Raw genomic sequence first — 56511 nt, 5'->3', positions numbered from 1 at the left:
AGGTCGAGCAGGGCGAAGGCGAACAACGCGATGCCGACGAAACCGTTGGCGGTGAAGAACGCCCGGTTGACCCGGCTCAGGTCGGTGGGCGTGACCACCAGGTGCTGGTAGCCGAAGGCGACGGCGGTGAGCGCCAGCCCGATCCACCAGAGCCAGCCGAAGCCGATCAGCACGCCGAACCAGCCGAACAGCGCGAAGGTGACCACGTGCGCCACGGTGGAGGCGTGCAGCGCGAAGCGCAGCCCGTACCGGGCCGGCGCGCTGTGCACGCCGATCTCCCGGTCCACCTCGGCGTCCTGGCAGGCGTAGATCAGGTCGAAGCCGCCGATCCACAGCCCGACGGCAGCGCCGAGCAACCAGGCCGGCCCGGAGCCGGCGAAGGTGCCGGTGACCGCGAGCCAGGCGCCGACCGGGCCGACCATCTGCGCGACGGCCAGGATGGCGTGCGGCCAGTTGGTGAACCGCTTGCCGTACGGGTAGACCACCAACGGCACCACGGCCAGCGGTGCGAGCACCAGGCAGAGCGGGTTGAGCAGGGCGGCGGCGGCCAGGAAGACCACAAGCGCGACGCCCGCGCCGGTCCAGGCCGTCCGCAGGCTCACTGCCCCGGTCACCAGCTCCCGGTTGGCGGTACGCGGGTTCCGCGCGTCGATCCGGCGGTCCAGGATCCGGTTCGCCGCCATCGCGAACGTCCGCGCCCCCACCATCGCCACAGTGATCAAGAGCAGGTCGAGCCACCGAACCCGCCCCCCGTTGACCGCCATCGCGACCAACGCCGACAGATACGCGAACGGCAACGCGAACACCGAGTGCTCGATCGCCACGAGCCTGAGGAACGCCTTCACCCGCCCCCGCGATCTTGCACTTTCCGTCGGGGCGGAACTGGGCGAAGCGGACGAATCAGCGACCGAAAGTGCAAGATCGCGGGCGGAGTCGTCGGTCGCCATCAGATGCCGTATTCCTTCCAGCGCTTGTCGACCAGGCTGGCGACCTCGGGGGCCATGGTCATCTCCTCCGGCCAGCCCCGGTGGTAGCCCTCCTCGGGGAGCTTGCGGGTGGCGTCGACGCCCGCCTTGCCACCCCAGAACTGCTGGTACGACGAGTGATCCAGGTGGTCCACCGGGCCCTCGGTGAGCAGCAGGTCGCGGGCGTAGTCGACGTTGCCGAACGCGCGGAAGGCGACCTCGCGGTAGTCGTGCACGTCGCAGTCCTCGTCCACGATCACGATCAGCTTGGTCAGCGACATCATGTGCGCGCCCCAGATCGCGTTCATCACCTTCTGGGCGTGCTTCGGGTAGCGCTTGCGGATCGACACGATCGCGCAGTTGTGGAAGACGCCCGCGGCCGGCAGGTCGTAGTCGACGATGTCCGGGATCAGGAACCGCAGCAGCGGCGCGAAGATCCGCTCGGTGGCCTTGCCGAGACCGTGGTCCTCCTGCGGCGGCTTCGAGGTGACGATCGAGTGGTAGACCGGGTCGCGCTGCATGGTCATCGCCTCGACGTGCAGCACCGGGAACGGCTCGACCGGGGTGTAGAAGCCGGTGTGGTCGCCGAACGGGCCCTCCGGCAGCCGCTCACCCGGCTCCAGGTAGCCCTCCAGCACCACCTGCGCGTGCGCCGGCACCTGCAACGGCACGGTCAGGCAGTCGACCATCTCCACCCGTTCGCCGCGCAGGAAGCCGGCGAACAGGTACTCGTCGATGTCGGCCGGCAGCGGCGCGCTCGACGCGTAGCTGACCACCGGGTCGCAGCCGATGGCGATGGCGACCGGCAACCGCTGGCCGAGCCGCTCGGCGACGGCGTGGTGTGCCGTGGAGTTCTTGTGGATCTGCCAGTGCATGCCGAGGGTGTTGTGGCTGTGCTGCTGGAGCCGGTAGAGGCCGAGGTTCCGCTTGCCGGTCTCCGGGTGTTTGGTGTGGGTCAGCCCGAAGTTGTGGAAGATCCCGCCGTCACCCGGCCAGACCTGTAGCCCGGGCAGCCGGTTGAGGTCGACGTCGTCACCCCGGTAGACCACCTGCTGGCAGGGCGCGGTCCTGACCTTCTTCGGCGGCATCGACTTGAGCTGCATGACCTTGCCGAGGCCGCCCATCATGCCGGCGAAGCCCACCGGCAGCTCCGGCTTGAGCATCTCGCCGATCCGGTTGCCGATCTCGTCTAGCGACTCGACGCCGAGCGCCATCGCGGTGCGCTTCTCGGTGCCGAAGAGGTTGATCGCCACCGGCATCTCACCCCGGGTGGGCTGCTCGAACAGCAGCGCCGGCCCGTCGGCCCGCACGGTCCGGGTGACGATCTCGCTGATCTCCAGCGTCGGGTCGACCGGGACGCTGACGCGCCGCAGTTCGCCCTCGCGCTCCAGCGCCGCGAGAAAATCCTTCAGATCGGTGTACGGGAAGCCACGAGCCGCCATGCCCGCAAGTCTGTCCTACGCCCGCTGCTCCTGCCCACGCCGGGTGGCCGTACACCCTGTGGCGCGCCCCACCGCGCGGCACCCGGCTCGTCGCGCGGCCCCCGGCACGGGTGGGCTGGTGCGTCTCGTGCGGCCGGACCCGTGCCGGCAAGCGACTTCGGTACGGGGACTGAGCGGGTTCGAGCCTGTCGAGCTGAGAGCGCGAACGGATCGCAGGGGACACCGCGCTCCGGCGAATCCTGGGATGCTTGCTACCGCCCAGCCGGGGACAGACCACCCAGCCGGCAGCGGCGGCGGCCACAACCGATCTCTACGCCTCATTCTCCCGAGGAGTGACAGATGGACCAGGACCGGACGGATGTCTCCCGCTTCGCGCGGCCGGGCCGGCTGACCTCTGCCGGGTCGTTCGCTTCGCTGCTCGAAGCGGTGCCGTCGGACCCGGCCGGGCTCGCCGGGACGATCCAGGGGCTGCTGATCCACGAGCACGTCGCCGGGGTGTACGGGGTCACGCTCACCGACGACGAGCGGCAGACCGTCCATCTCCGGCCCGCCGACGAAATTCTCGCCCGCATCGCCGACACTCCGGACGCCCAGCCGCTGACCGTCCCGCGCACCCCCGATCAGCGGGTCGCCGGCAACTGCCGGCACTACTCCCTCCTGCTGGTCACGGCGCTGCGGGCCCGGGGTGTGCCGGCCCGCGCCCGCTGCGGCTTCGGCGACTACTTCGTCGACGGCAGGTACGAGGACCACTGGGTCGCGGAGTACTGGCATGCCGAGCAACTACGCTGGATCATGGTCGATGCCCAGCTCGACGCGCGCCAGCGTGAGCTGTTCGGCATCGACTTCGACACCACTGACGTGCCCCGGGACCGGTTCCTGGTCGCCGGTGAGGCGTGGGCCCGCTGCCGGGCTGGTGAGGCCGACCCGGACACCTTCGGGCTGAGCGTGGTCAACGAGGGTGGCTGGTGGTGGATCGCCGGCAACCTGATGCGCGACGCCGCCGCGCTGCACGGGGTGGAGCTGCTGCCGTGGGACGCCTGGGGCGCGATGCCCGCCCCCTTCGAGAAGATCGACGATGAGCGGGCGGCACTCTTCGACGAGCTGGCCCGGCTCACCCGCGAGCCCGACGAGCACGCGGACGAGCTACGCCTGCTGTACGCGGACGAGCGGCTGAACGTCCCCGCCATGGTCCGCAACGAAGTGCGCGACCGCTACGAACCGGTGTGACGACCGACCCCGTCAGGCGATCGGCTGCCACGCGTACGCGGCCAGGGGCGGGTCGATCGGCGCCCGGGTGAGCCGGTTGGCGAAGGTGGAGATGGTGTACGTGCCGACGCCGAGCACCACGTCCAGGGCGTGCCGGGGCTGGTAGCCGGCGGCCAGGAAGGCGGACAGTTCTTCGTCGGGCACCGCACCCCGGTTGTCGAGCACAGCCAGGGTGAAGCGCCGCAACGCCTCCAGCCGCTCGTCGGGCAGGTCGGTGCCGGCGCGCAGCGCGTCGATCAGCTCGGCGGCAGCGCCGTGCCGGACCAGGGTGGCGGTGTGCATGGCGACGCAGAGGTGGCATTCGTTCCGGCCGGCGACCGTGAGCACCACGACCTCCCGCTGGATCGGGTCCAGCCCACAGCTCTCGAAGTTCGCGTTGGCGGTCAGGAAGCCCTTGAGCAGCTCGGGGGACTCGGCCATCAGGCCGACCGCCCCGGGCAGGTGGCCGAGCCTGCGGCGTACGCCGTCCATGGTGGCCCGGGCGGCCTCCGGTGCGGTGTCGATGGTGTGGGTGGGGAAGACGTACGTGGACATGGCGACATCCCTTCCCGTAGGTTAGTCAACGTGGTTGACCAAACCGTAAACCAGGTTGTCGAAATTGCCAACACCTGAACCACAGCGCCCCGGCTTCGTCCTGCCGCTGCTGCTGCTTGCCGGCTTCCGCACGCTCATCGACGACCTGCACACCGAGCTGGCCCGGCAGGGCCACCCGGAGCTGCGTCCGCTGCACGGCTTCGTGCTCCAGGCCGTCGGCACCGACGGCACCACCGCCTCCGAGCTGGGCCACCGGCTGGGCGTCTCCAAGCAGGCCGCCGGCAAGACCGTCGACCGGCTGGTCGCCCTCGGCTACCTGGAACGCGCCGACGACAGCCGCGACGCCCGGCGCAAGCTGGTCCGACTGACCCCGCACGGGCTCGACGGGTTGCGCCGGTCGGCTGTCATCTTCGACGGGCTGCGGCAGCGCTGGACGCAGACGCTCGGCGCGGACCGGGTGGCGGCCATCGAGGACGACCTGCGCACCGTCACCCCCGCCAACTGGTTCCGGCTCGACGTCCCCGGGTGGTTCACCGGCTGACCGGGAGCACCTCCAGGAACGCCCGCCAGGCCGCCGGGCCGAAGGTCAGCACCGCGCCGTCGCGGTCCTTGCTGTCGCGCACCGCGACCAGGCCGGGCAGGTTGTCCGCCACCTCGACGCAGTCTCCACCGTTGGTGCTGCTCCGGCTGCTTGTGCGCCACCGGGCGCCGGTCAGCTCCGCCATGACTCCGCCACCTCCGTCACCAACTCGATCGACTGCCGGGGCGGCAACGCCTCACCCTGGATCGCCTCCCAGGAGGCCCGGATCGCCAGCACGTCCACGGTGTGGTCGATCACCTGGCCCTTGAGCTGATCGTCCAGATAGGCCACATCCTCCCCACCGGGAAGGGTAGCCAGCACGAAGGCCCCGGCGACACCCGGATACGCGCCGACCGAGGCGGGCACCACGTGCAGCCGTACCCGGGAATGCTCGGTGGCCAGCTTGACCAGCCGCCGCAGTTGCTCGCGCATCACCACCGGCCCGCCCACCGGCCGGCGCAGCACGTGCTCGTCGAGCACCGTGACGAGCTGTGGCGGTCGCTCGCCGGCGAGCACCGCCTGCCGGGCCAACCGCGCCTCCACCCGCCGCTCCACCTCCGCCTCGTCGTAGAGCCCGACGCTGCGGAACAGCGCGCGGGCGTACGCCGAGGTTTGCAGTAGCCCCGGCACCACGGTGTTCTGGAACGACCGCAGCACGCTGGCCTGCCGCTCGTTCGCCTCCCACTCCCGCATCCACTGCGGCGAGCCGAGTCGGGCCAGCATCCGGACGAACGCGCCGCCGGTGTCCAGCGCCGCGTCCGCCCGCTCCCAGAAGTCGGGCGGCGGCTTGCGCGCCTCGGTCTCCACCATGGCCACCGTCGACGGCGAATAGTTGATCGCCCGAGCCAGGTCCTCCTGCGTCACCTTGCGCGCCGCCCGCATGTACCGCAGCTCCTCGATCAACACTCGCGACCGCTCGTCCACCCGCACCACTCCTCACCAGGACGATCCGCGTTTCTCACCGCCCTCACCGGGGGACAGACCAGGCACACAGGGCGATCGGACGCCTTCCGAGAGTAGTCGGCGGCGCACCAGACTGTCCCCATCGGAACCGCCCGGATCCGACCGGAAAGGACGGGCGCGACCGACGCGGGGCCGTCCGGCACGTCGGCGACGGACGGCCCCGCCTCCAGCCGGCCGGCAGACAGGAGTACGCAGATGACGTCGCAGATCCACGTCGCGCTCCGGCCGCTCTGGCTGTGCCGGGCCTGCGCCGCACCGTGGCCCTGCGCCAACGCCCGCCTCGCCCTGCTCGCCGAGTACCGGGACAGTCACGTGGCCCTGTCGATCTACCTCGCCGGGCTGCTGTACGACGCGGTCGAGGATCTGTACCGCCTCAGCCCCCACGACGCGCCGAAGCCCGCCGCGCTGCACGACCGTTTCCTCGGCTGGGCCGCCCCGCGCACCCACCGCCCGCACCCCACCGACTGACCGCCGCACTCCCCTTACCCGAACCCGTACCCCCGCCGATGACCTCACCCACCCGGCCACAGCGACAGCCACCAACGACATCGCAGCGGCGACAGCCTCGCGGCAGCGGCCTCGCGCGGCGACCACGCAGCGGCCTAGCAGCAGGGGCAGGCGCGGGGGCAGCAAGGGCGGGGAGAAATCTCACCGGGTGTGGACCGGGACGCTGGGCCGCGACAGCATTGAACGCATGTCGGACGCGTACGTCGTCGGAGAAGCGGACGGGCTGTCGCCGCTACAGGTCGAGCTGCGCGACGCCATCGCCCGTGAGTTGCACGCACAGCTCGCACTGCGGTCTGAGCGCATCGAGCTGTCCGATGTACCGGAGGTCGCCTACCAGGTCACCTTGCGAGTGAGCGAAACGCTGCGGCGGGACCGGCCGCTGTCGGCGCCGCCTCGGAGCTGATGTCGACACCTTCCGGTGGTACGGCGGTCATGGGTGCGCTGGTCACCGCAGTAGCGGCGGAAGTGCGACCATTCCAGGTCGCGCGTCAGTCGGCGGTGTAGAGGCGCGTGGGGTCGGCGAGGATCACGTCGGACCGATGACGGCTGGCCGCCCACAGGTCATCGGTAAACCCCGCGCCGCTGGCAAGCAGCAGCCGGGTGTCCTGGGCGTCCAGACCGGGGCGGGCGACCAGCAGGTCACGCGCCCGGGCGAGCCGGTCCAGGTCGGCCAGGCCCAGTACCCGCCCCCACTTGACCTCGCCGACGGCGAGCAGCGGGCGGGGCCCGTCGCCGAGAGGCGGCTCGCCGAGCGCGACGAGGTCCAGTTCCAGACTCGTCCGGCTGACCGGATCGGCGAGAACGGCGGGACTCGACTCGGCGACGATGCCGCCGAACGTCTCGGGAGCGGCGAAACGTACTGCCCACTGCCGGACGATCTCCTCGAATGACGGGCCGAGCACCGCGCTGGCGTACCGCCGCTGGGAACGTCGCCAGACCTCCGAACCTCGCCGCTGCTCCAATGCCGTCCAGGCCGGTCGCATGACCGCCTGGTAGAAGGTGATCAAGGGCTCGTTGATGCGGTAGCGACTACGGCCGCTGCGCAGCGGGTCCGGCTCCCGAACCAGGAGGCCGGCATCCTCCAGCACGGTGAGCGGGTGGTGCAGGTCAGTGCTCTTGCGCCCGATGAAGCCGGCGATCCCGCCTCGCGTGCCGTTCCCCTCGGCCACCGCCGCAAGAACGGAGTGATAGAGCGCCGAGTCCCGCAGATCCGGATCCTCAGCGAGGAGATACCGCGCCTCGCGGAAGAGCGGCCGAGCGGGATTCAGCACGGCGCGCACCACCCAGTCATCGAAGTCGTCCGGCCCTTCCGGTGCGTCGTCCTGGACGTACTCCCGGCGATAGGCCGGCGTGCCGCCCACGATTGCGAACACCTTGGCCGCGAGCAACGGATCACTGATCTCCCAGAAGGCCGCTGCCGCCCGATAGTCCAGGGGAGCGACGGGCAGTTCGAGCCCGGCCCGCCCTCGCAGCGGCGCGGAGCCGGCCAGCAACCCGCCCATGAAGGAGAGCGCGGAGCCGCACAGTAGGAGGCGGGTATGCGAGCCGGTCCGCTGGGGTCGGCCCGGCGTGAACGCATGCTGGATCACCGACGGCAGGTCGCGGCTCACCCGAGCCAGGTAGGGGAACTCGTCGATCACCACCGGGACCGGCCGAGACCGGCCCAAGGCCAACAGCGCGTCGACAGCGTTCGACCAGTCCGCCAGATGCACCGGACCTGGGCTGTCCGTGTACCGGCCTAGCGCCTCTCCGAGCCGCCGAAGCGACTCTGTCGAAGTCGCCTCGGTAGCCCCGAAGTAAAAGCCTCCCGTGGCGCGGGCCAACTCGTACAGCAGCAGAGTCTTGCCTTGCCGGCGGCGACCGCTGACCACGCCCAACGTGGCGCCGAGCCGATCATCGGTGGCGAACCGGGCCAGCTCGGCCCACTCGACGTCCCGATCGAAGATCCCCGGAGGCTTGATCAGGTTCACGACCACGACCACCATCCTGCAAGATGTATAACCACAGTTATTATAAGTGTAGTTATACGTCTTGCGGGTCAGAGGCCGCCGTAGGAGTGCAGACCCTCGAAGAAGATGTTCACGCCGAAGAGGTTCATCAGCACGGTCAGGAAACCGAGGATGGCCAGCCAGGCGGTCACGTTCCGCTTCACACTCGGCGTGGCGCGGGCGTGCAGGTAGCCGGCGTACACCACCCAGGAGATGAACGCCCAGGTCTCCTTCGGGTCCCAGCCCCACGGGCGACCCCAGGCCGCCTCGGCCCAGATCGCCCCGGCGATCACCGCGAAGGTGAAGATCGGGAACGAGAAGGCGTGCAGCACGAAGGTGAGCCGTTCCAACCCGGCCGCCGCCGGCAGCCGCTTCGCCAGGGTGTACGGGAAGCTGCGCTTGCCGCTCTCGTACCCGGCCCGCATCAGGTACGCCACCGCCGGCACCACGCCCAGCAGGAACAGACCCGACGCGAAGACGATCGTCGACACGTGCACGATGAACCAGTACGAGTTGAGCGCCGGCACCAGCGGCACGATGGGCGTGTAGAGCACCAGCTCGGCGGTGGCCACCAGCAGCACCATAACGAGCGTCAGGAAGAGCCCGAGGCGGCGCAGGTACGGCCACTTGACCAGCACCGCCAGCCAGGCGGCGACCCCGATGAACGAGACCGTGAGCACGAACTCGTACATGTTGCCCCACGGCATCCGGTCGGCGGCGAGGCCACGGGTGACGAGTGCCGCCAGGTGCAGCGCGGCGGCCACGGCGGTCAACCCGACGGCGATCCGGCCGCCCAGTTCCGCCCGCCGCGCGGTGCGCTCGGCCCGATTCGGTGCCCCCGCACCCGGCACGGCGGCACCGAGCCCGCCGCCCGCCTCCAATGCACCGGCGGTGTCCGCGTCACCTGCGGCGTCGCGATCGTCCCCAACCGTGCCGGACGCGGTCCCGTCGGCCGCAGCGCTGCCCACCGCCGCGCCGACCAGCTCACGGGACGGTGCCGCGACCGCCCTGGCGCGCGAGTTGCCGAGGGCGTACTCGACGGCGTGACTGATCATCGCCAGCAGGTACGCCAGCGTGGCGAACGAGACCAGCTGATCGGAGAGTGCGGACATCACTCGGCTCCTTCCCGCGCCCGGGCCGGCGCGCCCGGGTCGGTGCCGGCGTCGCCGGGTCGTCCACCGGCGCCGATCGCGGCGACCAGTTGGGCGAACTCGGCGGCGAACCCGGGATGCTCGGTACGCGGCAGACCAGCCACCTCGACCAAACTACTACCGTCCGTCGGAGATCCACTGTCGGGGTCACCCGGCCCGGCCGGCAGCAGCCGGACGAACACCCGTCGACGCCTGACGAAGAGCGAGCCCATCAGCCCCAGCACCAGCCCGATGGAGCTGACCAGCAGCAGCATCATGCCCGGATCGTGACGCACCGACAGCACGATGTACCGCTGCGTACCCGCGAACTCGACTGTGGTGCCGTCGTCGAGCGTCCAGCTCTCGCCGACCCGTAGCTGCTTCGCACCGATCTCGGTGAGCCGGCCGTTGCGTACCTGACGCTGGTCGAGCTGGTAGACCGAGCCGGGGATGCCGGCGTCGAGCCCCAGGTTCCCCCGGTACGCCACCAGGTCGAGCAGCGGATTCTGCTCGGTCGGGTGCTCGGAGCGGACGAACGGCGGCTCCTGCGGCGCGGTCGGCAGGTAGAGCCCGGAGAAGGCCACCTGGAGATCCGGGTTCCGTTCGCCGGTCTCCGGATTGACGTTGGCGTCCGGGAAGGCGGCCAGCCCCTCACCGGTCAGCCCGATGTCACCAGTGGTGAGGAACGGCACGGTGCTGGTCTGGGTACCGCCGAACCGGTCGGTGTAACGGATCACCGGGGCGTAGCCGTGCCCCAGCAGGTAGACGTTCGCGCCGTCGAGGCGCAACGGTGAGTTGACCGAGAACTCGGCCTGCCGCGGAGCGCCGCCGTCCTCGTCGACAGTCACCTTCGCGTTGAACGAGGACGCCTGTCCGTTCGGCAGGAACCGCGCGTCGAACTCGTCCAGTTGCATGCAGAACCGGGGCAGATCGTCGCCGACACGCGGGCCGAGCCGCGCCTCGGCGTACTGCTGGCGGGTGTTGCAGAAGACCTGGTCCGCACCGGCGACCAGGAGCCGGTTGCCGTGCCAGCCGTACCAGGAGCCGAGCGCGACGCCGATCAGCACCACCACCATCGAGGTGTGGAAGATCAGGTTGCCGGTCTCCTTCAGGTAGCCCTTCTCGGCGGAGATCTCGTCGCCGCGTACCGCCACCCGCCACCGCCGTCGGCGCAGCGTCTCGGCGACCGCCGCCGCGCCGCCCTCGGGCGCGGGCACCACCGCGTGCTGCGGCAGCCGCTCCAGCCGCTTCGGTACGGCCGGCGGACGGGCACGCAGCGCCCGGACATGGTCGCGCAGCCGGGGCGTGATGCACCCGATCAGCGAGGTGAACAGCAGCAGGTAGATCGCCGAGAACCAGACCGAGCTGAACGCCTCGAAGGCGCCGATCCGATCCAGCACCGGGGCCAGGTCGGGGTTCGCGGTGTAGAAGTCGCGTACGTCCTCCGGGTTGACCCCGCGCTGCGGCAGCACCGAGCCCGGGATCGCGGCGACCGCGAGCAGGAAGAGCAGCACCAGCGCGGTACGCATGCTGGTGAGCTGCCGCCACGAGTTGCGCAACAGGGCGAGCAGCGGGTTGCCGCGTCGCCGGGGTGCCTCGGCCGGGGTGGCCGGCCGGTCGTCCACGGCGGTCATCAGATGCCCACCTCGAAGTTGCCCACCCCGACCGTGGTCTGCAACCAGATCACCACGTTGGTCCAGCCGCCGGTGAGCAGCGCCAGGCCGATCAGGATCAGCAGCGCCCCGCCGATCCGGGTGACCCAGCGGCTGTGCCGACGCACCGTGCGGAACACCCCGAGCAGCCGGTTGAAGCCCAGCCCGAAGACGACGAACGGCAGACCCAGCCCGAGGCAGTACGCCACCGCCAGCACCACAGCCCGGTCGGTCTGGCCACTGGTGGTGGCCATGCCGAGCACCGCGGCCAGCGTGGGCCCGGTGCAGGGCACCCAGCTCAGGGCGAAGACGGCACCGAGCACGGGTGCGCCGAGCAGGCCGGCGGCGGGCAGCCGGTTGATCCGGAACTCCCGCTGGAACCCGGGCAGCGCACCGAGGTAGCCCAGGCCGAGCAGGACGATGAGCCCGCCGACGATGATCTCCAGGGTCCGTTCGTGGTCGAAGAAGACCCGGCCGACCCCGCTGAACAGGACAGCGGTGGCGGTGAACACGACTGTGAAGCCGGCGATGAACAGCAGCGTCCCGGCCAGCACCCGCCCCTTCACCGCCGGGGCGACCCGGGTGTCCGGCCGTACCGCCGTACCGACACCACCACCGCCGGATGTCCCGCCACCGCCTACCGGTGTCTCGCCGGCAGTTGGCGATTCGCGCCGGCCTTCCAGGTCCGCGCCGGCGAGGCCGGTGACGTACGACAGGTAGCCGGGCATCAGCGGCAGCACACACGGCGACAGGAAGCTGACCAGACCGGCCAGGGCGGCCGCGCCCAACGCCAGCAGCAACGGGCCGGACTCGGCGAGTTGGCCGAAGGTCCCGCCCATCAGCGCTGACCGGCCGGCGCGGGTGCCTCGGCGGCGATCCGCTCGACGATTGGTTGCAGCCCCTCCTGCCGGACCGCCGCCCGGATCACCGTGGCGATCCGGCCCTCCCGGTCCAGCACGACGGTGGCCGGGATGGTGTTCGGCGGGATGTCCATGTCGAGGGCGAGCCGGCTGCCCGGGTCGAAGATGCTCGGGTAGCTGACCCGGCCCTCCTCGAAGGCGATCGCCTTGTCCCGGCTGTCCTGCACGTTGATGCCGAGGAAGGTGACTCCGGCGTCCTTCGTCGCCTGGTAGGTGCTCTCCAGGTCGTCGGCCTCGGCCCGGCACGGCGCGCACCAGGAGCCCCAGAAGTTGACCACGACGACCTGGCCCCGCTGGCCGGCCACGTCGTAGGACCCGCCGGCCAGCAGCTCACCGGCGATCTTCGGGGCGGCGGACCGCTGCTCCGGGGCGCACTCGACGATGCCGCCGGCACTGTCGCAGGCGGACTCCCGACCGTCGGCGGTGCAGCCGGTCAGGAGCACCGCGGTGGTCGCGGTGGCGAGCAGGCCGGCGGCCAGCCTCCGGACGCCCATCTCAGGCCCCCTTGGCCGTCCGCGCGGTCGGCGACATCGCCACCAGGTGTGCCGCCGGTTCGGAGTAGCCGATCCCGACGATCTTGGCACCGTCGAAGTGGAACGTGGTGAGCGAGGCCAGCGAACACTGCCGGCGACGCGGGTCGTGCCACAGCCGCTTGCGCTCCACGTAGCGGCGCAGCGTCCAGATCGGCAGCTGGTGCGAGACCAGGACGGCCTCCCGGCCCTCGGCGGCGATCCGGGCGGCGTGCAGCGCGGCGAACATCCGCTCGGCGATGACCCGGTACGCCTCGCCCCAGGACGGGGTGACCGGGTCACGCAGCACCCACCAGTTACGCGGGTCGCGGAAGGAGCCGTCGCCGGGCGAGACCTTCTTGCCCTCGAACCAGTTGGCGCTCTCGATCAGCCGATCGTCCACCCCGACCGGGAGCCGGAACTGGGCCGCGATCGGTTCGGCGGTCTGCTGGGCGCGTTCCAGCGGGCTGGCCGCGACGTGCACGACCTCACGTTCGGCGAGCCCCTGAGCGGCGGCCTTGGCCATCTGAACACCCAGTTCACTGAGGCGGAAACCGGGCAGGCGGCCGTACAGAATGCCGTCCGGGTTGTACACCTCGCCGTGCCGAAGCACGTGGACCACAGTCTTACTCACTGCTACCCCCCGTGACCTGCCGCTGCCGCCGCGTTGGCCGCCGCCGGCAGCGCGCCGGCGATCTGCTCCAGGGCCGCGTCGTCGATCGCCGCCGAGACGAACCAGGACTCGAACGCGCTCGGCGGCAGGTAGACCCCGGCCGCGAGCATCGCGTGGAAGAACGCCTTGAACGCCGGCACCTGCTGGGTGCGGGCGCTGTCGTAGTCGACCACGTCGGCGTCGGTGAAGAAGATCGAGAACATGTTGCCGGCGTACGACAGCCGGTGCGGAACCCCGGCGGCGGCCAGCGCGTCGGTGGCGAGCTTGCCCACCGTGGCGGCGGTGTCGTCCAGCCTGCGGTAGAGCGCGTCGTCGGCGAGCCGCAGCGTGGTGAGCCCGGCCGCGCAGGCGAGCGGATTCCCGGAGAGGGTGCCGGCCTGGTAGACGGGGCCGGCGGGAGCCAGTCGCGACATGATCTCCGCACGCCCGCCGAACGCCGCGGCGGGCAGGCCACCACCCATGACCTTGCCGTACGTCCACAGGTCCGCCTCGACCGGGTCGAGACCGTGCCAGCCGGCGCGGGAGACCCGGAACCCGGTCATCACCTCGTCGACGATGAGCAGTGCGCCGTGCGCGTGCGCGATCCGGGCCAACTGCGCGTTGAACCCGTCGCGGGGGGCGACCACGCCCATGTTGCCCGGGGCGGCCTCGGTGATCACCGCGGCGATGTGCTGGCCCTCGGCGGCGAAGGCCGCCTCGACGGCGGTCACGTCGTTGTAGGGCAGCACGATGGTCTCGCTGGCCGCCGCGCCGGTGACCCCCGGCGAGTCGGGCAGGCCGAGAGTGGCCACGCCGGAACCGGCGGCGGCCAGCAGCGCGTCCACGTGCCCGTGGTAGCAGCCGGCGAACTTGATGATCTTCGACCGGCCGGTGTAGCCGCGAGCCAGCCGGATCGCCGACATGGTCGCCTCGGTACCCGAGTTGACCAGGCGGACCTGCTCGACCGGGGTACGCGCGACGATCTCGTCGGCCAGGTCGACCTCGCCCGGAGTGGGCGTACCGAAGCTGGTGCCGTGCGCGGCGGCGGCCTGCACCGCCGCGACCACCTCGGGGTGTGCGTGTCCGAGGATCAACGGCCCCCAGGAGCAGACCAGGTCGACGTAGCGGCGACCGTCCGCGTCGTGGAGCCAGGGTCCCTCACCCCGGACCATGAAGCGTGGTGTGCCGCCGACCGCGCGGAAGGCGCGCACAGGGGAATTCACCCCGCCCGGCACGATGGCGCAGGCGCGGTCGAACAGGGCCGCTGAGGCCGGCGCTTCGACCGGGTAACGGTCGGATCCGGCGGTAAACACCTCGGTCACGATGCCGCCATTGTGTCAGCGTCCGACGGCGGATCGGCAGGCACCCCGGCCCGGGGTTACCGGGCTCACCCCCGGCACGCTGCACGGGGACGGCACGCCTCAACAGGCCGGGCGACCGAGATCGCGATAGGCTGACCCGGTGGATCGTGCCGAACTGTCCATCACCGTACACCGCACGGGCGACGAAGCAGTGCTGCGCCTTGCCGGTGAGATCGACATGCAAACGGCCGCCCAGCTGTCGACCGTCGTCAACGAGGTGCTCACCGAGCCACCACCGCGGATCGTCCTCGATCTCGGTGGCGTGACGTTCTGCGACTCGCAGGGGCTGGGCACCCTGGTCGTCCTCAGCCGCAAGGCCAGCCACGCGCAGAGCCTGCTCGTGCTGAGCAACGTGGGCGAGTTCCTGCTACGCGTCCTGGACATCACCGGCCTACGCAGCGCCCTGATGATCCGCAACGACGCCACCACCACCTAACCCCACCCACCCTGCCCCACCCCCGCTCCCACCTCGTTGATCATGAGGTTAGCGGCAGACAAATGAGACATCCGTGCCGCTAACCTCATGATCAACAAGGGCGGGGTGAGCGGTTGGGGGCGGGGGGTCAGTCGGGGGTGGTGCCCCAGCGGGCCTGTTCGAGGAGGGCCACGGCGCGGGCCTGGGACTCCGGGTCGTCGACGTTGCGGAGCAGCGTGGTCGCCTCGTCGACCGCGTCGGTCAGCAGCCGCCACTGGGCGTCACGCTCGCGCACCATCTCCGACTGCGCCGCCAGCTGGCGGGTCTTGGTCCACAAATCGACGAAGACGGAGACCTTGGCCCGCAGCACCCACGGGTCGAACGGCTTGGTGAGGTAGTCCACCGCGCCGGCCGCGTAGCCACGCAGGGCAAGTTGAGCATCCCGGTCGGCAGCGGTCAGGAAGATGATCGGGACGTGCCGGGTACGCTCCCGCCGCTTGATGTGGCTGGCCGTCTCGAAACCGTCCATGTCCGGCATCTGGGCGTCCAACAGGATCACCGCGAAGTCGTCCACCAGCAACTGCTTCAGGGCCGCCTCGCCGCTCTCCACGGCGACCGACTGGACCGGCAGCCCCTGGAGGATCGCCTCCAGGGCCATCAGGTTCTCCCGGCGATCATCGACCAGCAGCGCCTTCGCCACCTGCGTCACGAGCCCTCCTCGGTACGGCTGCCACTGATCCAGGTACCCATCAGCTCGATCAGCTGGTCCAGGTCGACCGGCTTGGTGATGTAGTCGCTGGCCCCTGCCGCGATCGCCGACTCCCGGTCCCCCGGCATCGCCTTCGCGGTCAAAAACACGATCGGCAGGTCCGCGAACCGGTGGTTGCGCCTGATCTGCCGGGTCGTCTCGTAACCGTCCTGATCGGGCATCATGGCATCCATCAGGACGATATCGACCTCCGGGTGTTCGGCCAACAGGCGGACCCCGTCGGCTCCGTTGTCGGCGTACAGCACCGTCATGCCGTGCAGTTCGAGCGCGCTGGTCAGCGCGAAGACGTTACGCACGTCGTCGTCGACGATCAGCACGGTGGCACCGTCCAGCTGACGGGTCCTCGGCGCCTCGGGGGCCTCGGGCAGCAACTCCATCGGCGGCATCAACAGCGACGACGGCAGGCCCGCCCGCTGCGGCGACGGTGGCGCGGGCGCCACCACCGCGTCGGGTGCCAGCACGTCGGGCAGGTAGAGCGTGAACGTCGAACCCTGACCGGGTGCCGAGGCGACGGTGATCGTCCCCCCGATCAGCCGGGCCAGATCACGGCTGATCGACAGCCCCAGCCCGGTGCCGCCGTAGCGGCGGCTGGTGGTCCCGTCCGCCTGCTGGAACGCCTCGAAGATCAGCGACAGCTTGTCGTCGGAGATGCCGATACCGGTGTCGATCACCGTGAAGGCGATCACCTGCCGGGCGTTGATCAGCGCCGGCACGTCGAACACCGCGTGCTCCGGAGCCCGCGAGATGCGCAGGGTCACCGCACCGTTGTCGGTGAACTTGACCGCGTTGGACAGCAGGTTGCGCAGGATCTGCTGAAGCCGCTGCGCATCGGTCACCACGGCCGGCGGCAGGTCCTTGCCGATGCGTACCTGGAAGTCCAGGCCCTTCTCCTCGGCCTGCGGGGAGAAGGCCTGCTCCACGTAGTTGCAGATCTCGGTGAACCGGACCTCGGTCGGCTCGACGTCCATCCGCCCGGCCTCGATCTTCGACAGGTCCAGGATGTCGTCGATCAGGCGCAGCAGGTCCGACCCCGAGCCGTGGATCGTACGGGCGAACTCGATCTGCTTCGGGGTGAGGTTCTGCTCCGAGTTCTCCATCAGCAGCCGGGCCAGCAGCAGCAGCGAGTTCAGCGGCGTACGCAGCTCGTGGCTCATGTTCGCCAGGAACTCCGACTTGTACGCCGAGGCCCGGGTCAACTGCTGCGCCTTGTCCTCCAGGCCGAGCCGGGCCAGTTCGATCTCCCGGTTCTGGGTCTCGATGTTCGCCTTCTGCTCCGACAGCAGCTTGGCCTTGTCCTCCAGTTCGGCGTTGGTCCGCTGCAACTCGGCCGACTGCTCCTGCAACTCGTGCGCCAACCGCTGCGACTGGGCGAGCAGTTCCTCCGTACGCCGGTTCGCCTGGATGGTGTTGACCGCGATGCCGATTGTGGAGACCAGCCGCTCCAGGAACGACAGGTGCAGCTCGGAGAAGGGCGTCACGGTGGCGAACTCGATCACGCCGAGCAGCTCACCCTCGAAGAGGACGGGCAGGACCACCAGGTCCGCCGGTGGCGTGTCTGCCAGCCCGGAACGCAACGTGATCCGGCCGTCCGGTACGGCTCCGACCCGGATGGTGCGCCGGGACAGTGCGGCCTGGCCGACAAGCCCCTCGCCCGGCCCGAAGGTCACGTCGTGGCCCCGCGAGACGTAGCCGTACGAGGCGGTGAGGCGCAGCCGCATGACCCCCTCGGAGTTGTCCGCCAGGAAGAAGGCACCCAGCTGCGCGTCGACGAGCGGAGTCACCTCCTGCATGATCATCCGGCAGACCTCGCCGAGGTCGCGCTGGCCCTGTAGCAGGCCACCGATGCGGGCCAGGTTGGAGTCGAGCCACCCCTGCTCGGCGTTCTTGTGGGTCGTCTCCCGCAGGGTGACGATCATCTGGTTGATGTTGTCCTTCAGCTCGGCGACCTCGCCCTGCGCCTTCACCGCGATCCGCTGGGTGAGGTCGCCCCGGGTCACCGACGTCGAGACCCGGGCGATCGCCCGGAGCTGGGTGGTGAGCGTCGAGGCGAGCTGGTTGACGTTCTCGGTGAGATCCCGCCAGGTGCCGGAGACCCCCTTGACCTGGGCCTGGCCACCGAGCTTGCCCTCGGTACCCACCTCACGGGCCACCCGGGTCACCTCGTCGGCGAACGACGACAACTGATCCACCATCGTGTTGACGGTGTTCTTCAGCTCCAGGATCTCACCCTGCGCGTCGACCGTGATCTTCTGCGACAGGTCGCCGTTGGCCACCGCCGTGGTGACCGAGGCGATGTTCCGCACCTGACTGGTCAGGTTCGACGCCATCGAGTTCACGTTGTCGGTCAGGTCCCGCCAGGTGCCGGCGACCCCGCGTACCTGCGCCTGACCACCGAGCTTGCCCTCGGTACCCACCTCGCGGGCCACCCGGGTCACCTCGTCGGCGAACGACGACAGCTGATCCACCATCGTGTTCACCGTCGACTTCAGCTCCAGGATCTCACCCCGGGCATCCACCGTGATCTTCTGGCTCAGGTCGCCCTTGGCCACCGCTGTGGAAACCTGCGCGATGTTCCGCACCTGGGCGGTCAGGTTCGACGCCATCGAGTTCACGTTGTCGGTCAGATCCCGCCACGTACCGCTGACGCCCTTGACCTGCGCCTGACCGCCGAGGTTGCCCTCCGTACCCACCTCGCGGGCCACCCGGGTCACCTCGTCGGCGAACGACGACAACTGATCCACCATCGTGTTCACCGTCGACTTCAGCTCCAGGATCTCACCCCGGGCATCCACCGTGATCTTCTGCGACAGGTCACCCCGCGCCACGGCCGTGGTGACCGAGGCGATGTTCCGCACCTGACTGGTCAGGTTCGACGCCATCGAGTTCACGTTGTCGGTCAGATCCCGCCACGTACCGCTGACGCCCTTGACCTGCGCCTGACCGCCCAACTTGCCCTCGGTACCCACCTCACGGGCCACCCGGGTCACCTCGTCGGCGAACGACGACAACTGATCCACCATCGTGTTGACGGTGTTCTTCAGCTCCAGGATCTCGCCCCGGGCGTCCACCGTGATCTTCTGGCTCAGGTCACCCTTGGCCACGGCCGTGGAGACCTGGGAGATGTTGCGGACCTGGCTGGTCAGGTTGCCGGCGAGCTGGTTGACGTTCTCGGTGAGGTCCCGCCAGGTGCCGGAGACGCCGCGCACCTGCGCCTGACCGCCCAGCTTGCCCTCGGTACCCACCTCACGGGCCACCCGGGTCACCTCGTCGGCGAACGACGACAACTGATCCACCATCGTGTTGACGGTGTCCTTGAGTTCCAGGATCTCGCCCTGCGCGGCCACGGTGATCTTCTGCGACAGGTCACCGCGGGCGACCGCCGTGGAGACCTGGGCGATGTTGCGCACCTGGGCGGTCAGGTTCGACGCCATCGAGTTGACGCTGTCGGTCAGGTCCTTCCAGGTGCCCGCGACGCCCGGCACCTCCGCCTGACCGCCCAGCTTGCCCTCGGTACCCACCTCACGGGCCACCCGCGTCACCTGCTCGGCGAAGAGCCGCAGCGTGTCGGTGAGCGAGTTCATCGTGTCGGCCAGCTCGGCGACCTCGCCGCGCGCGCTGACGGTGATCTTCTGGGAGAGGTCACCCTTGGCCACCGCCGTCGCCACCTGGGAGATCGACCGGACCTGGCCGGTCAGGTTCGACGCCATGGTGTTCACCGAGTCGGTGAGGTCCTTCCAGGTGCCGGCGACGCCGCGGACGTCGGCCTGGCCACCCAGCTTGCCCTCGGTGCCCACCTCCCGGGCCACCCGGGTCACCTCGTTGGAGAAGGACGAGAGCTGGTCGACCATGGTGTTGACCGTGCGACCGATGCGCAGGTACTCACCACGCAGCGGACGACCGTCGATCTCCAGCGCCATGTGCTGGGTGAGGTCACCGTCGGCGACCGCCACGATCACCCGGGCGATCTCGGTGGTGGGTCGGCCCAGGTCGTCGATGAGCGAGTTGACCGCCCGCTGACCCTCCGCCCACGAGCCGTCCAGGCCCTCCTCGTCCAGCCGCTCGGTCAGCCGGCCGTCGCGGCCCACGACCCGACTGATCCGGCGCAGATCCAGATGCTGCCGCTCCTGGAGCGACACCACGTCGTTGAAGGCGTCCGCCACCTCGCCGGCCGCGCCCGAGCGCCGGGGCAACCGCACCTTGAGGTCGCCGCCACGGACCCGCCGCAGCGCCTCCGCCAGCTCGGTGAGGACCGCCTCGTGGTCGGCGGCGGAGGTCTCCGCGGTCACCGACTGTTTCGCCGTGGTCATCATTCCTCGCTCACCTCGGGGTCCACCGGCTCCCGCCGGCCACCCCATCATTGTCCCCGTGACCTCGAAAACGCCACGGCACGGCACCGCCAGACGGCAAAGAACCGGTGGTGATCGGCTTGGCACTTCAGGGGTGTCGGTGGAGGATACGAGGGTGTCAGCGGAGGCGGGGCCCGCGGCGAAGACGGGCCCAGACGAGCACGTGCGGCGCGTCCGGCTTCCCGCCGACCGCCGTACGCCGGCCGCCGCGCGCGCGGTCGTCCGGTCCGTGCTCGCGGAGGCGGACCTGGACGAACTGCTCAACGAGGCACTCCTGTTGACCACGGAGCTGTCCACGAACGCCGTCGAGCACGCCCGTACCGAACTGGACATCGAGGTCACCGCCGACCAGGCGGGGCTGACCGTGACGGTCTCCGACTTCGCCGCCGGTCCGGTCGACGAGCTGACCGTCGGCGTACGCAACCTCTCCACCGACATCGCCGAGGTCGCCGAACGGGGGCGCGGGCTGCTGCTTGTCGACCACTTCGCCAGCCGGTGGGGCACCACCTACCTGCGCACCGGCAAGGGTGTGTGGTTCCGGCTGGACCGGGCCGACCGCAAGGAGACGGGACCGGCGACACCCGCGCCACCAGCGAGCGCCGGCCCCGTGGACAACTCCGGGCAGACCGGGGTGCCGAGCGCCGGTGCGATGAACGCGCTGATGCAGACCACCCCTGATCCGTACGCCGAGGACCCGCTGCCGGACTTCGCCGCCGGACTGCTCACCCGGGTGGCGGAGATGGTCGGCGCCGCCGGTGGGGTGGTCCGACTGGACCGCGGCGACGGCCAGGGACCCCAGATCCTCGCTCGGTACGGCCGCCAGCCCCGGGCCGGCAACGACCTGCTCCGGGTGCCGTTGGCGGTGCACCGCCCGTACGCCGGGGAACTGGAACTGGACGCCGCGCCCACCGCGTACGCCCAGCCGCTCGCGGTGCTGACCGCCGAGCGGCTCTCGCTGCACCTGGAGAACGACCGGCTGCGCCGCGCGGACGTACGCCGGCAGGCGTGGCTGACATTCCTCGCCGAGGCCAGCGAACTGCTCGCCCAGTCGCTGGACGTGGAACTGACAATGGCGCTCATCCCGCAGCTCGTGGTGCCCCGGCTCGGCCAGTGGTGCGCGGTGCACACCACCGACGAGTGGGGTCGGCTCCGGCTCGCGGCGGCCAGCCACGCCGACGAGTCGATGCTGCCGCAACTGCACGCCACGCTCCGCGAGGCCGGCCCCGACTCCATCCAGGCCCGGCTGCGCGAGGCCAGCCGCAACGGCACCCGGACCCCGCTCGGCGCGCCGATGGAGGGCTTCGCCGTACCGCTGATCGCCCGTGGTCAGCGCCTCGGCACGCTGGCCGTCGGACGGCACCAGCGGCACCGGCAGGACCCGGACGAGATCGCGGTGCTGGAGGACGTGGCCCGACGCTCCGCCCTCGCCATCGAGAACGCCCGCATCCACGCCGAACGCCGCCGGGTGGCGCAGACCCTCCAACAGTCGTTGCTGCCGCCGGTCCTGCCGGTGGTGGAGGGCATCGGCTTCGCCGCCGAGTACGTGCCGACCGGCGGGGACGTCGACGTCGGTGGCGACTTCTACGACGTGGTGCCGCTGCCGGACGGACGCTGGCTGGTGGTGATCGGCGACGTCTCCGGCAAGGGAGTGCAGGCCGCAGCGGTCACCGGGCTGGTGCGGGACGTGATCCGGGTGCTGGCCGGCGACGGCAAGCCGCTGCCCGAGGTGCTGGCCCGGCTCAATGAAACGCTCGTCGAGCGGGGCGCCGGCCGCTACTGCACCCTCGCGCTGGCAGCGGTCGGGCCGGGTGAGGGCGACCGACTCGATGTCGGGCTGCACCTGGCTGGGCACGACCGGCCGGTGCTGCTGCGGTCCAGCGGCGGACCGGCCGCGTTCGTCGGCACCGGCGGTACCGCACTCGGGTTGCTCGACACGATCGCCTCACCCACCGCGCAACTCGCCCTCGACCCGGGCGACTGCCTGGTCTTCTACACCGACGGCGTGACCGAGCGCCGCCGCGGCCGGGAGTTGTTCGGCACCGGACGGCTGCGCGACGCCGCCGCCCCGCTGGCCGGCTACTCGGCGGACGTGGTGGCGGCCCGACTGCGCGCCACCGCGATCAACTTCTCGGTCGAGGAACCCCGCGACGACATCGCCATCCTCGTCCTCCGCAACGACGCCGTCGCCGTCTGACCCCGCGCCCCGCGCGGGGCTGGGGGTGGTCGGGGCGGGTCAGAGGCCGCCGGGGAGGCGGCCGGGGGCCAGGCGGTGGGCCGGGTCGAGGTGCTGCTTGACGGCGCGTAGCTGGGCGAGGTCGGCCCGCTCGCCCCAGAGGTCGACTGTGCGTCGGACGGCCGGCGGGGCGGCGAGCACCACGCACCGGCCCCGTCGGGCGAGAAGCACGCCACGCACCGCGGCCAGGATCGACGCGACCCGACCCGGTGACATCGTGCCGGGCAGGGCGGCGTGCACCACCCCGAGCCCGGCCGAGCCGCGAACCGGCACCGGCCCGCCGGCCGCGTCGCGCAGGGCGTAGACGGCGGCGTGCAGGTCGGTTATCGGCACCTCCAGTCGCAGTGCCGTGTCGCCGGGGGCGAAGGGGTAGCTGCGCCACCACGGCGGTGCCGTCCGCGCGACCGTCGAGCCGGAGCCGAAGATGGCGACCAGCCGGTCGGTGCGCTCTGCCACCTCGGCGGGACCGCCTTCCAGCAGCACCACGAGCGAACCGGTACCCGTCGGACCGGTGGACGCGCGCCCGGTCATCGACGGGTGGAGCGCCATCGACTCGGCGCGACGGTCCCGCCGTGGCCGGCAGCCGGTGCCGACCGGCAGGTCGATCTCGATCGCGGCCGGGTCGAGCCGGGCGGCGAGCACCGCCCCGATCAGATCGTGCACCTCCAGCGGGGTCCACACCGGTCGGGTCACCCACACCCGAGCGGCTGGCACCGTCTGCACCCGCAGCGTTGCGCTGACCAGCACGCCCAGCGCCCCCTCCGAGCCGCACAGCAGACGCGCTTCGGCCAGCCCGGCCGCCCCGCCGGCCACCTCGGCCAACTCACCGTCGGCGGCCAGGTAGCGCAGGCCGATGAGCTGGTCACAGGCAGTGCCGTGGCGGTGTCGCAGCGGGCCGGCCTCATCCGCCGCCAGCACCCCACCGAGGGTGGCACCCGGCGAGGGGGCGTCCAACGCGAGCCGCTGGCCGGTGCGCTCCAGGGTGGCCTGTACCGCGCGCAGCGGCGTGCCGGCGCCGATCTCGGCCGTGCCCCGGTCCGGCGGCTGGTGGCCGATGCCGGCCAGTCTCCCCGTGTCGAGCATGATGTCGACCCGTTCTGGTGGCGCACCCCAGTCGATCTTGGTGCCGGCCCCACGGGGCACCACGGTCAGGTCGTGCCCGGCGGCCAGCCGCAACACCTGCGCGGCGGCGTGCGGGCCGCCCGGCACCGCCACCCAGCGGGCCGTGCTCCCGGCCACCTCGTCGGCGGGGCCGGCGAGGCGGGCGAAGCGCGGGCCGCAGATCTCGGTCAGCCGGCGGGTGATGTCGCGGACACCGGACGCACCGGTGGAACGGGGTGGCACCATGCCGGCGATCGTACATGTGTTCGAACGATCGGGTGCACAATTGCGCCGCACCACAGGCCGCTACGGCCGGTAACGTGGCGCCGTGACCACCGAGACCCCCGTTCCCGCGGCCAGGCGGGTGCCGACCGAACGCGTCCACCACGGCGACACTTTCGTCGACGAGTACGCCTGGCTCGCCACCAAGGACGATCCCGAAACGATCAACTATCTGAACGCCGAGAACGCCTGGACCGAGGCCCGGACGGCACACCTGTCCGGGCTGCGAACACAGTTGTTCGAGGAGATCCGGCGACGTACCCAGGAGACCGATCTGTCCGTGCCGACCCGCAAGGGTGCGCACTGGTACTACACCCGCACGGTCGAGGGCCAGCAGTACGGCGTGCACTGCCGCCGGGCGGTCCGCCCCGACGAGACCACCCCGCCGATCAGCGCGGACGGTGCCCCGCTGGACGGCGAGCAGGTGCTGCTCGACGGCAACCAGTTGGCCGAGGGGCACGACTTCTTCGCCCTGGGCGCCTTCGACATCAGCCCCGACGGGCGCTACCTGGCCTACTCCACCGACTTCTCCGGCGACGAGCGGTTCACCCTGCGGGTCAAGGACCTCAGCACCGGTGAGCTGCTGCCCGACGAGATTCCCGGCACGTTCTACGGCACCGCGTGGTCCGCCGACGCCTCGGTGCTGTTCTACGTCACAGTCGACGAGGCGTGGCGGCCCCACCGGGTCTGGCGACACGTGATCGGCACCGCCGCCGCCGAGGACGTGATCGTGCACGCCGAGGACGACGAGCGGTTCTGGGTAGGGGTCGAGCTGACCCGCTCGGAGCGGTTCATCCTCATCGACATCGCCAGCAAGCTCACCAGCGAGGTACGGGTGATCCCGGCCGGCAACCCGACGGGCGAGCCCGCGGTGATCGCGCCCCGCCGGCAGGGTGTCGAGTACTCGGTGGAGCACCACGGTCACCGGTTCCTGATCCTGCACAACGACGGTGCCGAGGACTTCGCCCTGGCGTACACCTCTGCCGACGCCCCGGGCGACTGGGTGCCGCTGATCGAGCACGCCCCGGGCACCCGACTGGAGTCGGTCGACGCCTTCGCCGACCACCTGGTCGTCACGGTACGCAGCAACGGCCTCACCGGGCTGCGGGTGCTGCCGGTCGGCGGCGGCGACGCCCACGACATCGAGTTCCCGGAGCCGCTGCACACAGTGGGTCTGGACGCCAACCCCGAGTACCGCACCGGGCGGCTGCGGCTGCGCTACACCTCGCTCGTCACGCCCGATTCGGTGTACGACTACGACCTGGTCACCCGCGAGATGACGCTGCTGCGTCAGCGGCCGGTGCTGCCCGGGCCCGACGGTCAGGTGTACCGGCCGGAAGACTACGAGCAGCAGCGCGACTGGGCACTTGCCGACGACGGGACCAAGGTGCCGATCTCGCTGGTCTACCGGCGTGGCACCCCCCGGGACGGTTCGGCGCCCTGCGTCATCTACGGCTACGGCTCGTACGAGGCGAGCATGGACCCGTGGTTCTCGGTCGGCCGACTGTCCCTGCTGGACCGTGGGGTGATCTTCGCGGTGGCGCACATCCGGGGCGGCGGCGAGCTGGGTCGCCGTTGGTACGACCACGGCAAGATGCTCGCCAAGAAGAACACCTTCACCGACTTCGTGGCCTGCGCCCGGCACCTGGCCAAGGCGGGCTGGACGGCGCCGGACCGGCTGGTCGCCCGGGGCGGCTCGGCCGGTGGGCTGCTGATGGGCGCGGTGGCCAACCTGGCGCCGGACGCCTTCGCCGGGATCGTCGCGCAGGTGCCGTTCGTGGACGCGCTCAACACGATCCTGGACCCGTCGTTGCCGCTCACCGTCACCGAATGGGAGGAGTGGGGCAACCCGCTGGCCGACCCCGAGGTGTACGCGTACATGAAGTCGTACACCCCGTACGAGAACGTCGCCGCCCTGGACTACCCGGCGATCCTGGCGATGACCAGCCTCAACGACACGCGGGTGCTCTACCACGAGCCGGCGAAGTGGATCGCACGGCTGCGGGCGGTCGCGCCGCAGGGCGAGTATCTGCTCAAGACCGAGATGGAGGCGGGTCACGGCGGACCGAGCGGGCGCTACGACGCCTGGCGAGAGGAGGCGTTCATAAACGCCTGGACCCTGGACCGCCTCGGCCGCGCCTGACCGTCCACCGGCCTGGTGTCTCAGTGACGCGACTGCGTCGCCGGGACATCAGGCCGGGCCGCCCGCTCCGCCTCGGGACGAGGACCGAGCCCGCTCCCGATAACGACCGTCCAGAGCAGAAACGGCAGCACCGCCACCCGCTCCATCCCGCCGACGCCGAGGCCGAGATCCACCTGCCCGAGGAAGAGCAGCGTTCCGGCGGCCCCGGTCAGGCCGAGCAGAAGATTGATCCGACGGGCCGGACCGAGCACCGAGGACCGCTGTGGCAGCGCCGCGAGCAGCAGCGCCCCGTTGCCCGCACCGAACACCAGCAACGCGGCCAGGAAGTGCCGATTCTCGTCGACGTCCGCCGGGTAGACGCCGGCCAACACGTATCCGCCGGCACCTGCCAGCGCCGCGAGCTGCACGGCCCGTACGGCCGCACCACGGCCGAGCATCGACCAACTGAGCAGCAGACCGGCGATGATGAGGAACCCTGTCGCGATCATCGTGCCGTTCATCAGCGGATGCCACGGCGAGCAGACCGGACGTGGTCGGCTGCTGTCCCAGACGCCACAGGCGACGTTCCCGAGGTCACTGATGTTGTGGGTACGCCAGTCGTACGGCGGATGCCGCCATCCCCGGCCGGTCACCGCGATCCCGGCGGCGAACAGCGGCGCGGCGAGCAGCAGGGCGTAGGGACCCAGACGGTGAACAGGCATGCGTCCAGTTCAGTCGATGCCGTGGTGCGGGCGCACTACCGCTGCGGCGAGGACCGGGGTAGTGCTGGCCATACCCGGGAAAGGGTGTCCAGCGGGCTGGGGGCGACCTGGTCGGATCACTAGCGTCGGCGGTATGACATCAGCCGCACCGACCCATCTCGCCCAGGCCCTGCGGCAGCCCCGTTACTCGCTTACCGGTTGGCCGTGGCGTGCCCTGGCGTACCTGTTCACAAGCGTGCCGCTGGCCGGGGTGCTCTCGCTCGGGCTGCTCGTCCTGCTGGCACCCCTTGTCGCCGCCACGAACGCGGCACGGCAGGGCCGGCCCGTGCCGCTGGCGCTCACCGTCTTCCTGACCGTCGGCGCACTGACAATTGTGGCGCTGGCACCGCTGCTCAGCGCGCCGGTGGCGGCGTTCGAACGCTACCGGCTCGGTCTGGTCGACAATCGGCACCTACCCACGGCGCCCTGGCGCGGACTCGCCGCCCGCTACACCACCGGCGCAGCCTGGCGGGAGGCCGCCTACCTGTTCGTCCTCGGCGGCCTGGTCCCTGCCGTGTACTGGCTTTTCACAATAGTGGTGCTGCTGGACGCCGTACTGATCGCCAGCCCTTTCCTGGTCGCCAACGGCGACCAGGTGGTCCTGCTCTGGGCCACCCCGGACACGACCGTCGAGACGATCCCGCACGCGATCGTCGGGGTGCTGCTCGTGCCGGTCCTCTGGTACGCGGCCGGAGTGCTCGCCACGGCTCAGGCCACCGTGGCGCGGTGGCTGCTGCGGGGCGCCCACGACGGCCTCGCGCTGCGCGAGGTGACCCGGTCACGCGCCCGGTTGGTCGACGCCTACGAGGCGGAACGGCGGCGCATCGAACGTGACCTGCACGACGGCGCGCATCCCCGGCTGACCAGCCTCAGCCTTCAGCTCGGCCTGGCCCGGCTGGACGTGCCGGAGGACTCGCCGGCCGCCCGGCCGCTCGCCGTGGCACACGAGCAGGCGAAGGGACTGATGGTGCTGCTCCGGCAGATCGTCCAGGGCATCCGGCCGCAGAGCCTCACCGACCTGGGGCTGGCCGGTGCGGTCCGGGAACTCGCCGACGAGGCGACCATCCCCGTCGAGGTGCACGCCGACCTGCGGCGGGCGGTGCCCGAGACGGTCGAGACGACTGCGTACTTCGTGGTGTCGGAGGCGCTCGGCAACGTGGCCCGGCACGCCGGGGCGACTCGCGCCGAGGTCCGGCTCATCGACACCGGCACCGAGCTGGTCGTCGAGATCAGCGACGACGGCCGGGGCGGCGCGGACCCGGCGCGGGGCAGCGGGTTGACCGGGCTCGCCGACCGGGTGGCCGCCGCCGAGGGCCGGCTGCTGCTGGCCAGCCCGCCCGGCGGCCCCACTGTCGTCCGGGTGGAGCTACCGTGCAAGGCGTGACCCGGGTCGTGCTCGCGGAGGACGAGGTGCTGCTGCGGGAAGGACTGGTGGCCCTGCTCGCCCGCTTCGGCTTCGACGTGCTCGACGCCGTCGGCACCGCCCCCGCACTTGTGGACGCCGTCCGCGCGCACCGGCCGGACCTGGTGGTGACCGACATCCGGATGCCGCCCCGGCAGCGGGACGACGGGCTACGCGCGGCGGTGGAGCTGCGCGCCGAGCAGCCCGGTCTGGCCGTGGTGGTGCTGAGCCAGCACGTGCAGCCCGAGTACGCCTCCGCGCTGCTCGCCAGCGCCGACGGCCGTCGGGTCGGCTACCTGCTCAAGGACCGGGTCGCCGAGGTCACCGAGTTCGTCGACAACCTGCGTACCGTCGTCGGCGGCGGCACGGTGGTCGATCCCGACGTGGTCCGCCGGCTGCTGCACCGCCCCCGCGACCCGCTCGCCGCCCTCTCCGCCCGCGAGCGGGAGGTGCTCGTACTTGTCGCCGAGGGGCGGTCGAACGCGGCGATCGCCGGCCGCCTGCACGTCACGGAGGCGGCGGTCGGCAAGCACATCGGCAACATCCTGGCCAAGCTCGGCCTGCCACCGGACGACGGCACCAACCGCCGGGTGCTGGCGACGCTCACCTACCTACGGGCCGACGCCACCTGGTCCGCCAAGCCTGTCTGAGGAGGCTCGCCCGTGGCGAACCGAGTCGCTCAGCTGGCGCGCAGCTCCTCCACCGCCGTGTTGGACCGAAGGAAGAGCACCCCCAGCCCGACCACGACAAGCACCGCGACGATCGCGCCGGCACCCTGCAACGCCAGCTGCCCAATTGGTACGCCGAGCGTCCGACCGCCCCGGCCGAGGTTGCCGCTGAGCAGTCGACCGATGGCGTGCTCAGCGGCGTACGGTGACCGACGCGCTTGTGGACTTGCCGTCCGCGTACCCTGCCTTGCGGGCGATCACGGTGACGGTGAGCTTCTTGTTGCGCATCGAGGACGTCAGCTTCAGCGTCTTGCCCGTCTTACCCTTGATCACCTTTCCGTTCAGCCGCCACTCGTACCGGTAGGAGTCCGCCTTCGGCGACCAGGTGCCGACGGAGGCGGTCACCGTCCGGCCGACTTTGGCCGTACCGGTGACCTTGGGCTTCTTCGTCGCCTTGGGTGCCACGCCCTTGGCGATCGCGACTGTGGACTTCGAGGTGGCCGTGCCGTTCGGGTGACCGGCCCGGACTGCCGTCACGGTGACCGTGAGCTTCTTGCCGAGCAGGGAGGCGGGGATGGTGAGCGACGCACCGGTGGCACCCTTGATCGCGGTGCCGTTCGCCGCCCACTGGTACCGGTACGACGTCGGGCTGGGCGTCCAGGTCCCGGTACCGGCCTTCACGACGCGGCCGACGGCGACCGTCCCGGTGATCGCCGGCAGCGTCGTGGCCTTCGGCGGGGGCGGAGCGACGATCTGCAGCGTGACGGGCATCGTCACCGAGTACCCGAGCTCGTCGTGCGGGGTCAGCGTCACCGTCGCCGGGCCGGTGGCCGCACCGGCCAGGTCGACGAAGGCCAGCATCCGTACGCGATCCCCGGTCACCTGGTGGACCTGCGCCCGCACCGGCTTCCCACCGGCCGGCGTGACCTCGACGACGTCGTCCTTGTGCAGGTCGAAGCCCGTCAGCTCCAGCATGTGCACCTTGCCGGTGGCCACCGAGGGCGGACTCACGTCACTGAGGGAGACCGGGCGATGCGCGATCCGGAACCGGTGTTCGGTGACCGACGAGGTGCTGCCCGTCGCCGTCGTACTCCAGGCGAGCAGCTCGTACTCGCCGACCCCGGGTGGCGTCCAGGAGAGGGTGGCCGTTCCGTCCGGGCCGGCCGGGAGGGTGGTCACCGGACCTTCGTTGATCCGGTAACGGAACGCGGTCGTACCGGGCATCCCGGCGGTGAAGGTGAAGGAGCCCGGCCACACCCGGCCGACGCCGTCCGCCGGGAACGCGGTCGAGGTGACCGGGGGGCGGTTGGAGACCGACCAGAGGATGGTGGCGGTACTCGTCTGCACACCGGCGGCGTTCCGGGCGTAGACAGTGATGTAGTGGGAGCCCTTGACGGTGGGCAGGAGCTCGAAGGTGGCGCTGCCGTCGGCCCCGGGCGTCAGGGTCTGACGGCTCGCCGCGTCGGAGTTGACCGTGACCACGTACTCGACCGGGTTCGCCATTCGGGTACGAGCGGTGAAGGTGGTTGGTTCCACCCAGCCCACGCCGGGGGTCCGCGAGACGGTCGGTGCCGCACCGTCGACGATGTACCCGAGGTAGCGGGACACGGAGACCGTCCCGTCGGCGCTCACACTCTGGACCAGCAAGGATCTGATCTCGTGGTGGGTGACCGTCCAGGTGAGATCTGCGGTCCCGTCCGGGCGCGCGGCCACGCTACCCGTGCCGCGCGTCTGCCCCCACACGTCGCGCATCTGGTACGTGTAGGACACGACATCCGGTGCCCCCGGCCGCAGACGTACCGTGCGCGACTCCCCGACCACCAACTCCGTCCCGTCCTCGCCCGGATCGACGAGCCGTGGGCCATTGTCCACATCGAACGCGTACGCCATCTCCGTCAGTTGTGCACCGTCGGCGGTCACGTCCCGGACGTACAGCGTCTGCCGTCCCGCACGGTCCGGGGTGATCGACGCACTTCCCTGGCGCGCGGCGACTGGGACGGTGCCGGATGGGCCGTCCTCGCCGAGCCGCCAGGCGAACCCCACCGTGTCGGTGCGCCACGAGAGGAACGTGAACCTGCCTGCCACCCCGACGGTGTAGTCGAGGTTGGGTGAGTTGGGGTACGCCGGATACGCGGACGAACTCACTGCCGGGGGTCGTTCGCTCTGCTCGGACTGCAGCGTGGTGCCGGCCGCGAAGGCCGGTGCGGCCACCGGTACGGCGGTCCCGGTGGCGCTGAGTGCGGTCACGGCCAGCAGCGCCACGATCCGTCGGAGTGGGCGCGAGCGGGTAAGCATTCTGTCCCCCATGTACCGACCGGGTGATCATCACCGGTGGGGAAGCGAGAATGACAGATGTCATCCGGGCAGCGCAAGGCGGGATGCCACAGGCTGACCGAAAGGCGGACCGTCACACGTCTCAGGTGGTGCGCAGTTCCTCCAGCGCCGTGTTGGCCCGCAGGAACAGCACCCCCAGCCCCACCGTGACCAGCACCGCGAGCAGCGCGCCCCCACCGACCAACGCAAGCTGCTCCAGGGGTACGTCCGGCGTGCGGATCACGCGCTCGATCACCGCGAACTCGACGTGCTGGGTGCGGGTCGCCGGGTCCTGGCACAGTTCGACGCTGGCCCGGCACACCTCCTGGGTGTAGCCGCCGCTGGTCACGTCACCGGTGAACACCCGCCCGATCGAGTACCCGACGCCGACCGCGAGCAGCACGGCGGGCACCACCGGCGCCAGCACCTGGATGAGGATCGACGTGCCGACGGTGGCCCGGGGCACCCCGGTGGCCACCAGCGCGGCGTACGCCCGACGGCGGGAGACGATCCCCTCCACCAGCGTGACCAGCAGGCCCGCCGTGGCGATGGCGACCGCCACGAGGACCGCCAGGTCGATCAGGTCCATCGTGTTCAGATAGAAAGATCGGCCGTCGCCCACGAAGCCGCCGAATCCGGCCGCCTGGTTCTCCTCCTGTTCGATCCGCTGCCCGAGCTGGAAGTAGGCGCGGAACGCCGCCGCACCGCCACCGATGAGCACGCTGGCGAGCAGCGCCGCGAAGGTGCGACTGCTGCTCCACGGATCGCCGGTCAACCGGCGGGCGGCCAGCAGCGTCGCCGGTCCCCGGGCGAACCGGTGCAGCAGCCACCCGGCGGCGTACGACAGCCATCCGGTCCCGAGCACCACGCCCATCACGGCGGCGAAGAGGCCCAGGGTGAACAGGATCGCGATCCAGTCCGTACCGACGCCTTCGAGGGCCTGCCGCAGCGGCTCGGCCAACGCGGCCGCCAGCACACCGATCCCGATGAGCAGCGCCGGCCAGGGCCGAGGTGATCGGGTCCGACCGGCCCGCCGGAACACGCCCAACGGTGTGGTGGCGACCCGGCGCAGCAGTAGCGCCGTGCTCGCCGCGGCGAGCACCGGCAGCCCCAGCGTCACCGCCGCCATCGCCGGCACCGTGGGCAGGACGTCGGTGGGCAGGGCGAGCTGACCGTTGGCGTCCGGGCGGTGCAGCAGCTCCCGCCCGCCGAGGTACACCGCCAGTCCGACCAGGGTCCCGACCAGCGCGGCGAGGCCGGTCTCCAGCATCGCGACCCGGGTGACCTGGCCGGGGGTCGCACCGGCCAGGCGCAGGGCGGCCAAACGGCGGTCCCGTCCCGGGGCACCGAGGCGGGCACTCTGCCCGGCCAGGGCCAGCACGGGTACGGCCAGCAGCACCAGCGCGAACGCCGTGCCCCCACGCAGCCCCGGCTCGCGCAGCAGCGCGTTCGTGTACTGCTCGGACTGCGCCCACTCGTCACCGGGGGGCTTCTCGATGGCCAGCACCGTCATCGCCGCCAGCCCGGCGAGGGTGGCCAGCAGGGCGCTCAGCGCGGTCAACGCCACCCGGGCGGCGTCGGTGCGGTTGCCGGCGAGGGCCAGCCTGGTCAGGGTCGCGCCGCTCACCGGGAGCCGCCGGCGAGCGGCGCGTCGAGGCCCAGGCCGGTGTGGTCGATCACGCCGTCGCGCAGGACGACCTCACGATCGGCGTACGCGGCGATCCGTGGCTCGTGGGTGACCAGGACGACGCTCGTGTGCTGCTCCCGGGCCAGCCGGACCAGTTGGGTGAGCACCTGCTCCCCGGTGAGGGTGTCCAGCGCACCGGTCGGCTCGTCGGCGAAGAGCACCCGAGGCTCGGTGACGAGTGCCCGGGCGGTCGCACAGCGTTGCTGCTGACCGCCGGACATCTCGCCGGGGCGCACGTCGGCGCACTCCGCCACACCCAGCCGTTCCAGCCAGGTGAGCGCCGCCGTCCGCGCCGCTCGCCGCCCCGTGCCGGCGAGCAACAGCGGAAGGGCGACGTTCTCCGCCGCGGTCAGCTCGGCGACGAGCTGACCGAACTGGAACAACACCCCGAATTCGGTACGCCGCAGGCGCGATCGGGCCGCCTCGGACCAGGTGTCCAGCCGGTGCCCACGCCAGCTCACCTCGCCGGCGTCCGGCCGCAGGATGCCGGCGAGACAGTGCAGCAGGGTGGACTTGCCGCAGCCGCTCGGCCCGGTCACCGCGACGATCTCCCCCGGGCCGATGTCGAGGGTGATGCCACGCAGTGCCGGTGTCGGTCCGTACGACTTCACCAGACCGCGAGCCTGAAGTTGCGTCACGAGTGCACCTCCCGGTGCCAGTCGGCGACCCGGTCCAAGGTGGTGTGCAACCACCGCAGGTCGGCATCGAGATGGGCGATGGCGTAGTCGGCCGCCACGATGTCGTCGACGGTGGCCGACGGGGCCGTCTTCAACGCGGTCAGCTCACGCAGCCGCTCGGTGTGCGCGCGGCGCTGCGCGACAAGGTACGCGCGCGCCCGGTCCACGTCGGCGACCAGCAGCGCCACCACGACCTTCGCGAACAGCGGACTGCTCACGTACGGCATCGGTGGCTCGATGCTGCTCAACCACTGGTCCAGCGTGGCCCGCCCCTGCTCGGTGAGCGTGTACGTCGTCCGATCCGGGCCGGCGAGGCGTTCCGGCCCGGTCGATGCCACCAACCCGTCCCGCAGCAGCCGGCCAAGCGTGGCGTAGACCTGCCCGAACGCCAGCGGGCGGGCCTGCGGCAGTCGCGTGTCGTGGGCCCGCTTCAACTCGTACCCGTGCATGGTGCCGGTGGCGAGCAGCCCCAGCAGCAGGTGCGGTGTGGACACCAGGCCACTATTCACTCAGTGAATAGTGGCCGTCAAGCTCGCGCCGGTGTTTCGCCGTTCAGCCGACCGGCGACCAGGCCGGGTCGCGGCCGGTCATGCCGAGCAGCCGGGGCAGCTCCGGCAGGGTGCCGTCGACCGGTACCGCCTCGGCGAACACACCCATCTGCCGGGCGGTCGGCGCGAGTTGACCGGCCAGTTCGTGCAGCGCGGGCAGCGTCTCGGGTGCCGGCTCGTACGCCTGACCGGTGGCGACCGCGAGATCCCAGCCGTGCACTGTCAGGTCGAGCAGCGCCATCGCACCCACCATCGGCTGCGGCATCCCCATTCCCGGCGAGACGCCCTGCTCGCTGGCCGGGTCCGACCACGCCTCGACCAGCCGGCGGGTCTCGGCGTCGAACCGGTCCCGCCAGCCGTCGGTGAGGTGGTCAGGCTTGTCGGCCCAGGTCACCGGCGAGCGCCCGGCGAGGGCCTGGAAATTGACCACCACCCCGTACAGGTGGTTGAGCAGATCACGGACGCGATAGTCCCGGCAGGGGGTGGACAGGTCGAGCTGGTCATCGGTGATCTGCCGGACGACCGCCACGGTTCGCGGCGCCGCAGCCGCCAGCAGGTCGCTAGTCTGTGTGGCCATAGGGCCAGCGTATGAGGGTGGTCTTGAAGAAATGCGACAGCCGCGCGGAGACAGCCGGGGCATCCTCGACCCGGCCCGGTTGGCGCGGCAGGTGCGGTTCCGACGGCACCTGCCCACACTTGCGCTGCACCGGTGGGTGGAGCACTACTGGCTGATCGACTGGGACCTCGGCGAACCGTTCGAGCAGCGGATCGTCCCGCATCCGGCGGTCAACCTGGTGTTCCAACGCGACGGTAACGGCCCGGAGCGCGCGGAGCTGGCCGGCGTCGGCCAGGAACTTTTCTCGATCACCCTGACCGGTTCCGGTCGGGTCAGCGGGGTGCAGTTCCGGCCCGGCGGGTTCCATCCGTTCTGGCGGCGGCCGGTCGCCGAGCTGACCGGCCGGAGGCGTCCGATCGCCGACCTGGCGGACGTCGGCGGCCCGCCGGGTCACGCGGTCTGCGCCGGCACGGACGCCGAACGCTGCCAGGCGCTGGACGCGCTGCTGGGCGGCTGGGCACCTCGACCGGATCCGGTGAACGACGAGGTGATGAGCCTGGTCGAGACGATCCGGACCGACCGGAACGTCCGCCGGGTCGACGAGTTCGCCCGCGAGCACGGCGTCTCCGTCCGCCGATTGCAGCGGCTGTTCCTCACCCACGTCGGGGTCGGTCCCAAGTGGGTGATCCGGCGCTACCGGCTGCACGAGGCGATCGAGCGGGCGGCGGGCGGGCCTCCGGACTGGGCCGGGCTCGCCGCCGAACTCGGGTACAGCGATCAGGCCCACCTGGTACGCGACTTCACCGCGGCGACCGGTGTCTCCCCCACGGCGTACGCCCAGACCGGCCGACGCTGGGCTTGAGGCTCGCCCGAGCGGGCCACGGCCCAGGCGGCGGTCGGGCACGGTCTGGTGAATGCGCCAGGTGTCGTCGCGGATCAGCGACGGCGAAGGGCGACAACTGCGACGTCGTCCTGGATCTCGTCCGGCGCCAGTTCGACGAGCAGCCGCTCGCAGAACCGGTCGAGGTCGTCATCGACCCGGGCGGAACACGTCGCGAGGGCGGTCAGGCCCTCGTCGATGGTGGCGTCCCGCCGCTCGATCAGACCATCTGTGTAGAAGACCATCGTCGCCCCGGCCGGCAGCACGAACTCCAGGTCGGCTGGGCGGGGCGCGCGCACCCCGAGCAGCGGCGCGGCATGGTGCACGTACTCCGCCTTGCCGTCCTGAACGATCAACGGGGGCAGGTGACCGGCGCTGGCCAGCCGGATGTGTCCGGTGGTCGGCTCCAGCAGCAGCACACAGATGGTCGCCAGCTCGGTGGGCAGCAGCGTACGCATCAGCTCGTTGACCCGGTGCAGGATCTCGCCCGGCTGGTGCCCCTCCACCGCGTACGCCCGCAGCGCGTGCCGCAGCTCGGCCATCACGGTGGCGGCGTGCAGGGAGTGACCGGCCACGTCCCCGATGGCCAGCAACAGATGACCGTCGAGCATCACCAGCTCGTAGAAGTCGCCGCCCACCTCGGTCTGGGCACTTGCCGGCTCGTAGCGCACGGCCAGGTCGAGACCGGTGATCTGCGGAATCTGCCGCGGCAGCAGGCTGCGTTGCAGCGTCACCGCGATCCGGTGCTCCTCGTCGAAGGAACGTTGTGCCTCCACGGCGGAGGCCACCGCCTGGGCGAGCTGGACCAGCACCGGGGTACGGGCGGTCTGCGTCGCGGTGGGCACCACGACGTAGAGCGGCGCACGGTCCTCGCGCAGCCGGGCGGCCGCGACGGTGACTGTGTCGTCGGCTGGCCAGTCGACAAGCGACCAGTCGGCCGGCTCCTGCACCACGACCGTGGCACCGGTCGGCACCCCGGTGTCGTCGACGATCCAGGGCACCACGCGGGCCTCGGCACCGGGACCGGCGCAGACCCCGGCGATACAGTCGCCGTCGAAGGTCTCGGCGACCACTGCGGCGGGGCTCTTGAAGATCTCCGCGGCACCTGCGGCCGCCGCCTGAAGCAACCTGGTGAAGCTCGGTGCGGCGTGCACCGCGACGGTGGTGTCCGCCAGCCCGGTGAGCCGCTCGGCGAGCAGTTCGGCCCGCCGCCGGGCCTGGTAGTACCGCAGCACCGACTGGGCGGTGGCGACCAGTTCCTCCGGCTCGATCGGCTCAGCCAGGTACGCGTCCGCCCCTCGGGTCAGGCCCTGGGTCCGGTCGGTGGTGTCGACAGCGTGCGCGGACACGTGGATCACCGGCAGCGCCGGGTGGGCCAACTTGATCCGCTCGCACACCTCGAAGCCGCTGAGGTCCGGCAGCCGGACGTCGAGCACGACCAGTTCGATCGGCTCCACCCCGACCCGATCCAGCGCCTCGCCACCCGTCTCCGCCTCCAACACCGTGAAACCGGCCCGGGTCAGCCAGTTCACCAGGAGGTAGCGCTTGGTCCGACTGTCGTCGACCACCAGCACTGTCGCCGCGCCGTCCACGTCACGTCCCGTCCACGGGCAGCCAGACCGTGAAGGTGCTGCCCCGACCCGGCTCGCTGGCCAGTTCGAGAGTGCCGCCGAGCAGGTTCACCAGCCGCCGGGCGTACGGCAGACCGAGGCCGGTGCCACCGACCCGGGCCGGGCCGGGCGCCTGGTAGAACTCCTCGAACACCCGATCGTGCAGCTCAGGTGGGATGCCCGGACCGGTGTCCGAGACGGTCAGCCGCCACCCGTCAGCGTGCCGCTCGGCCCGCAGTCGAACCTCGCCCGCAGCGGTGAACTTCAGGGCGTTGTGCAGCAGGTTGCGCAGCACCTGGGCGAGCAGCACCTCGTCGGTACGCACCGTGGCCGGCGGGGCCGGCTCCTCCACCACAAGTTCGACCTCCGCAGCGGAGGGCAACGCCCGCAGCGTGCCGCGCAGCTGGCCGAAGACGGCCCGCAGGTCCACCTCGGCCCACTCCGGCTCGATCCGGCCCGACTCCGCCTTGGCCAGGTCGAGCAGCTCGTTCACCAGCGTGAGCAGATCCGACGCCGAGGAGCGGATCAGCCCGACCTGGCGTTCCTGCTCGGTGGTGAGCGGGTCGGACGCGGAGTCGCCGAGCAGGCGGGCCAGCCCGATGATCGCGGTCACCGGTGCCCGCAGCTCGTGGCTGACGTTGGCCAGGAACCGACTCTTGGACTCGCTCGCCGCGCCCAGCTGCGCCGACTTCTCGTCCAGCTCCGCGTAGAGGGCCACCACACCCTGGTTTGTCGCCTCCAGCTCGTCAGTGAGCTGCTGGTAGAGCGCCATCACACCCCGGTTGGTCTGCTCCAGCTCCTCGTTGAGTCGGGCCAGCTCGTCGCGCTGGTTGCGGACCTCGTCCAAAGCGTTGATCAATTGAAGGTTCTGGGTGGCGAGTTCCTCCTCGGCGGTGCCCGGTGCGCTCTCGCCGAGCTGGGCGCGCAGCTCCGTCAGACGCTCGGTGGTGAGCGTCCGGGCGGTGGCCGGAACCCGTCGGGACATCCTGACGACCGTATCCCGCTGGACCGTCAGCACGCTCAATGTGTCCACCAGGCGTGCCACCGCGCCCGACTCCGGCTCGTACCGCCCGCCTGGCAGAGGTGCCACCGGAGTGAGATCGACACGCAGGTGACAACGCCCGTCCGGCGAGTCGGCGACGGCGAACACCACGTCGGCTCCGCCGACCGACCGCAGCAGGTCACGGGCGACCTCGCTCAACGCGGTGGCGATCCGGACCTGGTCCTGATGCTCCAGTCCGACCACTGCGGCCACCTCCCGGCCGCGCTGGCGGAGCACGAAGATGTCCTGCTCCACCCGAAGCCCCATCTGGAGCAGCGGCGTGGTGGTCATGACCAGGACCTCGCCACCAGCACCCCGGCGTCGTCGCGCCGGATGCCGGCGTCGCGCAACAGGGTGGCGGCCACCACCAGGGGCGCCCGCCCGGCCAGACCCGGGTAGTCGGCGAGCTGCCACCTGTCGACCACGCCGTCGGTGTGCATGACCAGCAGGCTGCCGGCCTCGAAGGGATAGTCGTACTGTCGGATCACCGGTCGTTGGTGCCCGGCGATGCCGGGCAGCGAGACCAGTCCACGGCGCTGACCGTCACCGGTGGCCACCACACCTGTGATGTTGCCCAGCCCGGCATAGCGCAGCACGCCGGCCGCCGGATCCGGCTCGGCCACGGCGAGGGCCGCGCCACGGGTGTGCGACATCGCCCGGTGCAGGTGACCGACCACCTCCGCCGGCGACGCCGCCGGGGCGTCCCGGAAGGCGGTGAGCGCGGCGTCGGTGGCCGCGGCGGCCAGCGGCCCGTGCCCCAGACCGTCGGTGACCATCACCTGGCGGCGGTCGCCCACGATCCGGACCGCGAAACCGTCCCCGCTGACCGTCTCACCGGTCAACGGCCGGGTCAGGCCGTCGGCCCAGGACGCTCCGGTGTCCGGCTCGGCGAAGACCTGCACGGCGATGACCGTCCCCCGACCCGGCCGCGAGTACGCGTCGAACCAGCTCGCCTGCCGGACTATCGCGCCCAGACCGATGCCGAGGGTGCCGGCGGTGGAGTGCCCGTCGCGGGCGGAGTCGGCGAGGTCGGCCATGCCCGGACCGGTGTCGACAGCGATCATCTCCACCCCGGCGTCCACCTCGCGGCGTACCGGCCGGAGCAGCAGCAACCCGTCGTCGGCGTGCTTGATGAGGTTGCTCGTCAACTCGGCGGCGACGATGGCCAGGTCGGCGATCCGCCCGGCGGGCAGGCCCAACTGGGCACCCATCCGCTCGGCGGCCCGGCGCACGGCACTGCCGGTGCTGCCGTTCTCCACCCGGAACCAGGTGCCCCGGTCGGCGACCGGTTCGGCGGTCACCGGGACCACTTGGTGATCGTGATCCGGGTGCCCTGACCGGGCGCGGTCTGGATGTCGAACTCGTCGACCAGCCGGCGGGCACCGCTGAGACCGAGGCCGAGGCCACCACCTGTGGTGTATCCGTCGGTCAGCGCGAGATCCAGGTCGGCGATGCCGGGCCCGGTGTCGGCGAAGACGATCCTGATGCCGGGTCGCCGGCCGTTGTCGACGGCTGCCACCTCGACCGTCCCACCACCGCCGTAGACGAGGGTGTTGCGGGCGAGTTCGCTTGCCGCGGTGACCACCTTGGTCTGGTCGACCAGGGAGAGCCGGACCGCCACGGCCACGGTACGCACCAACTGGCGGACGCGTACGACGTCCTCGTCGCTGCCCACCGTCTGCGTCTGGGGGCGGCCCAGGTCGACCCCGCTCGTCACGGTGACGCCGTCGGCTCTGGGACCGGGCCGTCGTCCCGCTCGTCGTGATGGTCGTCGTCGGCCCGGTCGATAGCGATGAGTTCCATCCCCCGCTCGACGTTCAGCGCGGTACGGATGCCGTTGAGCGACAGCCCCAGCTCGACAAGGGTGATGGCGACGGCCGGGCGCATCCCCACGACCACCGTCTCCGCGTCGAGCACCCGGGAGATCGAGGCGATTGTGGAGAGCATCCGCCCGACGAACGAGTCGACGATGTCCAGCGCGGTGATGTCGATGATCACGCCGTGACAGCCCGTCGCGACGATCCGCTCCGCCAGGTCCTCCTGGAGTGCGACGGCCGTCTGGTCGGACATGTCGACCTGGATGGAGACCAGCAGGATGTCGCCGATCTTGAGGATCGGCACCCGCTCCATCACGCCTCCCGACGCGACTGGCGGCGGGAGGTTTCGACCCCGGTGAGCCGCAGGACGTGCCGCAGCGCGTCGGCGAGACTCGCCTTGGTGGCGATGTCACCGAACTCGATGCCGAGCGCGACGATGGTCTGCGCGATCTGCGGCCGGATGCCGGAGATGATGCAGTCGGCGCCCATCAGCCGGGCGGCCACCACTGTCTTCAGGATGTGCTGGGCCACCTGCGTGTCCACCGCCGGTACGCCGGTGATGTCGATGATCGCGTACGGCGAGCCGGTGTCGACGAGGGTCTGCAACAGCCGTTCCATCACGACCTGGGCGCGGGCCGAGTCGAGCGTGCCGACCAGCGGCACCGCCACCACGCCCTCCCATAGCTTGACCACCGGGGTGGAGAGCTCCAGCAGTTGCTCGGCCTGGTCGGCGATCAGGCTCTCCCGAGTGCGGACGAAGGTCTCGAAGGTGAACAGGCCCATCTGGTCGACAAGCGCGGAGAAGGAGACATAGTCGCGCAGCGTCGCGACGCTCTGGTCGGCCTCCAGCGCGGTGAGCAGCGCCTCCTTGAGGGCGAACACGCCGGTGGCGGTCTCGGTGGCGGAAAAGCCCTGCCGGGCCTGCCCGCGGGAGAACTCGGCCAGCACGGCCCGCAGCTCGGTGGCGTCCTCGGCGTTCAGGTCGACAGCGCCCTTGCTGAGGGCGTCGACCAGGGCGCGGTGCAGCTCCTGCACCTGCCGGACCAGCTCGGCCTGGCTGAGCCTGCCCCGCAACTGCCCGGCGATGATCTCAGTCCACCGCTGGGTGACCTGCTCTGACCGGCTGGTCAGCAGCTCACTCAACCGGCCGCTCTCGTCAGCGCTGAGCGCCATGGCAATACCCCCTAGACCTGGACCGGCCGGACTCTATCACCGGGGTCCGACGAACTACTTGTCGCAGAGCAACGGAATGACCGTGGACACCTGATCCTGCTCCCGTTCTGCGTACCACGGTCCGCGTGGGATACCGTTCCACCGATAAACAGGAGGTCTGGCGAATGTCCTTGACGGTGCACACGGAACAGCGCGGTGACGTGGTCGTCGTGTCGGTCGCTGGCGAGCTGGACATGGCCACCGCACCGCAGTTGCAGGACCAGATCACCGACCTGCTCGACAAGGGGCGCAGTCGCCTCGTGTTCGACCTGTCGGACGTCTCGTTCTGCGACTCTACCGGTCTGTCGGTGTTCGTCCGCGCGAAGAACAGCTGCGACGAGGCCGGCGGAGTGGTCCGACTCGCCGCGCCACAGCGCGGGGTGCTGCGGATCCTGGAGGTGAGCGGCCTGGTCGAGGTGCTGCACACGTACCCCACCGTCGAGCAGGCGGTCGCCGGCGATCCGACGCCGGCCTCTTCCTGACCCCGACGACTCAACGCTCGTCCTCGATGTAGCGGGGGCGAGCGATAAGCACGCCCGCGCAGGTCTGCACGGCCAGGGCGGCCAGCAGGAAGCCGATCGGTGCCAACCATCCCCCGGTCGCGTCGTGCAGGATTCCGACAAGTAGCGGACCCAGCGCCGCGATGACGTAACCCGTGCTCTGCGCGAATGCCGACAGCGCGACAGTGCCGTCGGCGGTGCGGGCCCGCAGCCCGATGGTGGCCAGGATGAGCGGAAACGCGCCCTGCCCGAACGCCAGCAGCACCACCCACACCAGCGCCCCACTGCGCGGCGCGAACGCCAGACCCAGGTACGCCAGGCTGGAAGCGGCGGTCAACCCGAAGACCAACGGCCGCAGACTGCCCAGCCGGCCGGCCAGCGTCGGCATCAGCAGCGCGATCGGCACCCCGAGCGCGGTCACCCCGGCGAGCAGCAGCCCGGCGTCCTGCGGGCGGAAACCCGCGTCCCGGAACATCTGGGCCAACCAGCCCATGATCGCGTACCCGCTCAGCGACTGCGCCCCGAAGTAGACAGCCATCGCCCAGCCGAGCCGGGTGCGTCCCGGCCGCACGCCCGACCGGGCGGCGGTGCCACTCCGCCGGGCGGCGGTGCGGCCACGCAGGGCCGCCGGCAGCCACGGGAGTACGGCCACCGCCGCCATACCGGCCCAGATGCCCAGCCCGGCCCGCCAACTGCCGAAGGCGTGCGCCACCGGCACCGCGGAGGCGGCGGCCACCGTCGTGCCCACCGTCAGCGCCATCGTGTACGCCCCGGTGACCAGCCCGGTGCGGTGCGGGAAGTGCTGCTTGACAAGCATCGGCAGGAGGATGTTCGCCACCGCGATCCCGGCCAGCGCGAGCGCGCTGGTGAACAGGAACACCACTGCGGAACCGGTGACCGCCCGCAGCACCTGCCCGACGGTGAGGGCCAGCATCGCCAGCACCAGCAGCCGGGCCGGAGAGAACCGGCGGACCAGCCACGGGGTGGCCGCCCCGAGCCCGGCGAACGCGATTGTGGGCAGGGTGGTGACGAAGCCGGCCATCGTCCCGGACAGGGCCAGGCCGACGCGTACCTCGTCGAGCAGCGCGCCGAGGCTTGTCACCGCAGCTCGCAGGTTGAGCGCCACCAGCAGCATCCCGGCCAGCACCAGCCACCCGCCACCGGTACGCGGGGCGGGTGCGGTGGGGACGTCGGCGGGGGGCGATGCGGCCGGGAACCGCTCACCCACCCCGGTCTCGTTGGTCGAAGTGGTCTGCCCCTCGACGGCGGATGTGGGGACGGGGGGGCCGGGGGGTGACGGCGGCATGATCTCGAACCTACAATCATGGGATGAATTCCGGCGAGAGGTTGTAACCAGTGCCACCCGCAGTCGATTCCACCCCGGTGCCGCCGCGCGGCCGCCGGGTCCGGGAGACGATCGCCCAGCTCCGGCAACGGATCATGGACGGGGAGTGGCCGGTGGGCGGTCGGATCCCGACCGAACCGCAACTGGTCGAGGCACTCGGCGTGGGACGCAACACGGTGCGCGAGGCGGTCCGGGCCCTGGCCCACGCCGGGGTACTGGAATGCCGCCAGGGCTCCGGCACCTATGTGCTCTCCACCGATGAACTCGCCCCGGTGGTGGCCCGCCGACTCACCGACGACCGGATGACCGAGGTGATCGAGGTACGTCGCGCCTTCGAGGTGGAGGCCGCGCGGCTCGCCGCGCGGCGGCGTACCCCCGAGGACCTGGCCGCCCTCGACGACGCGCTGGCCGCCCGCGAGGCGGCCTGGCGTGGCGGCCGGGTCGCCGAGTTCGTGGCCGCCGACGCCGCGCTGCACACCGCGGTGGTCGCGGCGGCGCACAACGCCATGCTCGCCGAGCTGTACGCCTCGGTCGGCGCCGCGATGCGCAGCACCCTGGCCCAGGCCATGGGCGACGCGCTGACCCCGGAACGGCACGTCGACCACGCCCGGCTGGTGGCCGCGATCAGGGCCGGCGATCCGGAGCTGGCCGCCCGGGAGGCCGGCGCTTTTCTGGAGCCCCCGCCCGGGGCATAGGTTGTCCCCGACGGAAACGGGACACCTCGGGAGTACGGATGCTCAAGGGCTTCAAAGACTTCATCATGCGCGGCAACGTCGTCGACCTCGCGGTCGGTATCGTCATCGGCGCCGCCTTCACCGGGCTGGTCACGGCGTTCACCGGCTCGTTCCTCCAACCGATCATCAACCTGATCGGCCCCGGCCCTGCTGGCGACGGGGCCCAGTTCAGTCTCGGAGAGGAAAACCCGGTCACCTGGGGGGTCTTTCTCAACGCGTTGATCACGTTCCTGCTCACCGCCGCCGCGCTGTACTTCCTCGTGGTCTACCCGATGAACCGGCTGGCGGAGCGGCGCCGGCGGGGCGAGGAGCCGCCGCCGGCCGCGCCGAGCGAAGAGGTCAAGCTGCTCACCGAGATCCGGGACGCGCTCGTCGCCGCCGGGCGGACCACCCCGGCCCAGCAGCGCGGTGCCCTCGACGACGTGCTCGGCCGTCGGGACGAACCGCCCGCCGCGCGCTGAATCCGGCAACCGCACATCGGCCCCTGTGGGAATCCCGCAGGGGCCGGCTTCTGTCGAACAAATGTTCGATAGAGTCCCCCCATGGAGCAGCGGAAACACCTGTGGAACGGGAAATGGGGGCGGCTGGCCCGGCGGGACGTCTTCCTCCGGACGGATGCCGACCGATGGTTCGTCGAGCAGCGGGCCGGCGGCGCCGAGGGCATCTCCCGGTTCTACGAGTACGACACCGTCGACGAGGCCGAGGACACCATCCGCGCGCTGCTCCAAGGCACCGACACCTGGCGCGAACTGACCCCCCGCCCCCGCTCAGGTTGATCAAGAAGTTCTGGTCGGGATCGGCGTGGATCCCGACCAGAACTTCTTGATCAACGGGGCCTGACGGTGGGGTGGGGTGGGGTGGGGTTTAGGGAAGGGGGAGGGCGGGAACCGCGCGGGGATGGAGCAGCAGGGCATCGATCAGCGGACAACCCTCTCGCAGGTCACCACCGGCATGCGGGTGGTCGACTCGGCCGGCCTCGACGTGGGCACCGTGGACCTCGTCCAACGCGGTGACCCGAACGCGGTGACAGTGCAGGGGGCACCGACCACCGACCCCGGCAGCAGCCTGGACGAACTTATCGAATCCGCAGCGGTGGAGGAGCCGGACGTGCCAGCGGACCTGGCGGCCCGACTGCTGCGTACCGGCTATCTGAAGGTCTCCACCGACCTCGTCCCCACCGGCGCCGTCTACGTCCTGGCCGACCAGATCTCCGCAGTCACCCCCACCACAGTCACCCTCAACACCCCCGCCACCACCCTCCCCCCAGAAGCCTGACCCGCCCCACCCCGTCTCCACCCCACCCCCTTCGCCGGGTCGATCATGAAGTTATCGCGGTGGGTAAGCGCTTGCTCGGGCAACAACCTCATGATCGACGCTCTGGGAGGTGGGTCGGCGGCGGACCGCCCAGAGCGCGGCCTCGGTACGTGACGCGGTGCCGGTCTTGCGCAGCAGGTTGGAGACGTGCACGGTGACCGTCCGCACCGAGATGCCCAGGGCCCGGGCCACCTGCTTGTTGGACATCCCGGCGACCAGGCATTCGAGCACCTCGACCTCCCGGCCGGTCAGGTAGACCGACGGCGGGGACACCGACCCCGGCGCGGACCCGGACCCGGACCCCGGCGCAGGCCCGGACTCCGGCGCGGGCCCGGGCCCCGGCACGGCAGGGCGGCGGGGCGCGAACAGGCCGGGACGGGGCTCCGGGGCGGCGCCACGGGACACCGGCACGGCCGGACGGGACGGGGACAGCGCAGGACCGGACTCGGGTAGCCCGGCCGGATCCGGCGCGGTCAGCAACGCGTCGAGGTCCTGCCCGGCGTGGGCGGCGAGCAGTTCGGTGAGCGCGTACGGGTTACCGTCGGTGCGCCGCCAGACCTCGTGCACCAGTTCGGGGCGTGGGTCCGCGTACACCTGGTTCAGCACCTCGGCGACCTCGGCCGGACGCAGCGGCCCGAGATGCTGGCGCACCACGCCGCGTACCCCGCAGAGGCGGGCGAGGGTGCGGCCCGCGAGTTCCGGTGAGACCGCGCGCGCGGCGGGCCTGGTCGCCACCACCAGCAGCGCCGGCAGCCCGTCGGCGGTGGCCAGTTCGCCGACCAGGTTGAGGCTGGCCGGGTCGAGGGCGTGCAGGTCCTCCACCACGAGCACCGCCGGACCGGCGCCGACCAGCACCCGGACGGTACGCACGGCCAGCCGGAGCAGGGTGCCGGGGGCGTAACGCTCGCGCGGCGCGGTGGGTTGCTGGGCGAGCCAGGCCAGCGCGTCGGCCGGCAGATCGAGCCGGGTGGTGTCGCGTCCGCTCAGCGCCGCGGCCAACCAGTCGTACGGTGCGGGGCTGTGCACCCGGGCGGTGCCGCTGAGCACCACCTCCGGTCGCGGGGTGAAGCCGTCCAGGGCGGCGGCGACCAGCAGACTCTTGCCCACGCCCGGTCCCCCGGTGACGACCGCGACCGCCGGGGAGCGGCGGCGGCCCACGACCACGCTGGACCAGGCCCGGTCCAGCTCAGCCAGCTCACCGGCACGCCCGACCATGGACACCGGCAACATTCCTCAACCCTACGCAGTAGTGCGTAGAGACGCGGGAAGGGTCTTCTTGGCAAGCTTGTCCCATGACGCTGATCCTCCGCTCGGCCATCCTCAACGACATCGGTCTGGTCCGGACCAACAACGAGGACTCCGCCCTTGCCGGCGAGCGCCTCGTCGCGGTGGCCGACGGCATGGGTGGGCTGCCCGCCGGTGAGGTGGCCAGTGAGATCGTCATCCGGATCCTCGACGAGCTGGTCCCGCCTACCGCACCGGACGCCGCCGCCGAGGCGCTCCGCGCCGTGGTGAGCACCGCCAACCAGCGCATCCACGCCGCGATCGTCGCCGACCCCGCCCGCGACGGCATGGGTACGACGCTCACCGCGGCGCTGCTCGCCGGGGACACGCTGGTGCTGGCGCAGGTCGGCGACTCCCGCTGCTACCTGCTCCGCGACGGTCAGCTGCGCCAGCTGACCCGGGATGACACGTTCGTGCAGGCGCTCGTCGACCAGGGCGCCCTCACCCCCGAGCAGGCCCGCCACCACCCGCAGCGCTCGCTGGTGACCCGGGCGGTGCAGGGTGCCGACGCGCCGCCGACGATGGGCGCGGTGACGCTGTCCGCCGGTGACCGACTGCTGCTGTGCAGCGACGGGCTCTCCGACTACGTGGCCGACGACGCGATCGCCGCCACGTTGGGCATGCACGCCGACCGCCACCAGTGCGGCGAACAGCTGGTGAAGCTCGCCCACCAGGCCGGTGCGCCGGACAACGTCACAGTGGTGATCTCCGACGTCGTCACCGGCTGAGGCGCGCCGGCACCCGGACCGCGGTACAGGGGCGTCCGGCGACATCCACCGGACCTCCGCCCGCTCCCGGACAGGACAGGCAGGTCCGGCGCGCGCCACCGCCGGTCCGGTACGGGCCGGCCCGTACCGGACTAAGTAGTTGTGCCATCTAGGTAGCGGCACTAGGGTTCGGCCTGTGGATTCCGACCGTCGGGGGCAGTGGCTGCGCGGGGTGCTCGACCTCTGCGTACTCGCCCTGCTGCGCGACGGCGAGTCCTACGGCTACCAGCTCGCCCAGTCACTCGACGCCGTGGGTGTCGGACCGATCCAGGGCGGCACGCTCTACCCGGTGCTGCTGCGGCTGCAACGCACCGGGCTGGTCACCGCACAGTGGCGGGAGGGCGGTTCCGGTCCGGCCCGCAAGTACTACCAGCTCACCGACGACGGGCGAGCGGCGCTGCGGCAGGGCGGCAACGCCTGGTTGGCGTTCGTGGCCCCGGTGACCAGCATCGTCACGAAGGGGGTCGACGGGTGAACGCCGACGACTGGCTGCGGGCGTTCGCGGCCGAGCTGTACCAGCGCCGGGTGGGCGGCGACGCCGCCCGGCACGTGGTCGCCGAGGCGGCCACCCACCTCCGCGAGGGTGGCGGTGATCCGTGGCTGGTCTTCGGTTCGCCGCAGGCGTACGCCGCCGCGATCGTGGAGAGCATCGGCACCGCACCCGGCCCGCGCCCGGGCCCCGTCCGGCTGCACGCCCGGGGCATCACCAAGCGGTACGGCCGGCACGTGGTGCTCCGCGACGCGTCGCTGACCGTACGGGCCGGGCAGATCGCCGCCGTGGTCGGAGCGAACGGCTGCGGCAAGAGCACCTTCCTGCGGATCTGCGCCGGCCTGGTCTCGCCGGACGCCGGGGAGGTGGCCGTGTCGGGTCGGCTGAGCTACTGCCCGCAGCAGGGCGGCACGGCCGACTTCCTGTTGCCCGACGAGCATTTCGTGCTCGTGGGTGCCGGTCAGGGCGTGCCACGGGGGCCCGCCCGGCAGGCCGGCCGGGCGGCGGCCCGGAACCTCGGCTGGGACGCCGAGGACGCCGCGCTCGCCCGGCACCTCTCCGGTGGTACGCGGCAGAAACTGAACCTCACCATGTCCACGCTCACGCAGCCGGACGTGCTGCTGCTCGACGAGCCGTACCAGGGCTTCGACCAGGGCAGCTACGTCAACCTCTGGGACCAGCTGACCCGGCTGCGCGACGAGGGGCGGGCCATCGTCGTGGTGACCCACCTGCTCAACCAGCTCGACCGGGTCGACGTGGTGCTCGACCTGACCCCCGCCCACCAGGGAGGCCGATCGTGAACCGGCTGGTCACCGTGGCCGAGATGACGTTGCGGGAGTTGGCGCGCCGCCGGGGCGTACTCCTGCTCCTGCTGTTGATGCCGTTGACCTTCTGGCTGATCCGGCGCGACTCCTACGTCGGGCAGTCCGTGCGTGCGCTGCTGCTCGGCATCAGCTGGGCGGTGAGCACCGCGGCGCTCTTCGCCACCAGCGCCGCCCGCGAACTGGAGCCCCGGCTCCGGCTCGCCGGCTACCGGCCGCACCACCTCTACATCGGCCGAATGCTCGGCCTGTGGGCGTTGGGGCTGGCCATCGCGGTGCCGTTCTTCCTGCTCACCGTCGTCGACGCGAACAACCTGCGGTACGGCGGGATCGCCGTGGCGATGCTCTGCTGCGTGGCCGTGGCGGCGCCGTTCGGCATGTTGATCGGTGCCCTGCTGCCCCGCGAGTTGGAGGGAACGCTGCTGCTGCTCACCGTGGTGGCGATGCAGATGCTGCTCGACCCGGCCGATGCGGGGGCGAAGCTGACGCCGTTCTGGTCGAGCCGGGAGATCGGCACCTGGGCTGTGGACCACACCGACGACGGCTACCTGACCCGGGGCGTCCTGCACGGGTTGGTGGTCACCGTGCTGCTGATCGCGACGGTGGCGGGTGTCTTCGCTGTCCGGCTGCGTCGGCGGCGGCACCTGCACCAGGTGCCGATCGCCTGATCCGTCCGGCCCACGGCGGGCTCAGCGTCGTTGACACAGGCCCTAGCATCACGGGGTGCGCCTCAGACCCTCCACCGCCATTGTCGCATTCGGCGTCGCCATCGCCACGGTGACCGCGTGCAGCCCATCCGTGCCGAGTGCCGATCCACGCGGTGCGCAGGCCCCGGTGAACGGCGCCTCCTCGACGCCCAGCGCGCCAGGGCAGGAGCCGGGCGCGCAGGCCACTCCGGCGGCCCAGACCGGGTTGGGCAGCCCGAGCCCAAGTGCCAGCCCCACCCCGTCCGGCGCACCCCGAGGGGTGCGCGACACCGGCAACCCGACCGGACGGGTGACCGTACCGGCGGCGGGGCGGGCGGTCGACACGTCGAAGCCGACCCGTACCGTCGGCAACGGCACCGCCGCCAGTTGCACCTCCGCAGCCGTCATCCGGGCGGTCGCGGCCGGCGGGATCATCACCTTCGACTGCGGCCCCGACCCGGTGACCATCCGGATGACCGCCACCGCGAAGGTGCGCAACGCCAACGGCCCGCAGGTGGTGCTCGACGGTGGCGGCAAGGTGACCCTCAGCGGGCAGGGCAAGCGGCGCATCCTCTACATGAACACCTGCGACGCGTTGCAGGGGTGGACCACCTCGCACTGCGACAACCAGGATCACCCGCGACTGACCGTGCAGAACCTGACCTTCGCCGATGGCGACGCCACCGGTCAGCGCACCGACGGCGGCGGCGGTGGGGCGATCTTCGTCCGGGGTGGCCGGTTCAAGGTGGTCAACTCACGCTTCGTCGACAACCGCTGCGACCGCACCGGCCCGGACCTGGGCGGCGCCGCGATCCGGGTCCTCGACCAGCACGACGACCAGCCGGTGTACGTGGTCAACAGCACCTTCACCGGCGGCTCCTGCGCCAACGGCGGCGCGCTGAGCAGCATCGGTGTGTCCTGGGTGGTCCTCAACAGCGTGCTGCGGGACAACGAGGCGGTGGGCGAGGGCGCCAACCCGGCCCGCTCCGGCACGCCTGGCGGCGGCAGCGGCGGGGCGATCTACTGCGACGGCAACAAGTTCTCCGTACGCGTCGCCGGCACCGTCGTCGAGGACAACGACGCCCGGGAGGGCGGTGGGGCGATCTTCTTCGTCAGCAACGACCGCACCGGCACCCTGCGCATCGAGAACTCGACGCTGCGCCGCAACCCCAGCCGCGGCTTCCAGACCCACCCCGGCATCTTCTTCCAAGGCTCCGGTAAACCGACATTCACCGCCTCCACCATCCGCTGACCCGGGGTCAGTAGGGGTTACCCTCGCCTGCGGGGAAGGTGGGCGCGGCGGACAGCGGCGGGCTGACGGTGCGGGCCCGCTCGGCCATGCCGCTGAACAGCTCCCGCAACGCGCTCACCGAGTCGACACTCGGGCTCCAGTTGAGCTCGGTCTCGGCCCGCTCGCTGGACATCAGCGGCGCGTTGAGCGCCAGTTCCACCCAGCCGGCGTCGACCGGTTGCAGCCGCGCCCGCCAGGTGAGCGCCGCGGCGGCCCGCAGCACCGGGGCGGCCACCGGCACCGTCCAGCCGTGGAAGTGCCGGGCCACCAGCTCGGGAGTCAGCACCGGGTCCGCGGCGACGTTGAAGGCGCCGCGGGCGTCACCCATGATCGCCCGGGCGTACGCGTCAGCCACGTCGTCGGCGTGCACCACCTGCATCCGCAGCCGCCGGTTGGTCGGTACCAGCGGTAGCCGGCCGAACCGCAGCAGCCGCACCGGCGCCAACGGGCCGAGAAAATAGCGGCTGATCTCGGTGCCGGCCTCCCGTTGAAAAATCAACCCGGGTCGCATCCGGACCAGCCGGAGGTCGGGGTGGCTCCGCTCGATCCCGTCGAGCATCTCCTCCACCGTCGCCTTGTCCCGGCTGTACGACGACCCGGGCACCCCGGTGGCCGGCCAGCGCTCGCTGATCGGCACGTCCTTCGGACCGGGCGCGTAGGTGCCGACCGACGAGGCGTACACCAGGGCCGGCACCCGGGCGCGCAGCACCGCGTCGACCACCGCCCGGCTGCCGCCGACGTTGGTACGGCGCAACACGTGCTGGTCGTGGCTGGGCTGGATCTGCCAGGCCAGGTGCACCACCACGTCGGCACCGGCGAAGACGCCGGCAAGCTCGTCCGCCGCGCCCGCCAGACCGATGTCGCAGGAGTGCCACCGCATCCCGCCGTACGGCTCACCCGCCCCGGCAGGCGGCAACCGTCGCGCCACCCCGACAATCTCCACGTCGCGCTCGCGTCGCAACCGACGCAGCAGCGCCGACCCGACGTTCCCGCTCGCCCCCACGACCACGATCCGCATGCCCGGTCCGTACCCGGTCAGCCGCTTTCCAAGCACCCCGTCCGGGCATCGTCAGCGCCGTCGGACCGACGACCGCTCAGCGGGCGAGCAGTGCGCCGATCAGGCAGGCGAAGGCGGCGGCCGAACTGACCGCCCGGACCAGGTTCCACCGCACCCACGGCGCCTCGAACCACTGCCGTACCTCCGCCAGATCGTCGATCCCGTCGACCGGCCCGGCAGCTTCCAACCGGTTGTTGAGCGGCACGTTGCACCGCCCGGTGACCCCGAGCGTGATCAGATGGCTGACCAACGCGGCGATGAGCCAGCCGAGCACCGCACCGTCGGCGCCGATATGCCCGACCACGGCCACCGCCACCAGCAGCGGCCCACCGAGAAACGCCGACAGGAACCAGCCGTTGATGATCTTCCGATTGATCGACTGCATGGTGCCGACCAGCGTCCGACCGTCGGTCGCGGCCAGACCCGGCATCACCGAGCAGGCGTACGCGAAGAACAGCCCCGCCACCAGCCCGGTCGTCAGCGTCGCCCCGGCCAGGACGGCGAGGCGGATCGGCTCCGACATGCGGCACCTCCAGGACGCGGGCCAGCCCGGCAGCCACGAGGTCCGCGCGCCGGCCCAGCCGATCCTGCCAGCCAACGTCCACCCCGTACCCTGGCGGGAGTTGCCGCCACCACGCATCGACAGCCGGGCCGGAAGCCGCGAGCCCGCTCCCGCAGGTGTCCGGTAACCTGAGCGCGCGGGCCGCTAGCTCAATGGCAGAGCTGTGGACTTTTAATCCATAGGTTCAGGGTTCGAGTCCCTGGCGGCCCACTCTCCCGCAGTTCAGCGGCCCTTTGTGGGGCCGCTGTCTTCGTCAGCACGGCTCGTACAGCAGCGAAGTACAGCAGTAGCCGCCTCACCGGTCCAGTGCACTGCCGAGCCGCTTGAGAGCGTCGCGGGTGGCCGCCGAGGAGACCACCGTGTAGATCTCCATCGTGATGGCGAACTGGGCGTGCCGGAGGATCTGCATCGCCACCCGGGGGTGCACGTCCAGGTCCGCCAGGAGTGAGGCGCAAGTCCGCCGAGCGTCCCGCACGGTGATCCGCCGGACTCCCGCCGCGTTACAGCGCCGGTCCCAGAAGCGGTTGAAGTTGCGCGGCTCAATCGGCCGCCCGTACCGGGTGGTAAAGATCAGGTCCGACGGCTGCCAGGCCGGGCCAGCGGCGTCCCGGGCGGCGGTCTGGGCGACACGGCGGCGGCCCAGCGCCACGGTGCAGATGTCTGGCAGCGGCAGGGTGGCGTCCGAGGCGGCAGTCTTCGTCTCCCGGTGCAGCAACTCGGCACCGACCCGCTGGAGTTGCCGATCGATGGTCAACTCCCCCGCGTCGAGGTCGACGTCAGACCAGGTGAGCCCCAGCATCTCGCCCTTGCGCAGACCGAGCACCAGGACCAGGACGTACGCGGCGTAGAGCGGGTCGTCATCGGCGCGGGCCGACTCCAGGAAGCGCCGCGCCTCGTCGCTCGTCCACGCCTTCCGCTTGCGCTTGCGTACCGGTGGCAGCTTCACCAGCGCCGCGACGTTGCGAGTGATCAGCCCTTCGGTGATCGCCTGGGACAGCAGCGTCCGGAGCACGGTCCGCAGATGCGTGACGCTGGTCGGCGAGGGCAGATCTCGGCAGCAACGGCCGAGGGCACAGCAGCGACGCTGATCGGGCTTCCGCCTCTCGTCCTTGCCCTGGGCGCAGCACTGGCAGGTCCGCCCCACCTCGTTGATCCAGGTCTGCACGTCGCTGACCCGGAGCTTGTCGAGTCGCTTCCGGCCCAGCCCTGGCACGAGGTAGAGCCGGACCACCACCTCGTAGGTGACGTAGCTGCCCGGGGTGAGGTTCGGCTTGACGATCTCGCGCAGCCAATAGCCGGCGTACTCCCCCACCGTCGGAGAGCGGGTCGCCACTGGGCCGGCCTTCGCCTGCCCGTGCAGCTTGATCCACTTGTCGTGGACCTCCTCGCGGGTCTTGCCGTAGACCCACTTGCGGCCCCGCCTGCCATCGGGCTTCTCGACCCAGACGTACGCGGCGAACCCGTTCCGATACGGGAAGATCGACCCTTCGCCATTCGCGCGAGATCGTCCGGGCATCAGGCCGCCTCCTGCCGCTCGACCTGGTCACGGATGTAGTCGTCGACCCATTCGGGCAGGATGCGGCGGTACTTGCCGTCCTTGATGGAGCGCAGTTCGCCGGTGGCGATCTTCATCTTGACCTTGGAGATCCCGAACCCGAGCAGGACGGCAACCTCGGCAGGCGAGTACCAGCGGGGACGGAGGTCGTGGTTCATGCGGCGGCCCCGACGAGCCCGGCTTCATGCGCCAGCTCTTCCCGGCCGATGCGCCTGGCCTGCCGACGCTTGGCGGCGGCGGTGTTGGCCAGGAGCGCATCACCGTCGGTGAGCCAGCCGGAGCCGACGTAGCTGAGAACACCAACCGTCACAGTGTCGGTAGGGTTGTCGTCCTCGGCGCGGCGGTAGGTCGCGCGGGTGTCGCGGAGCAGGCCGAAGGTGACTGAGTAGCGGCGCGCCTTGGTAAGGAAGTGGCCGCCGAAGCCGAGCATGTGCGCCCAGCGGCGCAGCCCGGCGTAGGAGTTCGGTGTGGTGTCAAGGCTGCCTTGACGGTCTTCGGCCGTTGCGGCGCCGCTAGTCGTGTCGGTGGCAATGGGCCGCCCAAGGTGCCAGCAGGCGTCGATAAGGCGGGCGAGGTGGTCGCCCTCCGGGTCGGCGTAGTCGTCCACGGTGGCAGAGGTGAGTCGGGTCGACTGGTGGCCGGTGGCTTCGGTGGCCTTGGTCGCGTACTTGGCGAGGTAGGCGGCCACCTTTGCGTCGGTCAGCTCGCCGCTGGCGCTGTTGATGCGCCGGACGTCGACCTGCTCGCCCCAGGCGACCCGCCAGCCAAGCGGACGGTCGGGGTGCGGAGGCGTGGTGACGGTGATCTGGCGAGCGGCGGCGTGGACGGCTTCCTCAAGGTCGTCGACGCTGATGCCGGCCGGCGGCGGCACGAGGGCACCCAGGTCGTCGGGGGCGATCCCGTCGAGGCGCAGCAAGACGTGGAAGTGCACGGCCGCCCGGCGCTGCATCTCGGCGACCTTCCCGTGCGACACCCGCACCGGCGGCACCCGTCGCACCCTGCCGGAGTTGGTGGCGACCTGGGCGAAGGGGATGCCGCGACGGCGGCACAACGCGGCGAGGTGCCGTTCGATGGCCTGCTTGGTGCGCCGCCACAACTCGCCGGAGAGGTAGTTCCAGACGACCTGGTGGGCGTGGTCGTAGCAGTCCAGACACAACGGCTGCCCGAGCCGCGGATCGTCGGCGTCGTGACGGGCGAAGCACGCCGCAGGCTGCCCGTGCCGGCAGGTGCCGGCGTTGCTCCGGGCACGACAGGGAGCCGGACGGCAGTCGCAGCGCTGCCGATTGGTGCAGGTGTGCCGGGGAATGTGCCGGTGGTGAACCGCGCCGTAGGACGGAGCGGTGAAGGTGGCGAAGACGACCGGATGCCGGCCGACCGAGTCGGGGACGCCCTTGCCGCCGCTCAGGCCGCAGCGCACAACCTGGTAGGCGTCACCGGCGTAGACCCAGGCGCAGTCGGGGCAGTGCGATTCGCGGCGGTTGCCGCACGCCTTGTAGAGCGCCCCGTCGGGCAGCTCGTCGGTGTGCTGCTCGCCCAGGACCCGGCCGGTCTGCCGTTCGACAGCGGCGATCGTGCCGGTAAGGCGGACAGGTCGGGTACAGCCGCCAGCGGTGCGGGTGTGCTCCAGCCAACCGGAGAACTCCGGCGTGCCAGCGCGGTGCAGCGCTTGGGCGTCCCGGCCGACGGCGAGGCCGGGACGGTACAGGTCAAGGGATGTGGACACGACGCTCTCCTCACGAGGTGACAGGGACGGGAGACGAAGCACCACCAGTCGTGGACATCTGTCCGCTGGTGGTGTTCGTCGTGTCTCCTGGCACCGCCGGAAGGGCGGCTGACGCCGGAGGGCGGGTCCGTGGTGGTGCCACGTTCCGCCGATGGGTCATGTCCTCTCGCGTTCGTGGACGTCACGGGGCCGACACGGGTGGGGAGCCTGGGATATCGGCATTCGGCAGGTTGCCGCAGGCTGCACCCACCCGTGAAGGTGAGCGAATCCGGGCCATCGTGGACGGCAGGAAGGCCGTACTGGGCCGCTCGGCGGATTCGGACGACCGGCACAGCGGTCGGGGCGATCGAGAGGCGGCGGGACGTGACCCGCATCAGCGGCAGGAAGGCCGCTCGACATCTCTGAAATCGAGTCCAGCGATCCGGCAGGAAGGCCGCGCTGGCGTCCTCGACAAGCGTCAGGGTAGCACCGGGTACCGACACGTCAACCCGCCGTGACCCTTACGGCCGGGGCGGGACGGCCGGCAGCCGGCCGGTGTGGGAGGACTTTCTGTACGTCTATCAAGGCGGCCCTGAACGGGCCGCGCGCGCCGCCGCCTGGGCGCGCGTCCGACGCTCCGCTGTCGCTCCGCGTCGGCCACGCAACACGCCCGGCGGCTGGCGCGGAGAGCGGAGTGCCCGGGGCCGCCGCAGACGGTAGCGCCGAGAGTGGTCGAGGTTCGTTGGCCGGCAGCCGGCCGCGCCGCGCCCGAGCGACGCGGCGCAGGGAAGGGCACGCCGGGTCCGCGCGGCGGGTCGCGCCGGTCGCCGGATCGCGGTCAGTGCGCCTCCGGCGGGGGCGCAACGGCTCCAGGATGGCCGGGGCTCCGTCCGCGCGTTGCGGTCCGTGGGTGGTTGCGCAGGGCCATCCCGTCTGCCGCCGACCCGGGCGAGCCGAGCAGACCACCGCCCGACCCGCCAGCGTCCGGTACGAGCCGTCAAGGTTCGCTTGACGTGGCGGACCGGGCGGCGGCCCGCTCCCCAGGAGGGCGGGTCGGCGGCAGACGGGATGGCAGGATTGGCCTCGTTCTGACGAGCAACGGGAGGCACCAGGATGTCTGGCTGGGTTGATCTCTTGAGTGAGTCGCACGGCATTCGGGCGATTTACGGTGAGGACCTGCCGGCGCTGACGTCGGTTGACCTTCATGAGTTGGTCCTTCATCGCGACGGGCCACGCGCTACGTTGCGCTTTGACCTTTCTCAGTTCCCCAAGTCGCCACCGAAGAAGTGGGCGGATCAAGGCTTCAACGTCGTTCAAGTCCAACTCATGCTGGTGGATGTGCTGCACCTGACCATAGTTGGTTGGACGGCCCGCGCTGTGTCAACGCCGGCTGAACTTTGGCTCTGGCACACATTCTGTGATTGATCTTGTTGATGGCTCACGGGGTGGTCAGGACGCGTTTGCGGAGGAGGTCGAGGTTCGCGCGGCCATAC

The 56511-nt window shown here is 71.2% G+C and carries 55 protein-coding genes and 1 tRNA gene (1 of these 56 only partly in view); 22 read left to right on the top strand and 34 right to left on the bottom strand.

Annotation, left to right across the window (positions count from 1 at the left end; translation table 11 throughout):
- Positions 1-947 carry the 5' portion of a menaquinone biosynthesis prenyltransferase MqnP gene (mqnP, locus tag AB0I71_RS00280; RefSeq protein ID WP_357581064.1) on the bottom strand. 28 nt of this gene lie to the left of the window's left edge, so 947 of the gene's 975 nt are visible here — the first part of the coding sequence; its start codon is at positions 945-947; its stop codon lies beyond the left edge, outside the window.
- Entirely contained in the window at positions 947-2407 is a 1461-nt protein-coding gene (locus AB0I71_RS00275) for a menaquinone biosynthesis decarboxylase (RefSeq protein ID WP_357581063.1), read from the bottom strand. Before AB0I71_RS00275 ends, mqnP begins: the two co-directional genes overlap by 1 nt.
- A 339-nt stretch (positions 2408-2746) precedes the next feature.
- Between AB0I71_RS00275 and AB0I71_RS00270 the strand changes: the two genes are divergently transcribed.
- On the top strand, positions 2747-3634 hold the full coding sequence (locus AB0I71_RS00270; protein WP_357581062.1) for a transglutaminase domain-containing protein: 888 nt from the start codon (positions 2747-2749) through the stop codon (positions 3632-3634).
- A gap of 12 nt (positions 3635-3646) precedes the next feature.
- Here AB0I71_RS00270 and AB0I71_RS00265 read toward each other — a convergent pair whose 3' ends face one another.
- Positions 3647-4207 (bottom strand): carboxymuconolactone decarboxylase family protein, encoded by a 561-nt coding sequence (locus tag AB0I71_RS00265; protein WP_357581061.1) that lies wholly within the window; start codon positions 4205-4207, stop codon positions 3647-3649.
- Between the two features lie 64 nt (positions 4208-4271).
- On the opposite strand from AB0I71_RS00265, the gene AB0I71_RS00260 reads away from it, so the two are divergent.
- Complete coding sequence (locus AB0I71_RS00260; RefSeq protein WP_357581060.1) at positions 4272-4748, top strand: MarR family winged helix-turn-helix transcriptional regulator; 477 nt, start codon at positions 4272-4274, stop codon at positions 4746-4748.
- Here the strand turns inward: AB0I71_RS00260 and AB0I71_RS00255 are convergent.
- Complete coding sequence (locus tag AB0I71_RS00255) at positions 4738-4932, bottom strand: DUF397 domain-containing protein (RefSeq protein WP_357581059.1); 195 nt, start codon at positions 4930-4932, stop codon at positions 4738-4740. The genes AB0I71_RS00260 and AB0I71_RS00255 overlap by 11 nt on opposite strands.
- On the bottom strand, positions 4920-5711 hold the full coding sequence (locus AB0I71_RS00250; RefSeq protein WP_357581058.1) for a helix-turn-helix transcriptional regulator: 792 nt from the start codon (positions 5709-5711) through the stop codon (positions 4920-4922). Before AB0I71_RS00250 ends, AB0I71_RS00255 begins: the two co-directional genes overlap by 13 nt.
- A gap of 234 nt (positions 5712-5945) precedes the next feature.
- Here AB0I71_RS00250 and AB0I71_RS00245 point away from each other — a divergent pair, with 234 nt between their 5' ends.
- Positions 5946-6218, top strand: a complete 273-nt coding sequence (locus AB0I71_RS00245; protein WP_357581057.1) for a hypothetical protein — start codon at positions 5946-5948, stop codon at positions 6216-6218.
- A 226-nt stretch (positions 6219-6444) separates the two neighbouring features.
- The gene (locus AB0I71_RS00240) at positions 6445-6660 is read left to right on the top strand and encodes a hypothetical protein (protein WP_357581056.1); all 216 of its coding nucleotides are present in this window, start codon (positions 6445-6447) and stop codon (positions 6658-6660) included.
- 85 nt (positions 6661-6745) lie between these two features.
- Here AB0I71_RS00240 and AB0I71_RS00235 read toward each other — a convergent pair whose 3' ends face one another.
- The 7 genes from AB0I71_RS00235 to hemL all read right to left on the bottom strand — a co-directional run bounded on the left by AB0I71_RS00235 (position 6746) and on the right by hemL (position 14430).
- On the bottom strand, positions 6746-8233 hold the full coding sequence (locus AB0I71_RS00235; protein WP_357581055.1) for an ATP-binding protein: 1488 nt from the start codon (positions 8231-8233) through the stop codon (positions 6746-6748).
- 62 nt (positions 8234-8295) lie between these two features.
- On the bottom strand, positions 8296-9357 hold the full coding sequence (gene ccsB, locus AB0I71_RS00230) for a c-type cytochrome biogenesis protein CcsB (protein WP_357581054.1): 1062 nt from the start codon (positions 9355-9357) through the stop codon (positions 8296-8298).
- Positions 9357-11009: a cytochrome c biogenesis protein ResB gene (locus tag AB0I71_RS00225; protein ID WP_357581053.1), complete on the bottom strand. Its 1653-nt coding sequence runs from the start codon at positions 11007-11009 to the stop codon at positions 9357-9359. Before AB0I71_RS00225 ends, ccsB begins: the two co-directional genes overlap by 1 nt.
- On the bottom strand, positions 11009-11866 hold the full coding sequence (locus AB0I71_RS00220; protein WP_357581052.1) for a cytochrome c biogenesis protein CcdA: 858 nt from the start codon (positions 11864-11866) through the stop codon (positions 11009-11011). Before AB0I71_RS00220 ends, AB0I71_RS00225 begins: the two co-directional genes overlap by 1 nt.
- Positions 11866-12441 carry a TlpA disulfide reductase family protein gene (locus AB0I71_RS00215; RefSeq protein ID WP_357581051.1) on the bottom strand — a complete coding sequence of 192 codons (576 nt, stop codon included), beginning with the start codon at positions 12439-12441 and terminating at the stop codon, positions 11866-11868. The genes AB0I71_RS00220 and AB0I71_RS00215 overlap by 1 nt, the downstream gene beginning before the upstream one ends.
- Position 12442: 1 nt before the next feature.
- Positions 12443-13090 (bottom strand): histidine phosphatase family protein, encoded by a 648-nt coding sequence (locus AB0I71_RS00210; RefSeq protein WP_357581050.1) that lies wholly within the window; start codon positions 13088-13090, stop codon positions 12443-12445.
- Positions 13091-13092: 2 nt separating this feature from the next.
- On the bottom strand, positions 13093-14430 hold the full coding sequence (gene hemL, locus AB0I71_RS00205) for a glutamate-1-semialdehyde 2,1-aminomutase (protein WP_357581049.1): 1338 nt from the start codon (positions 14428-14430) through the stop codon (positions 13093-13095).
- Between the two features lie 139 nt (positions 14431-14569).
- Between hemL and AB0I71_RS00200 the strand changes: the two genes are divergently transcribed.
- On the top strand, positions 14570-14905 hold the full coding sequence (locus AB0I71_RS00200; RefSeq protein WP_357581048.1) for an STAS domain-containing protein: 336 nt from the start codon (positions 14570-14572) through the stop codon (positions 14903-14905).
- Between the two features lie 127 nt (positions 14906-15032).
- Here AB0I71_RS00200 and AB0I71_RS00195 read toward each other — a convergent pair whose 3' ends face one another.
- A complete protein-coding gene (locus tag AB0I71_RS00195; RefSeq protein WP_357581047.1) occupies positions 15033-15593 on the bottom strand; it encodes a response regulator in 561 nt (186 codons plus the stop codon).
- Positions 15590-19960: a HAMP domain-containing protein gene (locus AB0I71_RS00190; protein ID WP_357581046.1), complete on the bottom strand. Its 4371-nt coding sequence runs from the start codon at positions 19958-19960 to the stop codon at positions 15590-15592. Before AB0I71_RS00190 ends, AB0I71_RS00195 begins: the two co-directional genes overlap by 4 nt.
- A gap of 154 nt (positions 19961-20114) precedes the next feature.
- Here AB0I71_RS00190 and AB0I71_RS00185 point away from each other — a divergent pair, with 154 nt between their 5' ends.
- Entirely contained in the window at positions 20115-22193 is a 2079-nt protein-coding gene (locus tag AB0I71_RS00185; protein ID WP_357581045.1) for a SpoIIE family protein phosphatase, read from the top strand.
- A 39-nt stretch (positions 22194-22232) separates the two neighbouring features.
- On the opposite strand, the gene AB0I71_RS00180 is transcribed toward AB0I71_RS00185, so the two are convergent.
- Positions 22233-23579 carry an FAD-binding oxidoreductase gene (locus AB0I71_RS00180; protein ID WP_357581044.1) on the bottom strand — a complete coding sequence of 449 codons (1347 nt, stop codon included), beginning with the start codon at positions 23577-23579 and terminating at the stop codon, positions 22233-22235.
- Positions 23580-23661: 82 nt separating this feature from the next.
- Between AB0I71_RS00180 and AB0I71_RS00175 the strand changes: the two genes are divergently transcribed.
- Positions 23662-25758: a S9 family peptidase gene (locus tag AB0I71_RS00175; RefSeq protein WP_357581043.1), complete on the top strand. Its 2097-nt coding sequence runs from the start codon at positions 23662-23664 to the stop codon at positions 25756-25758.
- Positions 25759-25778: 20 nt separating this feature from the next.
- Here AB0I71_RS00175 and AB0I71_RS00170 read toward each other — a convergent pair whose 3' ends face one another.
- Positions 25779-26459 (bottom strand): DUF998 domain-containing protein, encoded by a 681-nt coding sequence (locus tag AB0I71_RS00170; protein WP_357581042.1) that lies wholly within the window; start codon positions 26457-26459, stop codon positions 25779-25781.
- 133 nt (positions 26460-26592) lie between these two features.
- On the opposite strand from AB0I71_RS00170, the gene AB0I71_RS00165 reads away from it, so the two are divergent.
- Both AB0I71_RS00165 and AB0I71_RS00160 read left to right on the top strand, forming a co-directional pair.
- A complete protein-coding gene (locus AB0I71_RS00165) occupies positions 26593-27882 on the top strand; it encodes a sensor histidine kinase (RefSeq protein ID WP_357581041.1) in 1290 nt (429 codons plus the stop codon).
- The gene (locus AB0I71_RS00160; RefSeq protein ID WP_357581040.1) at positions 27870-28550 is read left to right on the top strand and encodes a response regulator transcription factor; all 681 of its coding nucleotides are present in this window, start codon (positions 27870-27872) and stop codon (positions 28548-28550) included. Before AB0I71_RS00165 ends, AB0I71_RS00160 begins: the two co-directional genes overlap by 13 nt.
- Positions 28551-28760: 210 nt before the next feature.
- Here the strand turns inward: AB0I71_RS00160 and AB0I71_RS00155 are convergent, their stop codons facing one another.
- From AB0I71_RS00155 to AB0I71_RS00135, 5 genes are all read right to left on the bottom strand, one after another.
- Positions 28761-30875: a hypothetical protein gene (locus AB0I71_RS00155; RefSeq protein WP_357581039.1), complete on the bottom strand. Its 2115-nt coding sequence runs from the start codon at positions 30873-30875 to the stop codon at positions 28761-28763.
- Positions 30876-30984: 109 nt separating this feature from the next.
- The gene (locus AB0I71_RS00150; protein WP_357581038.1) at positions 30985-32508 is read right to left on the bottom strand and encodes an FtsX-like permease family protein; all 1524 of its coding nucleotides are present in this window, start codon (positions 32506-32508) and stop codon (positions 30985-30987) included.
- Positions 32505-33206: an ABC transporter ATP-binding protein gene (locus AB0I71_RS00145; RefSeq protein ID WP_357581037.1), complete on the bottom strand. Its 702-nt coding sequence runs from the start codon at positions 33204-33206 to the stop codon at positions 32505-32507. Before AB0I71_RS00145 ends, AB0I71_RS00150 begins: the two co-directional genes overlap by 4 nt.
- Positions 33203-33739, bottom strand: a complete 537-nt coding sequence (locus AB0I71_RS00140; protein ID WP_357581036.1) for a PadR family transcriptional regulator — start codon at positions 33737-33739, stop codon at positions 33203-33205. Before AB0I71_RS00140 ends, AB0I71_RS00145 begins: the two co-directional genes overlap by 4 nt.
- A 58-nt stretch (positions 33740-33797) precedes the next feature.
- Positions 33798-34370: a TIGR03086 family metal-binding protein gene (locus AB0I71_RS00135; protein ID WP_357581035.1), complete on the bottom strand. Its 573-nt coding sequence runs from the start codon at positions 34368-34370 to the stop codon at positions 33798-33800.
- Positions 34371-34401: 31 nt separating this feature from the next.
- Between AB0I71_RS00135 and AB0I71_RS00130 the strand changes: the two genes are divergently transcribed.
- Complete coding sequence (locus tag AB0I71_RS00130; protein WP_357581034.1) at positions 34402-35211, top strand: AraC family transcriptional regulator; 810 nt, start codon at positions 34402-34404, stop codon at positions 35209-35211.
- A 74-nt stretch (positions 35212-35285) separates the two neighbouring features.
- On the opposite strand, the gene AB0I71_RS00125 is transcribed toward AB0I71_RS00130, so the two are convergent.
- Genes AB0I71_RS00125 through AB0I71_RS00100 form a run of 6 tightly spaced genes read right to left on the bottom strand, consistent with a single transcriptional unit; the run spans position 35286 to position 40871 of the window.
- Positions 35286-36821 carry a SpoIIE family protein phosphatase gene (locus AB0I71_RS00125; protein ID WP_357581033.1) on the bottom strand — a complete coding sequence of 512 codons (1536 nt, stop codon included), beginning with the start codon at positions 36819-36821 and terminating at the stop codon, positions 35286-35288.
- A 1-nt stretch (position 36822) separates the two neighbouring features.
- Positions 36823-38172 (bottom strand): sensor histidine kinase, encoded by a 1350-nt coding sequence (locus AB0I71_RS00120; RefSeq protein ID WP_357581032.1) that lies wholly within the window; start codon positions 38170-38172, stop codon positions 36823-36825.
- Positions 38169-39182, bottom strand: coding sequence for a SpoIIE family protein phosphatase (locus AB0I71_RS00115; RefSeq protein ID WP_357581031.1), 1014 nt, complete (start codon positions 39180-39182; stop codon positions 38169-38171). The genes AB0I71_RS00120 and AB0I71_RS00115 overlap by 4 nt, the downstream gene beginning before the upstream one ends.
- Entirely contained in the window at positions 39179-39598 is a 420-nt protein-coding gene (locus tag AB0I71_RS00110; RefSeq protein ID WP_357581030.1) for an ATP-binding protein, read from the bottom strand. Before AB0I71_RS00110 ends, AB0I71_RS00115 begins: the two co-directional genes overlap by 4 nt.
- Complete coding sequence (locus AB0I71_RS00105) at positions 39595-40011, bottom strand: STAS domain-containing protein (protein ID WP_357581029.1); 417 nt, start codon at positions 40009-40011, stop codon at positions 39595-39597. The genes AB0I71_RS00110 and AB0I71_RS00105 overlap by 4 nt, the downstream gene beginning before the upstream one ends.
- Positions 40011-40871: an STAS domain-containing protein gene (locus AB0I71_RS00100; RefSeq protein ID WP_357581028.1), complete on the bottom strand. Its 861-nt coding sequence runs from the start codon at positions 40869-40871 to the stop codon at positions 40011-40013. The genes AB0I71_RS00105 and AB0I71_RS00100 overlap by 1 nt, the downstream gene beginning before the upstream one ends.
- Positions 40872-41035: 164 nt before the next feature.
- Between AB0I71_RS00100 and AB0I71_RS00095 the strand changes: the two genes are divergently transcribed.
- Entirely contained in the window at positions 41036-41392 is a 357-nt protein-coding gene (locus tag AB0I71_RS00095) for an STAS domain-containing protein (protein ID WP_093403921.1), read from the top strand.
- A gap of 10 nt (positions 41393-41402) precedes the next feature.
- On the opposite strand, the gene AB0I71_RS00090 is transcribed toward AB0I71_RS00095, so the two are convergent.
- Positions 41403-42638 (bottom strand): MFS transporter, encoded by a 1236-nt coding sequence (locus AB0I71_RS00090; RefSeq protein ID WP_357581027.1) that lies wholly within the window; start codon positions 42636-42638, stop codon positions 41403-41405.
- Positions 42639-42766: 128 nt separating this feature from the next.
- Here AB0I71_RS00090 and AB0I71_RS00085 point away from each other — a divergent pair, with 128 nt between their 5' ends.
- The 4 genes from AB0I71_RS00085 to AB0I71_RS00070 all read left to right on the top strand — a co-directional run bounded on the left by AB0I71_RS00085 (position 42767) and on the right by AB0I71_RS00070 (position 44764).
- On the top strand, positions 42767-43450 hold the full coding sequence (locus AB0I71_RS00085) for an FCD domain-containing protein (protein ID WP_357581026.1): 684 nt from the start codon (positions 42767-42769) through the stop codon (positions 43448-43450).
- A gap of 38 nt (positions 43451-43488) precedes the next feature.
- Complete coding sequence (mscL, locus tag AB0I71_RS00080; protein WP_357581025.1) at positions 43489-43950, top strand: large conductance mechanosensitive channel protein MscL; 462 nt, start codon at positions 43489-43491, stop codon at positions 43948-43950.
- Between the two features lie 81 nt (positions 43951-44031).
- The gene (locus AB0I71_RS00075; RefSeq protein WP_357581024.1) at positions 44032-44265 is read left to right on the top strand and encodes a hypothetical protein; all 234 of its coding nucleotides are present in this window, start codon (positions 44032-44034) and stop codon (positions 44263-44265) included.
- 136 nt (positions 44266-44401) lie between these two features.
- Positions 44402-44764, top strand: a complete 363-nt coding sequence (locus tag AB0I71_RS00070; protein ID WP_357581593.1) for a hypothetical protein — start codon at positions 44402-44404, stop codon at positions 44762-44764.
- A gap of 51 nt (positions 44765-44815) precedes the next feature.
- On the opposite strand, the gene AB0I71_RS00065 is transcribed toward AB0I71_RS00070, so the two are convergent.
- A complete protein-coding gene (locus tag AB0I71_RS00065; protein ID WP_357581023.1) occupies positions 44816-46033 on the bottom strand; it encodes a LuxR C-terminal-related transcriptional regulator in 1218 nt (405 codons plus the stop codon).
- A 62-nt stretch (positions 46034-46095) separates the two neighbouring features.
- Between AB0I71_RS00065 and AB0I71_RS00060 the strand changes: the two genes are divergently transcribed.
- The 5 genes from AB0I71_RS00060 (at position 46096) to AB0I71_RS00040 (ending at position 50103) form a co-directional block, all read left to right on the top strand.
- Positions 46096-46815, top strand: a complete 720-nt coding sequence (locus AB0I71_RS00060) for a PP2C family serine/threonine-protein phosphatase (RefSeq protein WP_357581022.1) — start codon at positions 46096-46098, stop codon at positions 46813-46815.
- Positions 46816-46990: 175 nt separating this feature from the next.
- A complete protein-coding gene (locus AB0I71_RS00055; protein WP_357581021.1) occupies positions 46991-47329 on the top strand; it encodes a PadR family transcriptional regulator in 339 nt (112 codons plus the stop codon).
- Positions 47326-48144, top strand: coding sequence for an ATP-binding cassette domain-containing protein (locus tag AB0I71_RS00050; protein ID WP_357581020.1), 819 nt, complete (start codon positions 47326-47328; stop codon positions 48142-48144). The genes AB0I71_RS00055 and AB0I71_RS00050 overlap by 4 nt, the downstream gene beginning before the upstream one ends.
- Positions 48141-48833, top strand: a complete 693-nt coding sequence (locus AB0I71_RS00045) for an ABC transporter permease (RefSeq protein ID WP_357581019.1) — start codon at positions 48141-48143, stop codon at positions 48831-48833. Before AB0I71_RS00050 ends, AB0I71_RS00045 begins: the two co-directional genes overlap by 4 nt.
- A gap of 55 nt (positions 48834-48888) precedes the next feature.
- Positions 48889-50103 (top strand): hypothetical protein, encoded by a 1215-nt coding sequence (locus AB0I71_RS00040; RefSeq protein ID WP_357581018.1) that lies wholly within the window; start codon positions 48889-48891, stop codon positions 50101-50103.
- A 7-nt stretch (positions 50104-50110) separates the two neighbouring features.
- On the opposite strand, the gene AB0I71_RS00035 is transcribed toward AB0I71_RS00040, so the two are convergent.
- Positions 50111-51160, bottom strand: coding sequence for an NAD-dependent epimerase/dehydratase family protein (locus AB0I71_RS00035; RefSeq protein WP_357581017.1), 1050 nt, complete (start codon positions 51158-51160; stop codon positions 50111-50113).
- A 76-nt stretch (positions 51161-51236) separates the two neighbouring features.
- Complete coding sequence (locus tag AB0I71_RS00030) at positions 51237-51722, bottom strand: anthrone oxygenase family protein (protein ID WP_357581016.1); 486 nt, start codon at positions 51720-51722, stop codon at positions 51237-51239.
- A 177-nt stretch (positions 51723-51899) separates the two neighbouring features.
- On the opposite strand from AB0I71_RS00030, the gene AB0I71_RS00025 reads away from it, so the two are divergent.
- A tRNA-Lys gene (locus AB0I71_RS00025) sits at positions 51900-51971 on the top strand.
- 85 nt (positions 51972-52056) lie between these two features.
- Here AB0I71_RS00025 and AB0I71_RS00020 read toward each other — a convergent pair.
- The 3 genes from AB0I71_RS00020 to AB0I71_RS00010 are packed head-to-tail and all read right to left on the bottom strand — an operon-like array spanning position 52057 to position 55039.
- Positions 52057-53277, bottom strand: a complete 1221-nt coding sequence (locus tag AB0I71_RS00020; protein WP_357581015.1) for a tyrosine-type recombinase/integrase — start codon at positions 53275-53277, stop codon at positions 52057-52059.
- Positions 53277-53474: an excisionase family DNA-binding protein gene (locus AB0I71_RS00015; RefSeq protein ID WP_013730940.1), complete on the bottom strand. Its 198-nt coding sequence runs from the start codon at positions 53472-53474 to the stop codon at positions 53277-53279. The genes AB0I71_RS00020 and AB0I71_RS00015 overlap by 1 nt, the downstream gene beginning before the upstream one ends.
- Entirely contained in the window at positions 53471-55039 is a 1569-nt protein-coding gene (locus AB0I71_RS00010; protein ID WP_357581014.1) for a replication initiator, read from the bottom strand. Before AB0I71_RS00010 ends, AB0I71_RS00015 begins: the two co-directional genes overlap by 4 nt.
- Positions 55040-56131: 1092 nt before the next feature.
- On the opposite strand from AB0I71_RS00010, the gene AB0I71_RS00005 reads away from it, so the two are divergent.
- Complete coding sequence (locus AB0I71_RS00005) at positions 56132-56443, top strand: Imm50 family immunity protein (RefSeq protein ID WP_357581013.1); 312 nt, start codon at positions 56132-56134, stop codon at positions 56441-56443.
- The last annotated feature ends 68 nt before the right edge of the window (positions 56444-56511 follow it).

Origin of the sequence: Micromonospora sp. NPDC049891, assembly GCF_040660295.1 — a bacterium.
Taxonomy (GTDB): Bacteria; Actinomycetota; Actinomycetes; order Mycobacteriales; family Micromonosporaceae; genus Micromonospora.
The sequence above is the reverse complement of the archived record's forward strand: the minus strand, read 5'-3'. Positions and strand labels throughout refer to the sequence as shown.

Coding starts and splice junctions, on each gene's coding strand:
- AB0I71_RS00255 (WP_357581059.1), bottom strand. CDS start 4,932: ATGGCGGAGCTGACCGGCGCCCGGTGGCGCACAAGCAGCCGGAGCAGC.
- AB0I71_RS00190 (WP_357581046.1), bottom strand. CDS start 19,960: ATGACCACGGCGAAACAGTCGGTGACCGCGGAGACCTCCGCCGCCGAC.
- AB0I71_RS00060 (WP_357581022.1), top strand. CDS start 46,096: ATGACGCTGATCCTCCGCTCGGCCATCCTCAACGACATCGGTCTGGTC.
- AB0I71_RS00240 (WP_357581056.1), top strand. CDS start 6,445: ATGTCGGACGCGTACGTCGTCGGAGAAGCGGACGGGCTGTCGCCGCTA.
- AB0I71_RS00180 (WP_357581044.1), bottom strand. CDS start 23,579: ATGGTGCCACCCCGTTCCACCGGTGCGTCCGGTGTCCGCGACATCACC.
- AB0I71_RS00100 (WP_357581028.1), bottom strand. CDS start 40,871: ATGGCGCTCAGCGCTGACGAGAGCGGCCGGTTGAGTGAGCTGCTGACC.
- AB0I71_RS00005 (WP_357581013.1), top strand. CDS start 56,132: ATGTCTGGCTGGGTTGATCTCTTGAGTGAGTCGCACGGCATTCGGGCG.
- ccsB (WP_357581054.1), bottom strand. CDS start 9,357: ATGTCCGCACTCTCCGATCAGCTGGTCTCGTTCGCCACGCTGGCGTAC.
- AB0I71_RS00015 (WP_013730940.1), bottom strand. CDS start 53,474: ATGAACCACGACCTCCGTCCCCGCTGGTACTCGCCTGCCGAGGTTGCC.
- AB0I71_RS00065 (WP_357581023.1), bottom strand. CDS start 46,033: ATGTTGCCGGTGTCCATGGTCGGGCGTGCCGGTGAGCTGGCTGAGCTG.
- AB0I71_RS00105 (WP_357581029.1), bottom strand. CDS start 40,011: ATGGAGCGGGTGCCGATCCTCAAGATCGGCGACATCCTGCTGGTCTCC.
- AB0I71_RS00155 (WP_357581039.1), bottom strand. CDS start 30,875: ATGGGGGACAGAATGCTTACCCGCTCGCGCCCACTCCGACGGATCGTG.
- AB0I71_RS00165 (WP_357581041.1), top strand. CDS start 26,593: ATGACATCAGCCGCACCGACCCATCTCGCCCAGGCCCTGCGGCAGCCC.
- AB0I71_RS00220 (WP_357581052.1), bottom strand. CDS start 11,866: ATGGGCGGGACCTTCGGCCAACTCGCCGAGTCCGGCCCGTTGCTGCTG.
- AB0I71_RS00225 (WP_357581053.1), bottom strand. CDS start 11,009: ATGACCGCCGTGGACGACCGGCCGGCCACCCCGGCCGAGGCACCCCGG.
- AB0I71_RS00020 (WP_357581015.1), bottom strand. CDS start 53,277: ATGCCCGGACGATCTCGCGCGAATGGCGAAGGGTCGATCTTCCCGTAT.
- AB0I71_RS00245 (WP_357581057.1), top strand. CDS start 5,946: ATGACGTCGCAGATCCACGTCGCGCTCCGGCCGCTCTGGCTGTGCCGG.
- AB0I71_RS00270 (WP_357581062.1), top strand. CDS start 2,747: ATGGACCAGGACCGGACGGATGTCTCCCGCTTCGCGCGGCCGGGCCGG.
- AB0I71_RS00275 (WP_357581063.1), bottom strand. CDS start 2,407: ATGGCGGCTCGTGGCTTCCCGTACACCGATCTGAAGGATTTTCTCGCG.
- AB0I71_RS00170 (WP_357581042.1), bottom strand. CDS start 26,459: ATGCCTGTTCACCGTCTGGGTCCCTACGCCCTGCTGCTCGCCGCGCCG.
- AB0I71_RS00265 (WP_357581061.1), bottom strand. CDS start 4,207: ATGTCCACGTACGTCTTCCCCACCCACACCATCGACACCGCACCGGAG.
- AB0I71_RS00120 (WP_357581032.1), bottom strand. CDS start 38,172: ATGACCACCACGCCGCTGCTCCAGATGGGGCTTCGGGTGGAGCAGGAC.
- AB0I71_RS00075 (WP_357581024.1), top strand. CDS start 44,032: ATGGAGCAGCGGAAACACCTGTGGAACGGGAAATGGGGGCGGCTGGCC.
- AB0I71_RS00130 (WP_357581034.1), top strand. CDS start 34,402: ATGCGACAGCCGCGCGGAGACAGCCGGGGCATCCTCGACCCGGCCCGG.
- mscL (WP_357581025.1), top strand. CDS start 43,489: ATGCTCAAGGGCTTCAAAGACTTCATCATGCGCGGCAACGTCGTCGAC.
- AB0I71_RS00215 (WP_357581051.1), bottom strand. CDS start 12,441: ATGGGCGTCCGGAGGCTGGCCGCCGGCCTGCTCGCCACCGCGACCACC.
- AB0I71_RS00035 (WP_357581017.1), bottom strand. CDS start 51,160: ATGCGGATCGTGGTCGTGGGGGCGAGCGGGAACGTCGGGTCGGCGCTG.
- AB0I71_RS00135 (WP_357581035.1), bottom strand. CDS start 34,370: ATGGCCACACAGACTAGCGACCTGCTGGCGGCTGCGGCGCCGCGAACC.
- AB0I71_RS00095 (WP_093403921.1), top strand. CDS start 41,036: ATGTCCTTGACGGTGCACACGGAACAGCGCGGTGACGTGGTCGTCGTG.
- AB0I71_RS00030 (WP_357581016.1), bottom strand. CDS start 51,722: ATGTCGGAGCCGATCCGCCTCGCCGTCCTGGCCGGGGCGACGCTGACG.